General features: G+C 45.4%; 52 protein-coding genes, 1 rRNA gene and 1 pseudogene (1 of these 54 running past the window's edge). 13 read left to right on the forward strand and 41 right to left on the reverse strand.

The features are described 5' to 3' along the window. From ACHUFW_RS08715 to ACHUFW_RS08725, 3 genes are all read right to left on the reverse strand, one after another. Positions 1-69: ribosomal RNA gene (locus tag ACHUFW_RS08715) — 16S ribosomal RNA — on the reverse strand; the annotation flags it as partial. 659 nt (positions 70-728) lie between these two features. Next, positions 729-3,452 (reverse strand): preprotein translocase subunit SecA, encoded by a 2,724-nt coding sequence (secA, locus tag ACHUFW_RS08720; protein WP_394202276.1) that lies wholly within the window; start codon positions 3,450-3,452, stop codon positions 729-731. 62 nt (positions 3,453-3,514) lie between these two features. Then, positions 3,515-4,414, reverse strand: a complete 900-nt coding sequence (locus ACHUFW_RS08725) for a M23 family metallopeptidase (protein WP_394202278.1) — start codon at positions 4,412-4,414, stop codon at positions 3,515-3,517. A gap of 27 nt (positions 4,415-4,441) precedes the next feature. On the opposite strand from ACHUFW_RS08725, the gene ACHUFW_RS08730 reads away from it, so the two are divergent. Further along, positions 4,442-4,900 (forward strand): DUF721 domain-containing protein, encoded by a 459-nt coding sequence (locus ACHUFW_RS08730; protein ID WP_394202881.1) that lies wholly within the window; start codon positions 4,442-4,444, stop codon positions 4,898-4,900. A gap of 2 nt (positions 4,901-4,902) precedes the next feature. On the opposite strand, the gene lpxC is transcribed toward ACHUFW_RS08730, so the two are convergent. The 15 genes from lpxC to mraZ form a co-directional block, all read right to left on the reverse strand. Then, positions 4,903-5,823 (reverse strand): UDP-3-O-acyl-N-acetylglucosamine deacetylase, encoded by a 921-nt coding sequence (lpxC, locus tag ACHUFW_RS08735; RefSeq protein WP_394202280.1) that lies wholly within the window; start codon positions 5,821-5,823, stop codon positions 4,903-4,905. A 180-nt stretch (positions 5,824-6,003) separates the two neighbouring features. Then, the gene (gene ftsZ, locus ACHUFW_RS08740) at positions 6,004-7,206 is read right to left on the reverse strand and encodes a cell division protein FtsZ (protein ID WP_394202282.1); all 1,203 of its coding nucleotides are present in this window, start codon (positions 7,204-7,206) and stop codon (positions 6,004-6,006) included. 32 nt (positions 7,207-7,238) lie between these two features. Beyond that, positions 7,239-8,474 carry a cell division protein FtsA gene (gene ftsA / locus ACHUFW_RS08745; protein WP_394202284.1) on the reverse strand — a complete coding sequence of 412 codons (1,236 nt, stop codon included), beginning with the start codon at positions 8,472-8,474 and terminating at the stop codon, positions 7,239-7,241. A 3-nt stretch (positions 8,475-8,477) separates the two neighbouring features. Continuing rightward, positions 8,478-9,134: a cell division protein FtsQ/DivIB gene (locus tag ACHUFW_RS08750; protein WP_394202286.1), complete on the reverse strand. Its 657-nt coding sequence runs from the start codon at positions 9,132-9,134 to the stop codon at positions 8,478-8,480. Between the two features lie 259 nt (positions 9,135-9,393). Then, positions 9,394-10,833 carry a UDP-N-acetylmuramate--L-alanine ligase gene (gene murC, locus ACHUFW_RS08755; protein WP_394202288.1) on the reverse strand — a complete coding sequence of 480 codons (1,440 nt, stop codon included), beginning with the start codon at positions 10,831-10,833 and terminating at the stop codon, positions 9,394-9,396. 1 nt (position 10,834) lies between these two features. After that, positions 10,835-11,923, reverse strand: a complete 1,089-nt coding sequence (gene murG / locus ACHUFW_RS08760; RefSeq protein ID WP_394202289.1) for an undecaprenyldiphospho-muramoylpentapeptide beta-N-acetylglucosaminyltransferase — start codon at positions 11,921-11,923, stop codon at positions 10,835-10,837. Next, positions 11,923-13,137, reverse strand: a complete 1,215-nt coding sequence (ftsW, locus tag ACHUFW_RS08765; protein ID WP_394202291.1) for a cell division protein FtsW — start codon at positions 13,135-13,137, stop codon at positions 11,923-11,925. Before ftsW ends, murG begins: the two co-directional genes overlap by 1 nt. Continuing rightward, positions 13,130-14,455, reverse strand: coding sequence for a UDP-N-acetylmuramoyl-L-alanine--D-glutamate ligase (gene murD, locus ACHUFW_RS08770; protein WP_394202292.1), 1,326 nt, complete (start codon positions 14,453-14,455; stop codon positions 13,130-13,132). The genes ftsW and murD overlap by 8 nt, the downstream gene beginning before the upstream one ends. 6 nt (positions 14,456-14,461) lie before the next feature. Further along, positions 14,462-15,544 (reverse strand): phospho-N-acetylmuramoyl-pentapeptide-transferase, encoded by a 1,083-nt coding sequence (mraY, locus tag ACHUFW_RS08775; RefSeq protein WP_394202293.1) that lies wholly within the window; start codon positions 15,542-15,544, stop codon positions 14,462-14,464. Next, on the reverse strand, positions 15,544-16,911 hold the full coding sequence (locus tag ACHUFW_RS08780; RefSeq protein WP_394202294.1) for a UDP-N-acetylmuramoyl-tripeptide--D-alanyl-D-alanine ligase: 1,368 nt from the start codon (positions 16,909-16,911) through the stop codon (positions 15,544-15,546). The genes mraY and ACHUFW_RS08780 overlap by 1 nt, the downstream gene beginning before the upstream one ends. Beyond that, entirely contained in the window at positions 16,908-18,374 is a 1,467-nt protein-coding gene (gene murE / locus ACHUFW_RS08785) for a UDP-N-acetylmuramoyl-L-alanyl-D-glutamate--2,6-diaminopimelate ligase (protein WP_394202295.1), read from the reverse strand. Before murE ends, ACHUFW_RS08780 begins: the two co-directional genes overlap by 4 nt. After that, positions 18,371-20,107: a peptidoglycan D,D-transpeptidase FtsI family protein gene (locus tag ACHUFW_RS08790; protein ID WP_394202297.1), complete on the reverse strand. Its 1,737-nt coding sequence runs from the start codon at positions 20,105-20,107 to the stop codon at positions 18,371-18,373. The genes murE and ACHUFW_RS08790 overlap by 4 nt, the downstream gene beginning before the upstream one ends. Next, positions 20,104-20,418 (reverse strand): cell division protein FtsL, encoded by a 315-nt coding sequence (gene ftsL / locus ACHUFW_RS08795; protein ID WP_394202298.1) that lies wholly within the window; start codon positions 20,416-20,418, stop codon positions 20,104-20,106. The genes ACHUFW_RS08790 and ftsL overlap by 4 nt, the downstream gene beginning before the upstream one ends. Positions 20,419-20,467: 49 nt before the next feature. Then, a complete protein-coding gene (rsmH, locus tag ACHUFW_RS08800; RefSeq protein WP_394202300.1) occupies positions 20,468-21,409 on the reverse strand; it encodes a 16S rRNA (cytosine(1402)-N(4))-methyltransferase RsmH in 942 nt (313 codons plus the stop codon). Positions 21,410-21,446: 37 nt separating this feature from the next. Next, positions 21,447-21,905 (reverse strand): division/cell wall cluster transcriptional repressor MraZ, encoded by a 459-nt coding sequence (gene mraZ, locus ACHUFW_RS08805; RefSeq protein ID WP_394202302.1) that lies wholly within the window; start codon positions 21,903-21,905, stop codon positions 21,447-21,449. 398 nt (positions 21,906-22,303) lie between these two features. Here mraZ and ACHUFW_RS08810 point away from each other — a divergent pair, with 398 nt between their 5' ends. The 3 genes from ACHUFW_RS08810 to ACHUFW_RS08820 all read left to right on the forward strand — a co-directional run bounded on the left by ACHUFW_RS08810 (position 22,304) and on the right by ACHUFW_RS08820 (position 24,373). After that, a complete protein-coding gene (locus tag ACHUFW_RS08810; protein WP_394202304.1) occupies positions 22,304-22,996 on the forward strand; it encodes a PepSY domain-containing protein in 693 nt (230 codons plus the stop codon). After that, complete coding sequence (locus tag ACHUFW_RS08815) at positions 22,993-24,006, forward strand: 2Fe-2S iron-sulfur cluster-binding protein (protein WP_394202305.1); 1,014 nt, start codon at positions 22,993-22,995, stop codon at positions 24,004-24,006. Before ACHUFW_RS08810 ends, ACHUFW_RS08815 begins: the two co-directional genes overlap by 4 nt. Before the next feature lie 76 nt (positions 24,007-24,082). Then, positions 24,083-24,373 carry a hypothetical protein gene (locus ACHUFW_RS08820; protein ID WP_394202307.1) on the forward strand — a complete coding sequence of 97 codons (291 nt, stop codon included), beginning with the start codon at positions 24,083-24,085 and terminating at the stop codon, positions 24,371-24,373. A gap of 63 nt (positions 24,374-24,436) precedes the next feature. Here ACHUFW_RS08820 and glpK read toward each other — a convergent pair whose 3' ends face one another. From glpK to leuA, 7 genes are all read right to left on the reverse strand, one after another. After that, complete coding sequence (gene glpK / locus ACHUFW_RS08825; RefSeq protein ID WP_394202309.1) at positions 24,437-25,924, reverse strand: glycerol kinase GlpK; 1,488 nt, start codon at positions 25,922-25,924, stop codon at positions 24,437-24,439. Positions 25,925-25,939: 15 nt separating this feature from the next. Next, the gene (locus tag ACHUFW_RS08830) at positions 25,940-26,416 is read right to left on the reverse strand and encodes a nuclear transport factor 2 family protein (protein WP_394202311.1); all 477 of its coding nucleotides are present in this window, start codon (positions 26,414-26,416) and stop codon (positions 25,940-25,942) included. A gap of 200 nt (positions 26,417-26,616) precedes the next feature. Further along, positions 26,617-27,969, reverse strand: coding sequence for an outer membrane protein transport protein (locus ACHUFW_RS08835; RefSeq protein ID WP_394202313.1), 1,353 nt, complete (start codon positions 27,967-27,969; stop codon positions 26,617-26,619). Between the two features lie 478 nt (positions 27,970-28,447). Further along, positions 28,448-29,053, reverse strand: a complete 606-nt coding sequence (gene leuD / locus ACHUFW_RS08840) for a 3-isopropylmalate dehydratase small subunit (protein WP_394202315.1) — start codon at positions 29,051-29,053, stop codon at positions 28,448-28,450. A 9-nt stretch (positions 29,054-29,062) separates the two neighbouring features. Continuing rightward, complete coding sequence (leuC, locus tag ACHUFW_RS08845) at positions 29,063-30,463, reverse strand: 3-isopropylmalate dehydratase large subunit (protein WP_394202316.1); 1,401 nt, start codon at positions 30,461-30,463, stop codon at positions 29,063-29,065. Further along, entirely contained in the window at positions 30,463-31,557 is a 1,095-nt protein-coding gene (leuB, locus tag ACHUFW_RS08850) for a 3-isopropylmalate dehydrogenase (protein ID WP_394202318.1), read from the reverse strand. The genes leuC and leuB overlap by 1 nt, the downstream gene beginning before the upstream one ends. 329 nt (positions 31,558-31,886) lie before the next feature. Continuing rightward, a complete protein-coding gene (leuA, locus tag ACHUFW_RS08855) occupies positions 31,887-33,458 on the reverse strand; it encodes a 2-isopropylmalate synthase (protein WP_394202320.1) in 1,572 nt (523 codons plus the stop codon). Between the two features lie 519 nt (positions 33,459-33,977). Here leuA and ACHUFW_RS08860 point away from each other — a divergent pair. Beyond that, the gene (locus ACHUFW_RS08860; RefSeq protein WP_394202321.1) at positions 33,978-35,741 is read left to right on the forward strand and encodes a tetratricopeptide repeat protein; all 1,764 of its coding nucleotides are present in this window, start codon (positions 33,978-33,980) and stop codon (positions 35,739-35,741) included. Positions 35,742-35,776: 35 nt separating this feature from the next. Here the strand turns inward: ACHUFW_RS08860 and recQ are convergent, their stop codons facing one another. Beyond that, positions 35,777-37,609 (reverse strand): DNA helicase RecQ, encoded by a 1,833-nt coding sequence (recQ, locus tag ACHUFW_RS08865; RefSeq protein ID WP_394202323.1) that lies wholly within the window; start codon positions 37,607-37,609, stop codon positions 35,777-35,779. 195 nt (positions 37,610-37,804) lie between these two features. On the opposite strand from recQ, the gene ACHUFW_RS08870 reads away from it, so the two are divergent. Together ACHUFW_RS08870 and rarD are read left to right on the forward strand one after the other, a co-directional pair. Then, complete coding sequence (locus tag ACHUFW_RS08870) at positions 37,805-38,269, forward strand: thioesterase family protein (protein ID WP_394202325.1); 465 nt, start codon at positions 37,805-37,807, stop codon at positions 38,267-38,269. Positions 38,270-38,408: 139 nt separating this feature from the next. Beyond that, positions 38,409-39,302 (forward strand): EamA family transporter RarD, encoded by an 894-nt coding sequence (gene rarD / locus ACHUFW_RS08875; RefSeq protein ID WP_394202327.1) that lies wholly within the window; start codon positions 38,409-38,411, stop codon positions 39,300-39,302. 54 nt (positions 39,303-39,356) lie between these two features. On the opposite strand, the gene argA is transcribed toward rarD, so the two are convergent. From argA to radC, 4 genes are all read right to left on the reverse strand, one after another. Continuing rightward, the gene (gene argA, locus ACHUFW_RS08880; protein ID WP_394202328.1) at positions 39,357-40,676 is read right to left on the reverse strand and encodes an amino-acid N-acetyltransferase; all 1,320 of its coding nucleotides are present in this window, start codon (positions 40,674-40,676) and stop codon (positions 39,357-39,359) included. Positions 40,677-41,051: 375 nt separating this feature from the next. Continuing rightward, on the reverse strand, positions 41,052-41,225 hold the full coding sequence (rpmG, locus tag ACHUFW_RS08885; protein WP_028773492.1) for a 50S ribosomal protein L33: 174 nt from the start codon (positions 41,223-41,225) through the stop codon (positions 41,052-41,054). A gap of 6 nt (positions 41,226-41,231) precedes the next feature. Continuing rightward, positions 41,232-41,468 (reverse strand): 50S ribosomal protein L28, encoded by a 237-nt coding sequence (gene rpmB, locus ACHUFW_RS08890; protein WP_028769274.1) that lies wholly within the window; start codon positions 41,466-41,468, stop codon positions 41,232-41,234. 112 nt (positions 41,469-41,580) lie between these two features. Then, positions 41,581-42,270, reverse strand: coding sequence for a RadC family protein (gene radC / locus ACHUFW_RS08895; protein WP_394202329.1), 690 nt, complete (start codon positions 42,268-42,270; stop codon positions 41,581-41,583). 187 nt (positions 42,271-42,457) lie between these two features. Between radC and coaBC the strand changes: the two genes are divergently transcribed. From coaBC to folE, 4 genes are all read left to right on the forward strand, one after another. Beyond that, positions 42,458-43,654 (forward strand): bifunctional phosphopantothenoylcysteine decarboxylase/phosphopantothenate--cysteine ligase CoaBC, encoded by a 1,197-nt coding sequence (gene coaBC / locus ACHUFW_RS08900; RefSeq protein ID WP_394202331.1) that lies wholly within the window; start codon positions 42,458-42,460, stop codon positions 43,652-43,654. Continuing rightward, complete coding sequence (dut, locus tag ACHUFW_RS08905) at positions 43,651-44,109, forward strand: dUTP diphosphatase (RefSeq protein ID WP_394202333.1); 459 nt, start codon at positions 43,651-43,653, stop codon at positions 44,107-44,109. The genes coaBC and dut overlap by 4 nt, the downstream gene beginning before the upstream one ends. A gap of 108 nt (positions 44,110-44,217) precedes the next feature. Next, complete coding sequence (slmA, locus tag ACHUFW_RS08910) at positions 44,218-44,811, forward strand: nucleoid occlusion factor SlmA (RefSeq protein ID WP_394202334.1); 594 nt, start codon at positions 44,218-44,220, stop codon at positions 44,809-44,811. A gap of 255 nt (positions 44,812-45,066) precedes the next feature. Then, positions 45,067-45,711 carry a GTP cyclohydrolase I FolE gene (folE, locus tag ACHUFW_RS08915; protein WP_394202336.1) on the forward strand — a complete coding sequence of 215 codons (645 nt, stop codon included), beginning with the start codon at positions 45,067-45,069 and terminating at the stop codon, positions 45,709-45,711. A 60-nt stretch (positions 45,712-45,771) separates the two neighbouring features. Here the strand turns inward: folE and pyrE are convergent, their stop codons facing one another. Beyond that, complete coding sequence (pyrE, locus tag ACHUFW_RS08920; RefSeq protein WP_394202338.1) at positions 45,772-46,413, reverse strand: orotate phosphoribosyltransferase; 642 nt, start codon at positions 46,411-46,413, stop codon at positions 45,772-45,774. Positions 46,414-46,490: 77 nt separating this feature from the next. Then, a complete protein-coding gene (rph, locus tag ACHUFW_RS08925) occupies positions 46,491-47,204 on the reverse strand; it encodes a ribonuclease PH (RefSeq protein ID WP_394202339.1) in 714 nt (237 codons plus the stop codon). Positions 47,205-47,485: 281 nt separating this feature from the next. Between rph and ACHUFW_RS08930 the strand changes: the two genes are divergently transcribed. Next, entirely contained in the window at positions 47,486-48,349 is an 864-nt protein-coding gene (locus tag ACHUFW_RS08930; protein ID WP_394202341.1) for a YicC/YloC family endoribonuclease, read from the forward strand. Positions 48,350-48,456: 107 nt separating this feature from the next. On the opposite strand, the gene ACHUFW_RS08935 is transcribed toward ACHUFW_RS08930, so the two are convergent. The 4 genes from ACHUFW_RS08935 to ACHUFW_RS08950 all read right to left on the reverse strand — a co-directional run bounded on the left by ACHUFW_RS08935 (position 48,457) and on the right by ACHUFW_RS08950 (position 51,579). Continuing rightward, a complete protein-coding gene (locus ACHUFW_RS08935) occupies positions 48,457-48,564 on the reverse strand; it encodes a type I restriction-modification system subunit M N-terminal domain-containing protein (RefSeq protein WP_394202882.1) in 108 nt (35 codons plus the stop codon). A 244-nt stretch (positions 48,565-48,808) separates the two neighbouring features. Next, positions 48,809-49,267 (reverse strand): helix-turn-helix transcriptional regulator, encoded by a 459-nt coding sequence (locus tag ACHUFW_RS08940; protein WP_394202342.1) that lies wholly within the window; start codon positions 49,265-49,267, stop codon positions 48,809-48,811. Further along, positions 49,264-50,601 (reverse strand): type II toxin-antitoxin system HipA family toxin, encoded by a 1,338-nt coding sequence (locus ACHUFW_RS08945; protein ID WP_394202344.1) that lies wholly within the window; start codon positions 50,599-50,601, stop codon positions 49,264-49,266. Before ACHUFW_RS08945 ends, ACHUFW_RS08940 begins: the two co-directional genes overlap by 4 nt. Before the next feature lie 696 nt (positions 50,602-51,297). Beyond that, a complete protein-coding gene (locus ACHUFW_RS08950; RefSeq protein WP_394202346.1) occupies positions 51,298-51,579 on the reverse strand; it encodes a helix-turn-helix domain-containing protein in 282 nt (93 codons plus the stop codon). 151 nt (positions 51,580-51,730) lie between these two features. Between ACHUFW_RS08950 and ACHUFW_RS08955 the strand changes: the two are divergent. Continuing rightward, a pseudogene (locus tag ACHUFW_RS08955) lies at positions 51,731-51,847 on the forward strand (YicC/YloC family endoribonuclease); the annotation flags it as partial. Between the two features lie 97 nt (positions 51,848-51,944). Here the strand turns inward: ACHUFW_RS08955 and ACHUFW_RS08960 are convergent. From ACHUFW_RS08960 to ACHUFW_RS08980, 5 genes are all read right to left on the reverse strand, one after another. Continuing rightward, a complete protein-coding gene (locus ACHUFW_RS08960) occupies positions 51,945-55,079 on the reverse strand; it encodes a DEAD/DEAH box helicase (RefSeq protein WP_394202348.1) in 3,135 nt (1,044 codons plus the stop codon). A gap of 104 nt (positions 55,080-55,183) precedes the next feature. Then, on the reverse strand, positions 55,184-55,981 hold the full coding sequence (locus tag ACHUFW_RS08965; protein WP_394202350.1) for a DUF1223 domain-containing protein: 798 nt from the start codon (positions 55,979-55,981) through the stop codon (positions 55,184-55,186). Positions 55,982-56,077: 96 nt separating this feature from the next. Further along, positions 56,078-56,422 carry a hypothetical protein gene (locus ACHUFW_RS08970; RefSeq protein ID WP_394202351.1) on the reverse strand — a complete coding sequence of 115 codons (345 nt, stop codon included), beginning with the start codon at positions 56,420-56,422 and terminating at the stop codon, positions 56,078-56,080. Between the two features lie 177 nt (positions 56,423-56,599). Then, positions 56,600-57,664 (reverse strand): phosphotransferase enzyme family protein, encoded by a 1,065-nt coding sequence (locus tag ACHUFW_RS08975; RefSeq protein ID WP_394202353.1) that lies wholly within the window; start codon positions 57,662-57,664, stop codon positions 56,600-56,602. Beyond that, positions 57,657-57,671, reverse strand: partial view of an NTP transferase domain-containing protein gene (locus tag ACHUFW_RS08980; protein ID WP_394202354.1) — the 3' end only. Its footprint extends 894 nt past the window's final position; 15 of the gene's 909 nt are visible here — the last part of the coding sequence; its start codon lies beyond the right edge, outside the window — the gene reads right to left on this strand; its stop codon occupies positions 57,657-57,659. Before ACHUFW_RS08980 ends, ACHUFW_RS08975 begins: the two co-directional genes overlap by 8 nt.

Raw genomic sequence — 57,671 nt, forward strand, 5'->3', positions numbered from 1 at the left:
CCGCTCGACTTGCATGTGTTAGGCCTGCCGCCAGCGTTCAATCTGAGCCATGATCAAACTCTTCAATTAAAGTTTTGTTTGTTCGACTACGTCGAACGACTCAATGAATTCTACTGTTTCTCATTCACTGCGTTCATAAAGAAGCAGTAAACTCGATACTTACATTCTTGTGGAAACAAAAACGTAAGACATATTGCTATGAACACTCACTATTCTCTAGTGAAAGAGCCATTGATTTAATCTTTTTTCGATTAACTCAATACCTGTGAGTGTCCACACAGATTACTTGATAAATTGTTAAAGAGCGTTAGCACATCTCGGTAAGCCCGAGTGGCTAGGGCTGCGTATTCTACGCTTTCCCTTGTTGGCGTCAAGTAGTTTTTTAAACTTTTTTCCGCCGTACTTTTCAGTACCTAACTTTCACTTAACGAAGATAAACTTACTTTAAGTTATCGGCTTAGCGTTGACTGCTTTGCCGTGTCAGTGGGTGCGCATTATAGGGCGTAATTACTTTGGCGCAAGCCCTTTTTTAATAAAATTTGATCTTTTTTAGCTGACTTAATATAGCCACATATTACTCACTAATTACCCCCAAACTTATCCACAATTTTCATTTATCTTGGTTAATTAGCACTCAAAGTCAGGCGTGAGGCAAGATTTCGAAATAGTAAAACAAAAAAGCCACCTGAATTAGGTGGCTTTATATGATGCTGTAATAATACGAATGCTTATGTCAGCTTACCGTGGCATTGCTTGTACTTTTTACCCGAACCACATGGGCACGGATCATTACGTCCGACTTTTTCACCTTCGCGAACCATTGGCTTTTTACTCGCTAATGCTTCTGCTTCTTCAGCACCAACTAATGCTTCTGCTTGAGCATGTTGATAATCGCGACGAATCTTAGCCTCTTCTTGGCGACGACGCTCTTCCATCTCTTCAACATCAGACTGAGCTTGCACTTGAACTTTTGACAATACGCTAATGACATCATGCTTCAATGTTTCTAGCATTTGTTGGAATAGCTCAAAAGACTCACGCTTATATTCCTGCTTAGGATTCTTCTGAGCATAACCGCGCAAGTGGATGCCTTGACGTAAATGATCCATAGCCGCAAGATGCTCCTTCCACAGACCATCTAAAGTTTGTAACATAACGGCTTTCTCAAACTGGCGTAGCACGCCTTCACCGACCATCTCTTCTTTGGCTTTATATGCTTTAACCCACGTATCGATGATACGCTCACGAAGTGTTTCTTCATGAAGATCATCTTCTTTGTCTAGCCATTCTTGAACTGGCATTTTTAAGCCATACTCTTGCTCAAGACGCGTTTCAAGCCCTGCAACATCCCATAGCTCTTCAACAGATTGAGGTGGAATGTATTGACTAACTAGACCATCGACAACATCGGCTTGGATGTTTTCAATGGTATCTTTAATGTCTTCAGCATCCATTAGCTCATTACGCTGGGCATAAACAACCTGGCGCTGATCGTTTGCTACATCATCAAATTCTAGTAACTGCTTACGAATATCAAAGTTACGCGCTTCAACTTTACGCTGTGCATTTTCAATAGCACGTGATACCCACGGATGCTCAATCGCCTCACCTTTTTCCATTCCTAGCTTCTTCATCATTGAAGAAACACGGTCTGAAGCAAAGATACGCATTAAGCTATCTTCCATCGATAGATAGAAACGAGAAGAACCCGCATCACCTTGACGACCTGAACGACCACGTAGCTGGTTATCGATACGGCGAGATTCATGACGCTCTGTGCCAAGAATATGTAGACCACCAGAAGCAACAACTTCATCATGACGCACTTGCCAATCAGCTTTGATCTTGGCTTTTTGTTCGTCAGTTGGGTTGGCGATAGCCGCTATTTCCATCTGCCAGTTACCACCTAGCACAATATCAGTACCACGCCCCGCCATATTGGTTGCAATAGTAACTGCACCACTGCGACCTGCTTGAGCAACGATATCAGCTTCACGCTCATGGAACTTAGCGTTGAGTACTTCATGAGGAATTTTGGCTTTCTTTAGCAAGCTATGCAGTAACTCAGATTGCTCAATCGATACCGTACCGACTAACACTGGTTGACCGCGGTCACGACATTCCAAAATGTCTTTGATAATTGCGTCGTATTTCTCTTCTGCTGTCAAATAAACTAAATCAGCATTGTCCTTACGCACCATTGGGCGGTTTGTAGGAATCACAACCGTATCTAAGCCATAGATATGTTGGAACTCGAATGCTTCTGTATCTGCGGTACCGGTCATACCGGCTAGCTTTTCATACTGACGGAAGAAGTTTTGGAAAGTGATTGACGCTAAAGTTTGGTTCTCATTTTGAATATGAACCCCTTCTTTAGCTTCTACTGCTTGGTGCAAACCTTCAGACCAACGGCGCCCAGGCATAGTACGACCCGTATGTTCATCAACAATGATCACTTCATTGTCTTGAACAATATAGTCAACATCTTTCTCAAATAAAGTGTGTGCACGCAGTGCAGCGTTGACATGATGCAGCAATGAGATATTAGCTGCTGAGTATAGCGAGTCACCTTCAGCAAGCATACCGCGCTCGGTAAGTAAGACTTCAACTTTCTCTTGACCACGTTCGGTCATATGAACTTGCTTACCCTTCTCGTCGATAGAGTAATCGCCGTCACCGATCTCTTCTTCAGTGTCTTCTTTGTCTTGACGAACAAGGTGTGGAATTAAGGTGTTAATCTTAGTGTATAGTTCAGAACTGTCTTCGGCTGCACCCGAAATAATCAGCGGTGTACGAGCTTCATCAATTAAGATCGAGTCAACTTCATCGATTAGAGCATAATGTAATGGGCGCTGCACACGCTCTTGCGGCGAGAAAGCCATGTTATCGCGAAGATAATCGAATCCAAACTCGTTGTTGGTACCGTAGGTAATGTCGGCATTGTAGGCTGCTTTTTTATCACCATGAGCTAGACCGGCGACGTTAATACCTACCGATAACCCAAGAAATTCAAATAATGGTCGATTGTTTTCAGCATCACGGCCAGCAAGATAGTCATTCACCGTGATGACGTGAACACCTTTCCCTGTCAAACCGTTTAGATAAGCTGGCAAAGTTGCAGTTAACGTTTTACCTTCACCGGTTCTCATCTCCGCGATTCGGTTACTATCGAGAACCATACCGCCGATCAACTGCACATCAAAATGACGCATATCAAATACACGCTTTGATGCTTCACGTACGGTGGCAAAAGCTTCAGCCATAATTGAATCGAGTGTTTCACCCTTCTCAAGGCGTTCTCTAAACTCTGCGGTCTTCGCTTTTAACTCATCATCTGATAACTTTTCGTACTCAGCTTCAAGTGCATTAATCTTTTTAACAACCTTACCCAAAGATTTAAGAGTACGGTCGTTTCGACTACCAAATATTTTTGTCAGTAATTTACCAAACATCTGAACCACTTTTTTATGTTGTTGGCCAAGTCCCTGCTAGAGTCTGAAAGCCTAATTTTCAATTAACCTGCCTTGCGGTAGACATATTTTTTCGGGTCAATCTGTTGCCCACCTCGTAACACTTCATAATGCACATGAGGCCCTGTCGAACGACCTGTACTGCCCATTTTAGCGATAGTGTCACCTTTTCCTACAACATCACCCACAGCCACTGACAATGATTTATTATGACCATAACGAGTTCTAAGACCATTACCATGGTCAATTTCAATTAACTCGCCATATCCAAACATCTTTCCAGACCAGGTAACGACGCCACCTGCTGTAGCAATAACATTTGTCCCTTCTTTACCAGCAAAGTCGATACCTTTATGCATCGTTCTTTGCCCTGTGAAAGGATCATTACGTAATCCGTAGTGCGATGATAACCAACCTTTCTCTATGGGTCGTCCAGAGATATAACGCTCGTTATCTATATGGAGATTAGTTGTCACAGTTTCAAGTAGTGAAAGTTGAGCATTGCCATTTTCTATACGAGAAACGAGCTTATCCATATCTTGAATAAGCTGATCGAGTTCAATATTGCTACCCAGTTCACTGAGTCCGCCAACACCAACCTCTGAGGAAAAATCGAATTGATCGTCTAACTTTGCTTTTTTAGCGACTTGTTCACCCAATGCCTCTAAGCGAGTCAATTTCGCTTGCATTTTGGCGACATGAGTAACCAGCATGGCTAATTGCGACTCTGTCGCATCTTTAAGCTCGATAAGCTCATGCTTCTGAGCTTCATTAGCAACTCGCTGACTATCCATACTCTGCTGCTGTTCTCGGAACTGCTTAGCATTGTATTGGTATAAACCTGTACTAGCGGCGATGATTAACGCTGGTAATAGCAACCAACGTTTTCCCGGCTGCCAACGCGTGGCACCATTTCGACCTTGAATAAAAACTGTTACACTCATAGCCTCATTAAGCCATTTTATTATCTTATGAAAAAGCCCCCGCAAGACCTGAGTCAACTGCTGCATCAGCAAGGTACTTTACCTTCTATCGCTGAAAAAGCTGAGTTGTTACTGCATCTAGACAACTATGTAAAACAAACAGTAACAGGTCCTGTAACTGAACAACTTAAAGTTGCCAATCTTCGCCAGGGTATATTAGTAATTGAAACCACTACTGCTGCTTGGGCTGCTCGGATTAACTTCCAAAAAGCCAAAATATTGCAGCAACTACAAGCCGAAACGCTACCCATGCTCTCTGCAATCGAGGTTAAAGTCAACCCAGGTTTGAAAATGTATGAAACAAATGTGAAACCGACACATAACCAGATTACTGAAACTGCTGCCAGTCATATAGAGGCGTTGGCCGAACATGCAGAAGGTTCTTTAGCTATAAAACTAAAACGGCTGGCTGCATTAGCCAGCCGTTCAAGGCAAACAAAAGAGTAACGCTACGCGAACACAGCGCCAGCAGGAACCGAGAAACTGACAGGAACTTCGTCTTCTTTTTCAAAGCTAACTAATTCCCAAGCCTCTTGATTCGCCAACAAAGCACGTACTAATTGGTTATTCAGAGCGTGACCCGTTTTAAATGCAGCAAACTCACCAACTATGGCGTGACCGGCAACATATAAATCACCAAATGCATCAAGTATTTTATGCTTAACAAATTCATCCTCATAACGCAGGCCATCGGGGTTGAGGACGCGATATTCGTCAAGTACAACAGCATTTTCCATGCTGCCACCTAATGCGAGATTATTCGCTCTAAGATATTCGATGTCACGCATAAAACCGAAAGTACGAGCACGGCTGATGTCGCGCACAAACGCTGAAGTAGAGAAATCCATCACCATATGTTGCTGGCTTCTCGCTATCTCAGGATGGTTAAACTCAATGGCAAAATCGACTTTAAAACCTTGGAAAGGTCTCAACTCTGCCCACTTGTCACCATCTTCTACACGAATCGTTTGTTTAATCTTTAAGTACTTTTTAGCGGCTGCTTGATCTTGGATGCCAACAGATTGTAATAAAAACACCCATGGACTAGCACTGCCATCCATAATGGGGATTTCTGCGGCATCAACTTCGATAATGGCATTATCGATACCCAAACCTGCAAGCGCGGCAAATAAGTGCTCAATCGTTGAGATACGCACACCTTCATCATTTACAAGTGCCGTACACATTGTGGTTTCACGAACTAACTCTGCTTTCGCTTCTATTTCGACAGCAGGCGTTAAATCGGTGCGCACAAGTACGATCCCTGTATTAACTGGCGCGGGTTTGATACTCAAAGTCACCTTATCGCCGGAGTGCAATCCGACACCGGTGGTTTTTACCATTTCTTTAACAGTTCTTTGAAAAATCATTAAGTTACCCGTTATATCTAAACAAAAAAGCGCATTCTTTATATCCAATTAATTGGACACAAAGGCGTGGCTGGTCGGATATGCTACCATATCTTTGCAAATTCACCAAAGTTTAGCTACCTAATCACTACGCGAGTCAGTATTTAGCGATCACTCGCTATTAACACCACTAACAATCGATTAGTCAGCTTGCTTACGTAAAAATGCTGGAATATCCAAATAATCTAATTCATTTTTTGCCGCTGGCGTTGCCGATGGTGTTGGTGTCGCAGCTGCAGCAGCTTGCTGAGCAACTGGTACCACATTCCCGTTAGCTAGAGGTTGCGGCACAATCTCTTCACTCGCAGGCTCAACACGCACCTCAGTTGCCACTGTTGGTTCAGGACGTGCAACTGGCTTAGACACTAACTGAATATCTGGTTTCTTTTCAGCGCCAATACCGGTTGCCACAACAGTAACACGTAACTCATCTGACATTTCTGGGTCGATAACCGCACCCACAACAACGGTTGCATTATCTGAAGCGTAAGCTTTAACGTGGTTACCCACAGTTTCAAACTCTTCGATACTCATGTCCATGCCAGCGGTAATATTAACCAATACGCCACGCGCACCAGCAAGATCAATATCTTCTAGTAATGGGCTAGCTACAGCAGCTTCAGCGGCTTCTTCAGCACGATCTTCACCACTAGCAACCCCCGTACCCATCATGGCATTACCCATTTCTGACATCACAGTTTTAACGTCTGCAAAGTCAACGTTAATAAGGCCAGGGCGAGTGATCAGCTCTGCAATACCTTGCACAGCACCTAACAATACATTATTGGCAGCAGCAAAAGCATCAAGTAACGAGGTACCACGGCCGAGTACTTTAAGTAGCTTTTCATTTGGAATGGTGATCAGTGAATCAACATGCTTAGCTAGCATCTCAATTCCTTGATCGGCAAATGTCATGCGCTTTTTGCCTTCAAAAGGGAATGGCTTAGTCACAACAGCAACTGTCAAAATCCCTTCTTCACGGGCAATCTCTGCAACAACAGGTGCAGCACCAGTACCAGTACCACCGCCCATACCAGCAGCGATAAAGATCATATCAGAACCTTTAATCGCGCTACGGATGTTTTCTTTATCTTCTTCGGCAGCTAATCGACCAATCTCTGGATTGGCACCAGCACCTAACCCCTTAGTCACATCGCGACCAAGCTGGATTGTCGTACCTGCTGCTGACTTACGTAATGCCTGTGCATCCGTATTGGTTGCAACAAACTCCACACCTTCAATATTGTGCTTGACCATATGCTCTACAGCATTGCCACCACCGCCACCGACACCGATGACTTTAATCACCGCCTCATCAGTATGACTGTCCATGATCTCAAACATGGTAATTTCTCCGTTTTTGCCTGCGTTATATTTTAAAACTCACCTTTAAACCAGCTTTGAACCCGATTCCAAAGACTGGTAACCCCTTGGCGCTCTGGGCGTTCAAACTGGCGTTCAATCACCCGGCGTGCACCATAATGCAGTAACCCAACTCCGGTAGAGTAGATGGGTTGCTGTACATATTCGTATAATCCTTTCACCGGCAGCGGCTCTGCGACTCGCACAGGCATACCAAATGTCGCCTCTGCGATATCAACAGCACCTTCAATAGACGCCGTGCCACCGGTTAATACTATTCCTGCTGCAACTTGGTCATCCAAGCCACATTCTTGCAATTCTTTTAAAACCAGCTCAAACAACTCTTGGTAGCGCGGCTCAACCACTTCTGCCAATGTGTGCCTAGACATGGTTCGTGACGGACGACCGCCAACTGAAGGCACTTCAATACTGTCTTCACGGCTCACCATCGCGCTGCGAGCACTGGCATATTGCACTTTGATTTGCTCTGCATGAGATAACGGTGTGCGGAAAATCTTGGCAATATCGCTGGTAACCTGATTACCCGCCACCGGCACGACAGCACAATGACGTAGCGCACCATTGGTATAGATGGTGATGTCTGTGGTACCACCGCCCATATCAACTAAACACACACCAAGGTCTTTCTCATCATCAGTTAATACTGAGTCTGCTGATGCAATGGCTGAAAACACTAGGTCATCCACTTTCAGACCACAGCGCTCCACACTTTTGGTGATATTTTTCGCCATATCGTTGGCGCAAGTCACAATATGTACTTTGGCTTCCATACGCATACCGGACATGCCAATTGGGCTGCGAATCCCATCTTGTACATCAATGGCATATTCTTGCGGTAATACGTGCAAGATACGGCGCTCTGTAGGAATCTTTACCGAACGTGCCGTATGAATGACATTATCGACATCCTCTTGGGTCACTTCTTCGTCATTAATAGAGACCATGCCATTTTCATTCTGGCATTCAATATGCTTGCCTGAGATACCCAAATAGACTGATGAAACTTGGCAGTCAGCCATGAGCTCAGCCTGATCAAGCGCCCGTTGAACACTGCGCACAATCGAATCAAGATCGTTAACACCGCCTTTATCCATCCCTCTTGAGGGGTGATTTCCGAGACCTACAATACTGATCTCACCATCGGGCAGCACTTCACCAATGATCACTGCCACTTTAGATGTTCCAATGTCTAATCCAACGATCAGATTTCTATCTTGATTCTTGGTCATTAATTAACGGCTCTCTTTTTGTGCTTCATCCCAGCCTACGGCCAAGCCAGTGTCATAGCGAAGGTCCACTCTCGCTATCGGTTTATTTTGCTGCGCAAGTGTCGGATACACGTTAATAAACCGCTGTATCCTCGCCATCTTATCCTCGCGCCCCAATTCCAGTTTTACGCCGGAATCTAAGGTTGCATGCCACGCGTGCCTTGGGCTTAAACCCAGACTTACTAACTGAAAACCATTAATGCTCAATAACTCACTGACCTGCTGGTAAGCGGTCAAAACAGCATGAGACTGATCTTCAGGTCCTGCCAAATTCGGTAATGCTTCCACCATCTCTTGAGGCGGTGCATCAAATACTTGTCCTTGTACATTCAACCAAGCATCCCCATTCCAATGGGCCGCGGCTTGCTGCTCAACTAAATACACTTTCAATTTAGCGGGCCACTCTCGTCTTACCGATGCTTGATAAACCCAAGGCAACGCTTCTAATGCGTCTTGAACTTGGTTCACATCTGCAGAGAAAAAGCTTCGCTGCATAAGACTTTGCAACGCATCTTGTATCTCTTTGTCAGTGGTAAACTGCCGCTCGCCTTGTATCGCAACCGTTTCAATGGGCAGTGCATCTGCATCATTGAGTAAGATGTTGAGTTTCCATGCGCTCATGGCTAACCCTATCAACACAAGAAAAAGAAAAATAAGCCCAAAACACAGGTACCAATCGACCTGTGCCAGCTTACCGTGCCATCTTTCTCTAACGTCACTCCAGGACACCTTAGTACGCCTTACCTTTTTGTATATTTTTCAACCACTAATTTCTAAATCAATCTTCAGAAAATCGCTCATTATAGCGAGCATTACCTAAGGGTCAAAACCTAGCCAATCACCCGCTGGTCAATGGTTTAAAAAACAACCTAACTGACCATTAAAATCCCAATTTACACTGGGCTAATCGCTTACTAATACTACCAATATTGCCAGCCCCTTGAGTGATAAGCAGATCACCATCTTGCAGTACATCAGCCAATACCATATCCAGTTGTTGAGCATCTGAAACAAAAATGGGTTCCAGTTGCCCTCTTTGCCTAATTGAACGGCACAGTGCACGACTATCGGCGCCTGGCACTGGCGCTTCACCAGCGGCATAAACGTCAAGCAAAAGCAGACAATCAACTTGGCTTAACACCTCAACAAAATCTTCGTATAAATCACGGGTACGACTATAACGGTGTGGCTGATAAATCATAACCAAACGATTATCTGGCCAGCCGGCTCTTGCTGCTTTAATCGTGGCTGCAACCTCACTTGGGTGATGACCATAATCATCAACCAGCATCACCTCACCATTGGCCGTTTGGTATTTACCTAATTGCTCAAATCGACGTCCAATACCTTGGAACTCAGCCAGTGCGGTTACAATCGCTTCATCCTCAATATCATCTTCAGTGGCAACGGCAATCGCGGCTAGCGCATTGAGCACATTGTGCTGTCCAGGTAAATTCACCTCTAAATGTAGGTCTGGCAAGTTTTCACGGCGAACAGTAAAGCGCGAAGCATAACCTTGCTGCACAAAATTCAAGGCCTGCACATCGGCATCGTCACTAAAGCCATAGGTGACAATCTTACGGCCTATTTGTGGCAATATTTCACGCACAACAGGATCATCGATGCAGGCAACTGCCACACCGTAAAACGGTAGGTTGTGCAAAAAGTCGATAAAGGTAGACTTCAACTTTTCAAAGTCACCTTCATAGGTGTCCATATGATCGGCTTCAATATTGGTGATCACACTCACCATAGGTTGCAAGTGCAAAAAGCTCGCATCACTTTCATCAGCTTCTGCAATCAAATAACGACTATTGCCTAAACGCGCATTGGTACCAGCACTATTTAACAGGCCACCAATAACAAAAGTCGGGTCTCGCTCAGCTTGACCATACACGCTAGCAATCAAACTGGTTGTCGTGGTTTTACCGTGGGTACCGGCAACCGCTACCCCATGTCGATAGCGCATCAACTCAGCTAACATTTCTGCGCGACGTACAATCGGAATACGCGCTTCTTTAGCGGCAATAATTTCAGGGTTGTCGGCATCAATGGCTGTTGACACCACCACCACATCTACACCTGCTACTTGTTCAGCCTTATGACCAATGTGTACCGATACACCAATTGCTGCTAGACGCTGGGTCACCGCGTTTTCTGCTATATCAGATCCGCTGAGTTTATAACCTTCATTCACCAATACTTCGGCAATACCGCCCATACCCGCTCCACCGATGCCGATGAAGTAGATATGTTTCACCCGACGCATTTCGGGAATAATTGTGCGTAGCTGAGCATACTTTTCAGCGTTCTGACTCATGTTAACCTTTCTCACTTAATTCGATGCATACATCTGCAACCTGTTTGGTTGCATCGACAATCGCAACACTCTTTGAGCGCTCGCCCATCGACAACATAGCTTGGCGGTCCGATGCCAAAATCTGTAATTTACTCACTAATTTATCTCTGTCGACCACGGGCTGTGGCAGCAAAAATGCGCCCCCCGCCTCGACCAAAACTTGGGCATTTTGGGTTTGATGATCATCTACCGCATGGGGGTAGGGTACCAATAAGCTCGGCAGGCCAACTGCGGCAAGCTCAGATACAGTTAACGCCCCTGCTCGACATAAAACCACATCCGCCCATTGATAAGCGGCCTGCATATCATCAATAAATTCTGCGACTTTCACGCTACCACTTTGTCCCAGCTGTTGATATTCGGCCTCAACGGCAGCCAAATTGCCTTTACCCACCTGATGCCACACAGTCATTGAGTTTGACTTACTCACTTCGGCCAACACTGACGGCATTAAGTCATTAAATACCTTGGCACCTAAGCTACCACCCACAACCAATACTTTTAATGCATCTTCCTCTTCTGTTTGGCGCGGCTTTTGCCCTAGGGCGATAAGCTCTTGTCTAATGGGGTTACCAACAACGTCGGCCGCCACTTTGTCAAAGGTATTTTCAAATGCACATAACACCTTAGATGCGATTTTCGACAACAGTTTGTTGGTCATTCCTGGTATAGCGTTTTGTTCATGCAATACCAAAGGAATGCCACTCAACCTTGCTGCAACGCCACCAGGGCCACTGGCAAAGCCCCCCATGCCTAAAACTACGTCAGGCTTAAACTCGTTAATCACTTCTTTTGCCTGCACAATAGAACGCAGGATTTTAAATGGCGCCGCTAACTTTCTTATTAATCCGTTGCCTCTTACGCCTTTAATATCGATAAAATCGATATCAAAGCCATGTTGAGGAACCAAACGCGCTTCCATCCGCTCAGCTGTGCCTAACCAACGCACCTGCCAACCTTGTTGGCTGAGGTATTTAGCCACTGCAAGCGCCGGGAACACATGTCCTCCCGTACCACCCGCCATGACTAAAATCCGCTTGCTTGTGCTCATTAACTTTTTTTCCTTTGCACCGCCTGAGTGAGACTCAAGCGACGCTCATAATCAATTCGTATTAACAGCATCGCCGCTGCAGTCATGACCCATAAACTACTGCCGCCATAACTGATAAAAGGCAGAGTTAGTCCTTTGGTGGGCAACACCCCAATACTGGCACCCACATTAACTACGGTCTGGAAACAGATCCAAATACCAATGCCATAGGCTAAGTAGCCTTCAAAGGGTTTATCGATGCTCAAGCAGGCATTACCTAATTTAATCGCGCGTAACACGATAAACATCAACACAGCTAAAACGGCCACAATTCCGACAAAACCGAGCTCTTCACCAATAACTGCAAAAATGAAATCGGTATGAGCTTCAGGCAAATACTCAAGTTTCTGGATACTGTTGCCCAACCCTTGGCCAAACCAATCACCTCGTCCATAGGCCATCAAGGATTGGGTCAGCTGATATCCGGTGCCAAATGGGTCGCGCCAAGGATCCAAAAACGAAGTTACCCTTGCCATACGGTATTCAGCGGTCATCACCAGTGCGACAAATGCCCCAATACCAGTCAATATAAGCGCGAAAAAGTCCAACAATCTCGCCCCAGCTAAAAACAACAAACCCACTGTTCCAACAAACAGTACGACAACGGTACCCAGATCTGGTTGCATCAAGATTAAAAATGCATACACCGCAAATACCGCAATGGGTTTATAAAACCCTTTCGCATTTTCCCTAATTTCCTGATGGCGACGAACGAGATAGCCTGCCATATAAATTGCAAACGCGAACTTCGCTAATTCAGCCACTTGGATACGAATAGGCCCAACGCTTAACCAACGCGTAGAGCCGTTAACCGAGGTACCCACCAGCAATACCAACACCAACATGATGCCCACGATTAACAACAAAATCGGGCTAAACTGTTGCCAGCGTTCCATCTCGATGCGCAACACCACTGCGGCAATCATCACGCAACCCACTAAATAAGCCACATGACGCCACACAAAATGATATGGGTTACCAGTTAGGCTTTGAGCTTCAGGCATCGACGCCGACATCACCATCACAAAACCAAAACAGATCAACCCCATTACAGCAAACAACAAGGCTCTGTCATACAACTGAATGCCCGGCGCTTCTCTATCGCTAAATATATTTAGCGATGACCAGTTGAAGCCACTGCTAAACAGATTGAGCTGCTTTTCAGCGCTACTCATGGTCCACCACTAGCTCAGCAACTAACTGTTTAAAGTCATCACCTCTTGCCATAAAGTTGCTGTACATATCTAAACTGGCACATGCTGGAGATAACAACACTAAATCACCCGGCTCAGCCAACTGTGCAGCTTGTGCTACCGCTTGTTGCATGGTTTCAACCGTGATACTACCTTCAACAAGCTCGGCTATCGCTGGGCCATCTTTACCCAAAGTAATCAGCTGACTGATCCGCTGCAGTGGCCGAGCTAAAGGTGAAAAGTCCGCCCCTTTACCATCACCACCAGCAATTAAAATAATGCCACCTTGATGAGCTGATAAGCCTTCAATTGCCGCAACGGTTGCACCAACATTGGTAGCCTTTGAGTCATTCACATACGCCACGTCATTAACAACAGACACTAGCTCACAACGATGCTGCAGCCCTTTAAATTGTTTAGCAACACTGACCATGGCTTGTTTTTCAACCCCTGCCGCAAAAGCCAACGCCATTGCGGCAAGTAAATTGGCATGGTTATGACGACCAACAAGGCTAACTTCATTCACCTCAACAATTTGCTGCTCGCCATGAACCAACGCTCCTTCGCTCATGCCCCAATCATCACCTGCCGGGACACCTAAACCAAAGCTGGTTTGATTCATCGGTTCGTTTGGCAAGGTCAGTTGGTCATCGCGATTAAATACAGCCAATTTACTTTGCTCATATAGTGAGAGCTTAGCTTGACGATATGCCGCTAAGTCTGCATAGCGGTCCATATGATCTTCGCTAATATTCAAACAGGTTGCCGCGATACAATTTAAGCTATGGGTCGTTTCTAACTGAAAACTTGAAAGCTCTAACACATACAAATCTGCATCCGCAGCCAACAAATCTAAAACTGGCACACCGATATTACCGCCCATGGCATAATTGATGCCTTGAGCTGCAGCCATTTCAGCCACTAAAGTCGTTACCGTCGACTTACCATTTGAGCCAGTAATAGCAATCACTTTGGCACTGCTTTGCTGTAACGCTCGCGCAAATAATTCCACGTCGCCAATGACATCAATTTCCATATCAATGGCAGCTTTGATTTCGGGCGTATCTATCGCGATGCCAGGACTAACAATAATCTGCTGAGCTTGCACCAAATAACGGCAATCAAATCCACCGGTGATCAAAGCAACGGTAGGAAAGTCGCGTTCAAGTTCAGCTTGACCTGGCGGCTCAGAGCGACTGTCCATAACCAAAGGCGTGACCCCTTGGGCAGACAAATAACGCACAACGGAAAGCCCTGTGGCTCCCAATCCTAATACAATGTGCGAATGTCTTGCTTCCATGAATAATTACCTTAACTTCAGCGTGGCTAGGCCAAGCAATACAAGGAACAAAGAGATAATCCAGAATCGCACAATTACCCGCGGCTCTGGCCAGCCTTTTAACTCATAGTGGTGATGAATTGGCGCCATTCTAAAGATGCGTTGGCCGCGTAATTTGTATGAGCCGACTTGCAAAATAACGGACACTGTTTCCATTACAAACACACCGCCCATGATGACCAACAAAATCTCTTGGCGGACGAGCACCGCCATCGCACCAAGTGCAGCCCCTAATGACAACGAGCCGACATCGCCCATAAACACTTGTGCGGGATAGGTGTTAAACCACAAAAAGCCTAAGCCTGCACCAACAATGGCAGTGCACACAATCACTAGCTCACCGGCACCAGGCAGATAAGGGATATGCAAATAATTCGAGAACTGCGCATGCCCTGACAAGTAAGCAATAAGCGCAAATGCTGCCGCAACCATAACTGTTGGCATCACCGCCAGACCATCAAGTCCATCGGTTAGGTTCACCGCATTACTCGAACCAACAATAGTGAAATAGGCCAATACAATATAAAAGGCACCAAGCTGAGGCATGACATCCTTTAAAAACGGCACAACTAACTGGGTTTCACCGGCATGCTGAGCTGAAGCATATAAGTAAAATGCAATTGCCAGTGCTGCCAATGATTGCAAGATGTACTTCCAACGAGCGATCAAACCTTTAGTGTCTTTACGTACCACTTTGCGATAATCGTCGATAAAGCCAATCAAACCAAAAGCGGCTAACACAAACAGCATTACCCAAACATAGCGGCTGCCAAGATCGCCCCAAAGCAGCACGCTAATAAAGATCCCAGCTAAAATAAGTAACCCACCCATCGTCGGCGTGCCACGTTTACTAAAGTGTGACTCTGGGCCATCGTTACGAACAACTTGACCAATTTGCAGTAGTTGCAATCGCTCAATCATTTTAGGCCCCCACCACAAACTAAACATAAGTGCGGTTAATAGCCCTAAAATGGCTCGAAATGTTAAATAGGAAAAGACGTTAAACCCAGAATAAAATTGGGTTAGGTATTCCGCCAGGTAAACCAGCATTACAACAACTCCCTGCGCTCAAAAGCGTTTACTAAAGCTTCAACTACTCGCTCCATTTTGGCGCTTCGTGAACCTTTGACTAATATGGTTACCTTGCCCGATAACCCATTTATGTATTCGACTAGCTCGGCAATTAACTGGTTAAAATCACTATGGTGAACACCACCAAAAGCCTCTGCGCTATGACGACTTAGCTCACCGAGGCAAAACAGCATATCAATGCCTTTGGCTTTTGCCATTTCACCCAGTTGACCGTGCAAAAGGGCCGCATTGTCGCCTAATTCACCGAGATCGCCCAGCACTAAACACCGATTTGCCTCAATTTCTTGAAGCCAGTCAATCGCTGCGCCAACTGAAGCAGGGTTGGCATTGTAGCTATCATCAATAATTGTCAGTCTTCCCAACACCTTAGGCGTCATTCGCCCTTTGACGGGTTGTAAAGAACTCAAACCGCTTACAATTTGTTCGACTGAAATACCGAGCGCTAAACAGATAGCGCTGGCTGCAAGCGCATTGTGCACTTGATGTTTACCGGATAATGGCAGCACCACGGGATAACTTTGCCCTAAATAGATCAGCTGAAACTGATAACGCCCCTGACTATCATGTTGTAATTGCTTAGCGACAAGGTCTGCACTTCCCACTATGGAATAACTCAATTGTTTATAGTTAGCGGCGGCTTGTCGCATAAATTCGGCATAGTCATCATCGGCATTAATAATCGCAGTACCATCTGGTTGCAGATGATTGAAAATCTCCGATTTTGCTTGTGCCACACCATCTAATGAACCAAAGCCTTCAAGGTGGGCAGAAGCGACATTATTCACCAGCGCGACATTTGGGCGAACCAGCGAGGACGTATAATCAATCTCACCAATATGATTGGCACCTAATTCGAATACGCCAAATTCATGTTGCGGCTGTAACCTTAACAGGGTTAGCGGCACACCAATTTCGTTATTGAAGTTGCCAGCGGTATAAAGCACCTTGTGCTGCTGCGACAAAATAGTCGCCACCATCTCTTTCACGCTGGTTTTGCCATTTGACCCCGTCAAAGCAACGCTAATAGGTGCCACTCTAGCTTTAACAACAGAGCCTATCTCACCCATGGCTTTTTGGGTGTCGGTAACTAGCAATTGCGGAACGTCCACAGGCAATGCTTTGCTAACCAACAAAGCCACTGCGCCATTTTCAACGGCAACATTTGCAAAATCATGGCCATCGAAACGCTCACCGATAAGCGCCACAAATAATGTGCGATGCTCCATCACTCGGCTATCGCTGGACAAACTATCTATAGTGGTATCTTCACCAATTAATTGCGCACCCAATCTGGCCGTTAATTCAGACAATGTCATCGGAATCATACTGCAGTCCCCGCTAATTCAGCGGCTAACGCACGCTCATCATAATGGCGTTTCACACCAGCGATCTCTTGATACGTTTCATGGCCCTTACCCGCCAACAAAATAATGTCACCTGGTTGTGCTTGCTTCACTGTTTGCCTTATTGCTTGCTCACGTTCGATTTCAGTAATGGCGTTTGCAGGTTGAGATAGCCCGGCGAGAATGTCATCAATAATTAAACGAGGGTTTTCACTGCGTGCGTTATCGCTAGTTACCACTAGCTTGTCTGCAAACTGCTCAGCAGCTTGTGCCATTAAGGGCCGCTTGCCTTTATCTCTATCGCCACCACAGCCAAATACGCACCAAAGCTTGCCATGGCAATGGCCGCGAAGGGCCTGCAATGCATGGGCAATCGCATCGGGAGTATGGGCATAATCCACCACCAAAGTGACATCCTCAGAAGTGGTAAAACGCTCCATTCTGCCTGCAACAGGTTTCAGCGTTGAGGCTGCCTCAATGAGGTTTTGCATAGGGTAACCACAAAAATAAAGTGCACTAATCGCCGCCAACAAATTACTTAAATTAAAATCACCAAGTAGCGGTGATGCTAATGTCGCTCGCCCCTGTGGCCAAACAATCTCAGCAGTGACTCCTCGGGCATGAGCATGAACATCACAGGCATAAATGGTCGCACGAGGGTCGGCCTTAATCGAAAAGCCATGAAGTTTATCTAATGCTGCATCAAACCAGTTTGAACCGGTTGCATCGTCTAAGTTAACAACGCCATATTGCAACGAATTAAACTGAAAAAGGCTTTGCTTGGCATCAGCATAACTTTGCATGGTGCCGTGAAAGTCGAGATGATCTCGACTTAAATTGGTAAAAACAGCGACATCAAACGGTACTGCGGCGATTCGCCCTTGAACAAGACCATGGCTAGACACTTCCATGGCGCATATATCAGCGCCCTGATGTTGAAATGACTGCAACTGCTGCATCACAGTAATGGCATCAGCAGTCGTGTTGCCGCTGTCAATTAACTGTCCCCATAAGCCGTTGCCTAATGTGCCCATCACTGCGGGGTTAGCTTGCAGTGCTAAAGACAACTGAGCAATGATTTGTGTCACTGAGGTCTTGCCATTGGTGCCCGTCACCCCAACAAGATGTAAACGAGCTTGAGGTAATGGGTATGCTTGAGATGCCAGTGCAGAAAGCTGACGATTAAGCTGGAAAAAATAAATTTGTAACCCATTGTCTCGGCTAACTTTGCCATGCTCTTCTGGCTGATCAGTGTGGCGTAATATTGCAATCGCGCCATTGTCCATTGCTGACTGAATATAGTCTCTACCATCAACTTGATAACCTGGTACTGCAATAAACAGGTCGCCTGCGGTTATAGCGCGACTATCAATAGTAATATTGCTAAAAGTCTCAGCCCCGGCATAATGAAACCAAGGGGCTAGCAAATCGCTCACTAACATCATTCGCTGCTCCTTGTTGTGGCCGCTAAGCGGACTTTTTCAGTGGTAGAAATGGGCTCCACATTCAGCATCTGCAACGCACCAGACATCACCTTGGCAAAAACCGGCGCAGCGACATCGCCGCCGTAGTAGCGATCACCTTTAGGCTCATTCACTACCACTGCAATGGCTAATTGCGGATTATGTACTGGCGCAACACCAGCAAATAACGCCACGTAATCTTCACCGTATCCACCAGCGACAGCTTTTCTTGACGTACCGGTTTTACCCGCAACTGGATAGCCTGGAATATGCGCTTTACGCGCGGTTCCGCCTTTTTCTGTCACTCCCACCAGCATCTTCATGACATTTCGTGCCACTTCTGGAGAAATAACTTGTTCACCTTGTGGTTGCTGTTTTAGCTTTAAAATAGAGACCGGATACAACACACCCTCACTGCCCAAGGTGGCGTACATTCTGGCTAACTGTAGGGTCGTCGCCGTCAAACCATAGCCGAAAGATAATGTCGCCCGTTCAAACTCAGACCAGCGATTACGACCTGAGACGATACCGGCGCTTTCGCCCGTCAATTCAATGCCCGAATAATTACCAAGCCCCATAGAAGCATAAGTACCTAAAAGCTGCTGCACTGGCATCGACAAGGCCAATTTACTGATGCCGACGTTACTTGATTTGACCAGAATTTTACCCAGCGACATATCGCCATAGTTTCTTGAGTCGCGCACCTGACGACCACCGATGCGCATCCAGCCCGGTGAAGTTGGAATATATTCATCAGCTTCAACGGTGCCAGCTTCCAATGCCGCAGCGACCACAAATGGCTTAATCGTAGAACCAGGCTCAAAAGTATCGGTAATAGCGCGGTTACGCATACGATAGCTTTGTAGATTTTCACGGGAATTAGGGTTATATGAAGGCGTATTGGCCATCGCCAACACTTCACCGGTATGAACATCAATTACCACAATCGATGCAGAAGTGGCCTGATTGATTTGAGTAGTTTTCAATAACTCTCGATATGCCAACTGTTGAATACGCTGATCAATACTTAATACCAAATCATTGGGGCTTTCCCCCTCTTGAACTATGTCTAAACGTTCAACAACATGGCCGTCGCGAGATTTTCTGACTTTCTGCTTACTGGCTGTACCCGTTAACCAACTATTGTAGGTATTTTCGATCCCTTCAATACCCATATCATCAATGTTAGTGATACCAACTAATTGGGCAGAAATTTCACTCGTTGGGTAGTACCGGCGCGACTCATCCTTTAAATAAATACCAGGCAAGCGTAATTGCTTAATATAATCTGCAACCGCAGGGGTGACTTGACGTTTCAAATAGGTAAAGCGTCGCTCAGGATTAGATTGCACCCGATTAAGGATCTTATCTTTAGGCTCATGCAGTACATCTGCCAATGCTTGCCAGCGGCGCATATCCTTAAAGCCATCATCGCGATATACCACCATGGGGTCTGCATACACCGCTTTAACAGGCACACTCACTGCCAGCATTTCACCGTTACGATCAGTAATAAGGCCGCGCTGCACCTCACGGCTAGTGGTACGCAACGTACGCATATCACTTTCATGGCGGAGCTTTTCTGGTTCAACAATTTGAATATAAGCCGCACGGCACACTAAGCCTGTAAACAAAGCGCACACGAACGCAACCACGACGTATAGCCGCCATTGGATCAGTTGTGGTTTCTGCTTGCGCTTCGCCTGCTTCGTCATTGTATTCTTACCACCACTTCTTCGTTTGGAAGTGGTCGACTCATTTGTAATTCTTTGGTTGCAATCCGAGTAATTCGACTATGCTCGGATTGTGATTGTTCTTCGAGTAGCAAATTGCGCCACTCAATATCTAACTTATCGCGCTCTTGTAATAGCTGGTCCCATTGACTGGTATAGTTTCGAGCAACATGGCTGGTATAAACCACACCAACACCATTAATCATCACCACAGCAGCTAATAACAAAATCCATTTGTGATGCCACAAGTCGAGCAGCACTATGCGAGTGAGATTTAGCTTTGGTGTACTCATGCAGCCCTCCTTTATGCTTGTCCATACCCACTTGTATTAACGAAAAGCGCTAGTTCGCTAATCGCTCCGCTACCCGTAATACCGAACTACGGGAACGAGGATTTTGCTCAATTTCTTCAGCCGATGGCTTAATCGCTTTACCAATCCCTTTCAACAACCGCGTTTTGTTTAACTCCGCCTCGGTGATTGGCAACCCATGGGGGACACTTTCACCTTGACTGTGGCGGCGAATAAAACGCTTCACCATGCGATCTTCTAATGAATGGAAGCTAATCACCGACAAACGACCGTGTGGTGCCAATGCCGTTAGTGCCCCTTCTAGCGCAGAATCAATCTGCTCAAGCTCACTGTTGATATAAATACGTATTGCCTGAAAGACGCGAGTGGCTGGGTGCTTATTACGCTCTTTACTTTTACTGATACGGGCGATTAAATCGGCTAACTCTTTCGTCCTTAAAAACGGGGTTTTATCGCGATCTGCTGCAATACATCTTGCGATATGACGGGCGTTTTTCTCTTCACCATAGGTCTTAAAAACCCATGCCATATCTTCAATTTCTGCGCGTGCTAACCACTGCGCCGCCGTTTCACCTTGTGAATTGTCCATGCGCATGTCCAATGGACCATCACGCAAAAAACTAAAACCGCGTTCGGCATCATCTAATTGCGGCGACGACACGCCAAAATCAAATAAAATGCCATCAATTTTGCCACTTAACTGTAAATCAGCCACGTATTCAGCTAATTGACCAAAGCCACCGTGGACGATAGAAAATCTGCCATCATCGCTAAACTGTTCTGCCGCTTTGATCGCTTGTGGATCGCGGTCAATGGCGATTAGTCGCCCTTTATCACCTAGGCGCTGTAAAATTTGACGCGAATGGCCACCACGTCCAAAGGTGCCATCAATGTAGATGCCATCTGGACGGATATTAAGTCCATCAACTGTTTCGGTTAACAATACCGATAAGTGTTCAAATGATTGCGTCATTACTCTCTTCTATTCATCTAATATGCTGAATCAGCATTTACAGCGAAAAATCAGCTAAACGTTCACTTTCGGTAAACGCGTCACTTTGAATTGTTTCACGGCTAGCAGCTATCTGTTGCTGCCAAGCAGCCTCATCCCACAATTCAAACTTATTTAATTGGCCCACCAGCATGGCGTGTTTGTCCAAATTGGCATATTGCCGTAATGGCGGTGGTAACAATAAGCGGCCATTTTTGTCCAACTCACATTCATGGGCATACCCTAGAAGCAATCGTTTCATTGCTCGTTCAGAAGGCTGGGTATCGGATAGTCGCAACAATTTGGCTTCAACTTCACGCCACGAAGCTAAGGGATACAGCAGTAAACAGTCTGCTTGGAAATCTACCGTGATGACTAACTGGCTGTTAAAATCGGCGTGCAGCGGCTCTCGGTATCGCTTCGGAATAGCGATCCGTCCTTTAGTATCAAGGTTTAAAGCACTTGCCCCACGAAACACGTTAGCCCATCCAATTTTTTGTCGTTAGATCCACAAATATCCACAATTTCCCACTATTGCTAAGTTTAGAGATACAAGACAACCCTTGTCAAGGAATCAAATTAATCAAAAACCAGTATCCAAGCGGGTTGGAAGGCGATTTATTAAAGTGGATAAAAATCCCTAAAAGTGGGATCAAAGTGGATCTTTTCCCCTAAAAAGTTGAAAAAACAGACAATAGAAGGGCTTGAAGTGGATTGAACATATGAAAAGGTGGCGTTAACAACATCTAAAAGCAGTGATAAAACACCGTTATTACGCAAGATTAAAATACGTTAACCCTTGAGTAAATTACTCGCATCTGTACCCTTAAACCAATAAAACATTTTATTAACAACATTTTTTCTCGCGGTGACTCAATGACCTTTAGCGTAAAAGCCCGACGATTACATCGTCTATTGGCCCTATTTATTGGGTTACAAATGATGATTTGGCTGCTGTCTGGCTGCTATATGGTATTAATGAATATTGATTACATCAGGGGCAATCAATTGACCCAACCTTTAACCAGCACTTTGCCGATAAGTGATATCACCATCAACCCGGCTGAGCTTGCTGTACTTTACCCTGACCATAGTGAGTTGCAGTTGTATATGACCGCATTAGGCCCGCGCTATAAACTGACATTCGATAACGAGCAGCTAATCGTATCGGCGAGCGATGCCAAGATTCTACCCAAATTAACCCAAGCGGAGGCGGAGGTTATTGCTAAATCCTCCTATGCTGGGCAGAAAGCGTGGCTCAGTAGCCATTACATTGAAGATAAGCCACCGAGCGAATTGTCGCCGCGCTGGCTACCTGTATGGCAGATCAACTTTGGCACTGACAGCCTCTATGTCAGCGCCACCACCGCAGAGGTTGTGACTAAGCGACATGACTATTGGCGTCTGTTTGACGTGATGTGGATGCTGCATATTATGGACTACCAGCACAGAGAAAATATTCATAATTGGCTACTCACCTTGGCAGCCTCACTGGCAAGCTTAATGGCGTTCACAGGTATTTTGCTTACCTATAACCGTTTTCGCCCCGTCAGGGAGTCAAAACGATGAAGCTATTTCAATGGAAAAAGCTGCATAGCTACTTAGCGTTATTCATTGGTCTGCAATTGCTGCTGTGGATCCTATCTGGGTTGGCACTCAACCTCATCGATAGTGACTACTTTGATGCCAACATCATGCGAGAAAAATCGACATTAGTGCGCGATAATACCATCGCCATCGCATCACTTGAGCGTATCGAACAGCTGGGACTCGGGCAGATATCGCAACTTTCACTATCACATATTTTAACTCGACCAAGCTATCAACTGACCACTCCCACGCAAACCATAACCTTATGGGCTGATACCTTAACGCCAGTTACATTGTCCAGCCAACAACTCTATGCCATTGCCAACAACAGTTATTCTGGCGCACCTATTACTAGCGGGCTATCACAGGCCAACCATCTAGCAAACAAGTACAGCACCAGTGCGCCTGTTTACCAAGTGCAAACTGCTGATGCCCATGACACCCGTATCATTATTGATGGTCATAATGGCCAAGTATTAGCCCACGTCAATCGACGCGCGACCATCAAGCAATGGTTATTAATGGTGCATTTCATGGATTACTTGCCTGACAATGGCCTCAGTTTTAATCACATCGTGATAAAAGTTTTCGCACTCGCCGCTTGTTTACTCGGTATTAGCGGCAGTTTTACATTAATAAGCCAACTGCGGCAGCGCCACCAACCTAAGCCAGGTGCCAGTCACTTTAGGCTACTCGATTTACAAGACAAGCCATTGGACAATATTCACCTTGGCAAAGGGAGTATTCTTGATAACCTCAATACGCCGAAGCCAAGACTTATTACCCAGTGTGGTGGCGGAGGTAGCTGCGGTATGTGCCGAGTGAAAATCCATCACAATCCACCGGCTGCGACTGAATTTGACCTCAATAAGCTTTCTGCTGAACAAATTGCAGCGGGAATCAGACTGGCTTGCCAACACGCAAGTATCTCAGGCGATATTTCACTAACCACCAAAAGCCAACTGCGTGCTTATGTAAAATCAGCATAAAGTCTGACTAAATATTAACCATTTAGTGCCGATATAATAAGTAACAAGGTATCAAAAGGGTAAACAGGAAATCGTCATGGTCGGCTTAGATGCGTTATATTCCATGCTGGCAAAGCCAGTAAAAACGCAATTACGTAAAAAACGCGTGGTTGAACAAACAGATGAAACTGTCAATATTTCACCTGATAGCCACGAGGCGCCTCAATCACAATTGCCGCCGCATTTAGAAAGACGTAAAAACGATCAAGATAGACGCAGCGAATCGCGTGGCGATCGTCGCGGTCAAGCCTCACGCGATGCAGAAATGAAACAAATACAACAAGAGGCGGCTAAAAAGCCCCTTCCCAGTATTGATATCGATGTATAAACGCATACAGAGCGTTATTTTTTATCGGGCTGCCTGTTACTCAGAAGCTATCAGGCCCGTTCATCACGACTCAATAACGTTATTTACCGCTCGCTGCCAGCCGGCATATAAATCATCTCTTGTTGGTGCATCCATCTTCGGGGTAAATGATTTATCAATACCCGCTTTACGCTTAAGTTCAGCGGTTGATTGCCAAAAACCGACCGCTAAACCAGCCAAGAAAGCGGCACCCACTGCTGTGGTTTCTGTCACCGTTGGGCGAAGCACTTCCACATCGGTAATATCAGCTTGAAACTGCATCAAGAAGTCATTGGCCACTGCGCCACCATCGACTTTAATCTGCTTAAGCTCAACGCCACTGTCCTTGCTCATGGCATCCAATAGATCTCGGCTCTGATAGGCAATGGCTTCTAAAGCGGCACGAATAATATGATTACGGTTGGCACCACGGGTTAAACCAACTAAGGCTCCTCGGGCATTGGGATCCCAATAAGGCGCGCCTAGCCCCACAAAAGCTGGCACTAGGTAGACACCGTTAGTATCTGCGACTTTCTCGGCAAAATACTCAGTATCTTGTGCATCACGAATAAGTCCGAGTTCATCACGTAACCACTGAATAGTTGCCCCACCCATAAACACGGCGCCCTCAAGCGCATAATTGATACCACCGTCGGCACCAATCGCCACCGTGGTCAATAAGCCCTGCTTCGATCTCACCGCTTGTTCACCGGTATTCATCAGCAGAAAACAACCCGTCCCGTAGGTATTTTTAGCCATGCCTTCATCAATACACAACTGGCCAAATAAAGAAGCTTGTTGATCGCCAGCAATACCAGCAATAGGGATCTCACCGCCCTCACCTGCAATTCGCGTTCGGCCATAAATACCACAAGATGGCGCGACTTTAGGTAACATCGACGCAGGGATATCCAAAGCATCCAGCAACTTTTGATCCCATTGGTGAGTATGAATGTTATACAACATGGTGCGAGACGCGTTAGTCGGATCGGTTACGTGTACTTGACCTTCGGTCAACTTCCACACTAACCAAGTATCAACCGTGCCGAACAACAGCTCACCAGCTTGCGCTTTTTCTCGCGCCCCTTCGACGTTTTCCAAAATCCAGCGTAATTTAGTCCCCGAAAAATAGGGGTCCAATACTAAGCCGGTATTTTCACTAACATAATCAGCCCAACCTTGCTGTTTTAGTGTTTCACAAATGGGTTGACTGCGACGACACTGCCAAACGATAGCATTACAAATCGGCTTACCGGTGCGTTTATCCCACACAACGGTCGTTTCACGCTGGTTGGTAATACCGATAGCAGCCACTTCATCGCTGCGAATACCCGCTCGAGCTAACGCTTCGATCATGGTCGAGCTTTGGGATGACCAAATCTCCATTGGATCATGTTCAACCCAACCTGCTTTGGGATAGATTTGGCTAAACTCGCGCTGGGAAACCGCGACAATATTGGCATCATGATCGAACACGATGGCACGAGAACTGGTGGTACCTTGATCTAATGCGATGACATATCGCTTACTCACAATCTCTTTCTCCGACTATTGTTGGGTATGTTGCGGCATACCGATTTCCGGCTCAACTGGGGTGACAACTTCATCACAAGCATGGGCGGGAAGGTACCACAAATCAACTATTTTGCCGTTTCTGACCCGGAAATTGCCAATCGCACATTGGCTATGCTGCTCGCCTTCATGTTGCCAAGTTACTTGTTCAACCGTACTCACATAGGGTCCCGAGACTAATAGGTCTACAATAACGGCATGGGCATCTTGCAGTGTTTCAAAATAGTCCGCCATGGCAGCGGCAAATTCAGCCTGATTACCCGTTTCAGTCACGACTTTGGTACCAGTAATGTTCATCCAGCGCACATCCTCAGTTGTATACTGAAGCATCTGTTCAACACTGTGCTGATTATAGCTGTTGATAAAAGCGCGTACCGTTTGTTCAGCCGACTCATTGGCCGATACACTCGCTGCCAGTAGACTCAAGCTGGCAATCATCCAAGAAAGCTTCATTTCTCACCCCGTTGTGTGGTGTACAGTTGACGCCATCAATTCTTTCGCCAGTAAAAATGTAGAAAAAAATGATGGGATGTTACTCAATTATGATGAATATAAGCCCTCTAAGTTCCGCACGCCACTAGATTATTTGTTAAACATAAAAAAACACCTCGTGACTAACGAGGTGTTTTTTCAAACTCAAAAGCCGCAGTGGGTTACAATTTATAGCTCAACTGTGCACCCACTAGCCAAACATCACCACTAGCTTGACCATCAAACTGAACACTGGCCAAATCTAGTAATGTCATCGATTCATTAATGGGCGCATCACCGTGAGCTTTGATGTAAGTCACCGCAAAATCTAAGGTCATCTTATCAGATGCTTGATAAGCAGTACCTAAGCTAAACCATAGACGGTCAGAGTCAGGGATAGTGATAGTACGGTATTCATCTTCTACCGCTGTTTTATCTAACGCCACACCACCACGGACTAACCAATCTTGATTGATTTGATAAGTGGTCCCCACGGCAAAGCGCCAGTTATCTTTAAAGTTCTCTTCTTTCACCAGATCTTTATCGATATCGCCAACAGGTTTTTGATCGCCAGGGAAATAAGCCACTAGCTCATCAAACACACTCCACTGAGTCCAGTTAATGCTACCGTGAACCGCCCAGTTGTCAGTCAACTGATGATGCGATGCCAATTCAGCAAACGCCGGCAACTCTAGTGGCATATAACCTTCAATACTGACATCTTGACCACCGTCATATAATAGTCCTGATGCATGGCCATCAAGCTCTAACTTAACGCCGCTATGGTAGGCAAAACCTAAACGGTGATCAGCGTTGATTTGCCAAGCAGCACCGACTTTCCAACCTATTGCTAAATCATCACCTTCCATACTCTTAAGGCTAGTGCCACTAGGTGGTAATGCAGCAACGATTTCAGGCGGTAACCCCGGCAGCGCAGCAATACCGTCTATCCAACCTGGTGCAGTGGCGCCGATTTTACCGTCGCCATAAACAATGCGAAGACCAGCACCGACAGAGAAAGCGTCATTGACTTTATAGGCAATATTGGGATTAAACTCGACTGTGGTAATACCGGTTTCATTACCAAAAATGGCTGTTGGATGGGTATCTGGTACCTCGGTTGCTAACCCGTAGTTAGAGTTAACCCCTAAACCCCAAGTCCATTGCTCATTTAGCTGTTGTGAAAAATAGAAATTTGGCACGATAGCGCTATCTGCAACATTTAAAGCATCGGCATTCATGACCATTGGCTCAGGGCCTAAAATGGGCGACGCTAGCGCAAGATCGCCATGAACGTCGACATTAGGTGCAACGTAGATAGCACCTGCCGAGAATTGTGTGCCTTCCAAGTAAGTCAACATCGCTGGGTTGCGCGCTTGAGTCGAGGCATTATCTGCCATTGCCGCCTCACCAGCAAAAGAACGACCTTGGCCCGATGCAGAATATTCCGCTAATTGAAAACCGGCCGCATTGACATAAGAAGACTGACCTAACAATGCTGTAGTAACAGCTAAAAATACTATCCGCTTGTTCATTTAAATTCTCTTATATTTATATAACAATAGAGTAACAACTCTATTTTCAGGATCGAGAGTCTACTCATGCAGAAGATCTTTACAAGCAAAACCAAAAAAATAGTTTTTTATGCTGGGAAAATCATATTTATATAGTGAGGATTTTTAGGTTTATCCACTTTAAAACACCGAAAACCAATAGATATGAACATGCAGATTCGCTGAAAGGATAGCAAAAAACTGAGGAACAACAGTTAAAACAATTATAAAACAAAAACTTAAACCATAAACAATGATGCACAACTGTCAGCTATAACCATAGTAAAAACACAGCATTTATCACTATTAGGATAAAAAGTGTGATCTTAAATAAGAAGGGGGTATAAAAATTATAGAAAAATCAAAAGCTAGTGATATTAGCCATTTTGCTTTAAAACAAAGCCAGTTAAGGCGTACCTTAACTGGCTACATAATTTACATTTTTAGGTACATATGTACGCTAAGCCCGCCAAGCCGGGATATTTTGCTCATAGTGCGCAATTTTATCTTGATGACTCAAACTCAAGCCAATCGCATCTAGACCATTTAACAGATTATGTCTCGCTGAATCTGCAATGGTAAAACTAAACACGGCACCACTTGGTGAGGTGACAGTTAATGCTTCTAGATCAACGGTTACAGTCGCCCCCTCTTGCGCTTCAACTTCCTTCATGAGTTGCTGCACTTGCTCGTCGCTTAGGCGGACTGGTAACAAGCCATTGTTAATCGAGTTACCATAAAAAATATCAGCAAAGCTTGGCGCAATAATCACTCGTAAGCCAAAATCAGCTAATGCCCATGGTGCATGCTCACGGCTTGAACCACAGCCAAAATTTTCTTGCGACAAAAGAATTGAAGCACCTTTGTAGCGTGGCTGGTTAAGCGTGAACTCAGGGTTAGGTTGATCGCCAGCATCATCTAAATAGCGCCAATCATGAAATAGATGCACACCAAAGCCATCTCGGGTAACTTTGGATAAAAACTGCTTTGGGATAATTTGATCGGTATCGACATTGGCGCTATCGATCATCACTGCTAATCCAGTGTGGGTAGTGAATGCTTCCATGATGCGCTCCTAGTAATCTTTACGAATATCAACAAAATGACCTGCTACTGCAGCCGCTGCAGCCATCGCAGGACTCACCAAGTGAGTGCGACTTCCACGCCCTTGGCGACCTTCGAAGTTACGATTACTGGTTGATGCACAACGATCGCCCGCTTCTAGACGATCATCATTCATAGCCAAACACATTGAGCAGCCAGGTAGGCGCCACTCAAACCCTGCATCGATAAAAATCTTATCTAACCCTTCTGCTTCGGCTTGCTCTTTTACTAAGCCAGAACCTGGCACGACAATCGCCGTCACGCCCTCGGCCACTTTACGGCCTTTGGCTTGATTAGCAGCACTGCGTAAATCTTCAATACGAGAGTTGGTACAAGAGCCAATAAACACCTTATTGATCGACACATCAGTCATCATGGTGCCAGCATCAAGTGCGATATATTGCAAAGCTTTTTCAATACTAGCACGTACCGTCGCGTTCGCCTCTGATGCAGGATTAGGCACAGCTTCATCAATGGCAACCACCTGCCCTGGGTTAGTCCCCCAAGTCAATTGTGGTGCGATATCTTTCGCCTCGAGTACCACAGTTGCATCGAATACCGCATCATCGTCGCTGCGTAGTTCATGCCATGCTGCAACGGCCTGCTCCCAAGCATCGCCTTTAGGTGCAAATTCACGCCCTTGTAGGTAATCGATAGTGGTTTGATCAGGTGCGATCATACCGGCTTTGGCGCCCATTTCGATAGCCATATTACATACGGTCATGCGCCCTTCCATACTCAGTGCTTCAATGGCTTCACCACAAAACTCGACCACATAGCCAGTGCCGCCATCCATACCGATTTTACCGATAATCGCCAACACAATATCTTTTGCAGTAATGCCATCAGCCACGTGACCACGTACTTCAATTTTCATGGTTTTGGCTTTTAACTGACGCAATGTTTGCGTCGCCATCACATGCTCAACTTCTGAGGTACCAATACCAAATGCCAGTGCACCAAATGCACCGTGTGTCGCCGTATGCGAGTCACCACACACAATCACAGTACCCGGTAAGGTAATGCCGAGCTCTGGGCCCATCACATGCACAATACCTTGGTTTTTATGATGGATATCGTAAAGACGAATACCGAATTTCTTACAGTTACTCGCTAGGGTTTCAACCTGAGTACGCGCCATAGGGCTAAGTGCATCTAAACTGGCACTTTTGGTGGAAGTGTTGTGATCCATAGTGGCAAAGGTTTTTTCTGGCGCGCGCAATTGGCGACCTGCAACCTCCAAACCACTAAACGCTTGCGGCGATGTTACTTCATGCACCAAGTGACGATCGACATAAATTAGCGGTGCTTCGCCTTCAACTTGGGCAACAATATGGCTATCCCACACTTTTTCATATAATGTCTTGGCCATTATTTTGCCTCCCTAACAGCGTGTGCAATATAGTCGCCCATCTCGCTAGTGGATTTGGCATTCGCACGCTCAGATGCGGGTAAAAGCTCACCGGTTAGATAGCCATCAGACAAAGCTTTAGCCACAGCAGCTTCGATTGCCGCAGCTGCATCTTCAAGTTTTAAGCTATGACGTAATAATAAAGCGGCTGATAAAATCTGCGCAACTGGGTTAGCAATACCTTGACCGGCAATATCCGGTGCACTGCCACCAGCAGGTTCATACAAACCAAAACCTTCGCTATTAAGGCTCACTGACGAAAGCAGTCCCATCGAGCCGGTTAGCATGGCAATCTCATCAGAGATAATGTCACCAAACAAGTTTGAACACAGCATGATGTCGAACTCATCAGGACGACGCAGCAACTGCATCGTCGCATTATCGATATAGATGTGTTCAAGCTCAACATCTGGGTAGTCTTTAGCCACTTCTTCTACTACTTCGCGCCACAGTACCGAGCAAGCCAGTACATTAGCTTTATCTACCGAGGTGACTTTTTTCCGGCGCCCTTGGGCGGCTTCGAAAGCAATTTTGGCAATACGGCGGATCTCTTTACGGCTATAACGCATGGTGTCGAACGCTTCTTCAGCTTCACCTTCACCTTGACGCCCTTTAGGCTTACCAAAGTAAATACCGCCAGTTAGCTCACGGACGCACAATACGTCAAAACCACGGCTAGAAATATCGCTACGCAGTGGCGACATATGCTCTAAACCCGTATGTAACTTGGCAGGGCGCATGTTACAAAACAACTCAAAATGACCACGTAATGGCAGCAAAGCGCCGCGCTCTGGCTGATCATTGGGTGGCAGGTGTTCCCATTTCGGGCCACCAACAGAGCCGAATAAGATCGCATCGGCGTTCTCACAACCTTTTAAGGTTACTTCCGGTAACGGGCAGCCATGATTATCAATCGCTGCGCCGCCTACATCGTATTCGCTATATTCTATATCTAACCCAAAACGCTCTTCTACCGCGGTTAATACCTTGCGGGCCTCTGCCATGACTTCTGGGCCTATGCCGTCACCAGCCAATACCGCTATTTGATAACTCATACGACTCTAAACTCCTGCTCATCTCAATCGTTAATTTCTTAAATCTGTTGATTAAATCACTAGGGCGTGTTGACCTTTCGCGGTTAGATTTTGTTCGAGATAAAACTGTTTTAGGTGCGGCGAGAAGTATGTCGCCTAGTTATTCTAAGCAAATGCTTCTCAACAAAGCATAAAACGATTTTAGCCGAACCCTTCGGGCAGCACTTGTTGATTATGTATACTGCGTTATCAGCTTTTCAAATAGAATAACTACATATCCAAGCTTCTATTTCGTCTAAATAACCAACAAGTAGCTGCAAAAATCAACTCGAAAGGTCTACACTCCCTACTTACACGCCACCAAGCTCAGCGCGCTTTTGTTGTATTTTTTGTTTGCTTTCAGCAACTTTATCTGCACGCCAAGTCAAATTCATCACATGAATAAGCGCTTGAACTGACGCCTCGACAACATCGGTCGCTAAGCCCACACCATGAAAACTCTGGTCACGGTAATCGGCCTGAATATCAACCTGACCCAATGCATTTTGTCCTTCGCCTTTCGCGCTTAGCTGGTAGCCGGTAATGTCAATTTTGCAATCACTCGCTCTGGCAATCGCATTGTAGGCTGCATCAACTGGACCATTGCCGGTCGCCGCTTCTGTCACCACCTCGCCATTGGCCGCAATGGTAACCGTCGCCGTGGCACTGCCTTGGGTAGAGTCCGCATGGACCACCAATTGCTGCAAAGTGAAATGGTCATCTTCCTCGGCTTGCGCTTCCATAAACGCAAGTGCCTCTAGATCGTAATCAAACACTTGGCCTTTCTTATCAGCAAGGGCTAAAAACGCCTCATACAAAGCATCCATATCATAATCTTGCTCACCGTAACCCATCTCTTCCATGCGGTGCTTAATCACATGTCTACCAGAGCGAGAGGTCATATTCAGGTTATTACGATTCAGGCCAATACTTTCTGGCGTCATGATTTCATAGGTATTTTGCGACTTTAGAACACCGTCTTGGTGAATACCCGATGAATGGGTGAAAGCATTAGCGCCAACAATGGCTTTGTTCGCTTGAATTGGCATATTACAAAGCTGACTTACTAAGGTAGAAGTGCGGTGGATCTCTTTGGCATTAATACCTGTTTCCAGACCTAACGCTGCCTTGCGGGTCGATAAGATCATGGCAATCTCTTCTAGTGAACAGTTACCAGCGCGCTCGCCAATGCCGTTTACGGTACATTCAATTTGACGGGCACCATGTTGTACCGCGGTAATCGAGTTAGCCACAGACAGACCCAAGTCATCGTGGCAATGCACTGATATCACCGCTTGGTCAATGTTCGGTACACGGTTAAACAGCGTTTCAATGATACTGCCAAACTCGCTAGGTACTGTGTATCCGACTGTGTCAGGAATATTAATGGTTTTAGCCCCTGCGCTAATGGCGGCTTCTACCATACGACATAAATTATCTATCGGTGTACGGCCTGCATCTTCACAAGAAAACTCAACATCATCGGTAAAACGACGCGCGTATTTCACCGCCCCAACCGCCATATCCAACACTTGATCAAATGAGCGCTTCAACTTACTTTCAACATGAATAGTCGACGTTGAAATAAAGGTATGAATTCGGAACTGCTCAGCAACCGATAACGACTGTGCAGCGGCATCAATGTCTTTTTCAAGCGCGCGAGCTAACGCACAAACTCGGCTGTTTTTAACTGTTCGAGCAATTGTCTGTACTGACTCAAAATCTCCTGGTGAAGAAACAGGGAAGCCAACTTCCATCACATCAACACCAAGTCGCTCCAGTGACAGTGCGATCTGAAGCTTTTCCTTAACCGTTAAACTCGCTGCCAGCGCTTGCTCGCCGTCACGTAGGGTCGTATCAAAAATTATCACTCGGTTAGACATCTGGTTTCTCCGTGGAACGTCAGGTTCTATCTTTTGTCAGTTTTCATATCCATAAACAAAAAAACCCCGCGTGTTTGTGCGCGGGGTTTTTGAATGCTGTGGTGTTAGTTAAGCGTGCAACACTACATTCTCCGCGCAGAGTCTGCGAGAATGAGAATAAGGAGGCTGAGTAGTGCACGAATATTAGTCATCTTTGTATTCAGTAAATTTATATAATTATGCGTTCAGTTTTTATCTTAGCGGTTATTTTTTAACGTGTGCGGCACTGAGTGTCAACCCCATTTTTTTCATCTAAAACAGATTAGACCAGCAAAAGCCCCTGATAAACTGGCGATATCATATGGCCATTGACTTTGTAAGCCTATGGGAATAGGGGTTTAGACCTAGTCGATACTCAAAAAGCCAAGGTAGACTAATTACGCAAAATAATGCCAATTTAATGCGCGACTCTATATAAAAATTCGGTATAATAAATATTCAGGACCAATTAAAACTGCGATGCATACGGAGCGGCAACAAATGGATTTTCGTGTCATAGTGCTAAGCCTATTGTTATGGCTGCCTTCGCTATGGGCCAACGCCACGCCGTCACTCAATCAACTCGCACAGCAAGTTTACCCCTATCCAGCGCAAACCTTATCGCAAATTAACAGCCTAGAACGGCAACATCTCGCTATCTATGATGAAGGTATTCCACAGCTGCAATTAGCGCTATTAAAATGCGAAGCCTTTATTCAACAAAATGAACATGAAGCCGCATTAAATATCGCCAGAATGCATGAAGCACGGGCCAAAGCTAACCAAATTCCCCAAGCGGTCCCCTACTTTTTAAACTGCATGGCAGCGGCATTCATGCAATCAGGCGACGTTCGCCAGGCGCTGCCGATTTTAGATAAAGCGGTATTATTGTCTCGAGAACAACAGCAACCGCAATCATTGGTTAATGCGCTGTTATTACGAGCCAACATTGATATCGGCACCGAAAGTTATAGCAGTGCTCTAGAAGATTTACGTCTTGCCACTGATATTTATCCCGACACGACCAAACAAGCAGTGAATTGGCTCACACCACCCAAAGCCTATGTGGACATTGCCATGGCAAACTTACTGGCACAGCGTAACCAGACTAATCAAGCCTATCAAATCGTGCTACGCTCACTTGACCAACCGCAGGTAGTGGGAAAAGTAAAACTGGCGGTGACACTATCATTGGCCAATATCGCGCAGCAAAACAATCAAATTGCCAACCGTGATGCATTTATTCTTGAGGCTAAAAACCTTCTTCCAGAACTTGGCACGGCCGTTGAGTTAGCCAGCAGCTATCAACAACTGGCGCAGCTTGAGTTTCAGCGCGGCAACAACAAAAGTGCCAAGCAATTTTTGGAACTAGCGCTGAACTCATTTAACAAACATAAGCGCACTTTAGGCGAACTCACAACCAGACGCAGCTTGGCACAATTGGCGCTGGCCACCGGAGATGAGGCCGAAGGGTTGGCATTGATGCAACAAGTCATCACCCAAGCGATACGTACAGCCAAATATGAGCAGCTTAACCTTGCCTACCAAATACTCAGTGATTACTACGCACAACAAGGCAACTATCAACAAGCCTACGAATACCAATTGCTGCGCTACGATGCTGCCAGCAATGCTTATAACTTCCTAAAAGACACACGATTATTACAACTTAAAGCCAGACTTAGTCGCCAACAACAGCTGGTTCGAGCCCAGCAAGTGACTAGCATGCCATTATTAGGCAACCGGCTTGGTAGCGGCTATATCATTGGCGCCATCTTTTTATTGGTGAGTATTGCCAGCTTAGTGATTTTTATCAGAAGTCGCAGTAAGCCGCTCAGTTCGTTAACAGCCCCTCCTGCTAATACGCCGCTGGATGAGCAACAACAGATGGAGCAGTTATTACAAAGTGCCAAACAGTCAGGGTTTGCCATCAGCTTGTTGTTAATTGATCTAACCAAAGCCTACCCTGGCGATAGAGCCGTCATCAAAGATATTTTGGTCAGTAAGCTGCGGGATCAAGATAGGTATCATATTAATGAACAAGAGCAGTTGGTCATCATGCTGCCATTTACTTTAAATAAAGGCGCTATGAACGTGGCAGCACAACTTTCTCGTGCCTTGTCGCCGTTAATGCCCGATGAGCATTTAACAATAGGCTTGGCGGTCATGCAGCAGCAAGATGGATTAACATCATTAATTAAACGAGCAGAAATCAACCAAGTCAGTAATATGAAGCGCCATAATCAACATAAAATCCCTCATTAACAGCGGCTAGCGATGATGGCCAAACAAGCTAACGCCTATCGACCTTCCGTTAAATAGTCACTGATTTCATCAAGAAACTCATCACCAAAGCGATTCAATTTGGTTTCGCCCACACCATTTACCGCGAGCATCTCACCCGGGCTTGTAGGCATCATTGCCGCCATTTCAGCCAAGGTAGCGTCGTTGAAAACCAAATAGGGCGGCACATCCAACTCTTCAGCGAGACTGCGGCGCAGCAGTTTTAGGCGTGCAAACAATTTACGATCGTAATTAAGCGGGGCTCTGCTACTGCTGCGACGTTTGGTGATAGTGGCGATCTCAAGACGAGGCTCTGCCAATTGCAGCTCAACATTCCCTTTAAGCACATCTCGAGCAAGCGGGTTTAAGGTGACAGAAGAGCCACGGGATATATCTTGGCTAGCATAGCCCAAATGGATAATTTGCCTAACGACACTGAGCCAAAATTCATGGCTTTTATCTTTACCTATGCCCCAAGTTGACAGCTTATCGTGGCCACGGTCAACCACATTCGCCGCTTTGGAGCCACGCAGAACATCAATTAAGTGGTTGATACCAAACCGTTGCTGTAAACGATAAATACACGACAACACCTTTTGCGCATCTTCAACCCCATTATATCGCTTGGGTGGATCGAGGCAGATATCACAGTTGCCACATGCCTGGGTGGCACTTTCATCAAAGTAATGCAGTAGTACCTGCCGACGACAGGTTTGCGCTTCGGCAAAGGCAGCCATGGTATTGAGCTTATGAAACTCAACCTGTTGTTGCGGTCCCGGCTCCGATTGCTCAATAAGGTGTTTGACCCGGCCAATATCGCTGGGGTCAAACAACATCAGTGCCTCGGCATCAAGGCCATCCCTGCCAGCACGGCCCGTTTCTTGGTAATAGGCTTCAACACTTTTCGGGATGTCATAATGCACCACAAAGCGTACATTGGATTTATTGATCCCCATTCCAAAGGCCACCGTCGCCACCACAATATCGAGCTGGTCACGCAAAAAGCGCTCTTGTACATCAGCCCGCTCTTGTTGGGTCTTACCGGCATGGTATGCTTCAGCTTTATAGCCCTGCATTGTTAACCGCTCAGCCACTTCATCGACACGACGTCGACTGCTGCAATAAATAATACCGCTATTGCCCTGCTGCGATTGCACAAACTGCCTTAACTGATTAGCAGCATTGAGCTTTTCAGCTACGGTATAGCGAATATTGGGCCTATCGAAACTGGTGAGCAATACATGGGGGTTAATGCCAAGTCGATTACAAATATCTTGACGAGTCACCTGATCCGCTGTGGCCGTTAATGCCATCACAGGTACGTGGGGGAATAACTGTTTTAGCTGACCTAGCAGCGCATATTCGGGACGAAAATCGTGACCCCACTGCGAAATACAGTGGGCCTCATCGACCGCAAACAAAGCAATATTTAACGACTGCATGCGCTCGATAAAGCTCGGCATCAACAAGCGCTCCGGCGACACATAAAGCAGCTTTAACTCTCCGCGGTGCAGCCCTTGATAGATAACTTGCGTCTCTTCACGGGACAAAGAAGAGTTAAGGTAAGCGGCCGCCACCCCCATTTGCGTTAAACTGTCGACCTGATCTTTCATCAAAGAGATCAACGGTGACACTACAATCGTCAATCCAGGTAGCATAGTAGCGGGTAATTGATAGCATAAACTCTTACCACCGCCAGTTGGCATGATCACTAAACTATCTTGACCGTTTAGCGCCTGCTCAATCACCTCTTGCTGGCCAGAACGAAACGTACGATAACCAAACACTGCCTGCAATTTTGCAGCCAGCGGATCATCTTGTATCGGTTCAACAGCAACAGCAGTGGTCATCAATCTCTTCAATCAACGCAAATAAAGTGGCCTATTCTAATCAAGCTAGCTTGGCTTGTCTCTGCTCAATCGGTTTTTTATTTAGGCAAAATTTGTCACTCAGCCAGCACTGAATAAAGTTTAATCAAATCCTTGCTTCACACTGTCAATTAGAGATAGATTAAATACTCTAACCATAACAACATGATCGAGACTATGACCAACAACGTACAAGCAACCATGCTAGCCAATGTGGCAGAAATCTTCGATAAACATGTGCCGTTCCACAATCTACTGGGCATGGATATCAAGCGTTACGATATCGAAGGTGTCGAAGTGGTGGTTAACATGAAACCTGAGTTAATCGGCAATATTCATCAGCAAATTTTACACGGCGGTGTAACCGCAACCGTGCTTGATGTTGTCGGCGGGCTTACCGCATTTTCCGGTTTAGTTGCGAGCCGAGATGATTGGACGCTAGCGGATTTGGAAAAGCGCATTCAAACCTTAGGCACCATTGATTTACGCATTGATTACCTCAGACCCGGGCGCGGCGAAGTCTTTAGCGGCACAGGAACAGTGATCCGCGCTGGCAATCGCGTCTCGGTTTGCCGAATGGAGCTTCACAATGAACAAGGCGACCATATTGCCTTTGGCACAGGTACTTATATGGTGGGATAAGCTGACACTGTCAGCATATCTTGCCTAAGTGGCAGCCATAAAGAACAAGGCAGTAGATCGTTAGATTGCTGTAGAAACTTGAGAGATCAGTCATCCCACCCTACAATGCGGTTCCGATACCGAATAAAACTGTAGAACCATGGCTGATCTCGAATACCGCAAAGGCATTGCCTTAGCGCTTTGTGCCTATTTCCTTTGGGGCATCGCTCCTATCTATTTCAAGCTGCTTCACCACGTATCTGCGGCAGAAATACTAGCCCACCGTGTAGTGTGGTCGTTTGTGTTCATGATTGTGCTGATGCAATTCATTGGCGGCTTCAGTAAGTTACGCGCACTGTTTAAACAACCTAAGCAGTTAGGGGTCTTGACCGTCACCTCGATTCTTATCGCCGGCAACTGGCTGCTATTTATCTGGGCAGTCAATAACGATCACATGCTTGATGCAAGCTTGGGCTACTTTATTAACCCGCTATTTAACGTGTTACTCGGTATGCTATTTCTCGGCGAGCGGCTGCGTAAATTGCAATGGTTCGCGGTGTCTTTAGCTGGCATTGGCGTGGTGATTCAGCTTATCTCCTTTGGCTCTATTCCACTGGTTTCCTTAGCCTTAGCGGGCTCATTTGGCTTTTATGGCTTACTACGTAAAAAGGTTAACGTTGATGCAAAAACCGGCTTATTAGTCGAAACCGCTCTGCTACTTCCTATTGCCGCTATTTATCTAATCATGACGCTCGATAGCGCCAGTGCGAGCATGTTGACCAATAGCCTAAATATGAACTTAATGTTGATTGCCGCGGGTGTGGTGACTTCAGTGCCTCTGCTGTGCTTTGCCGGAGCTGCGACACGTATCCCACTGTCAATGCTCGGGTTCTTCCAATACATAGGCCCCAGTATCATGTTCATCTTGGCCGTTAGCCTTTATCAAGAACCGTTTGATTTGGAAAAAGGCATTACCTTTGGTTTCATCTGGTGTGCACTGGTGATTTTCAGTATCGACATGCTGTATAAGCGTAAAAAAGCCAACCAAGGTTAAATTAAATAGCCAACCTAAAAAAAGCGCCACGATTATCAGTGGCGCTTTTTTTGTTTACAGCTCTAAAGCCAATATCTTTGACTTACGCTGGTAGTTGTAAAGTTGCTTTTTCTTATCTGGTAACGCATCCACATCGACAATCTCAAAGCCATGCTCTAAGAACCAATGAATACTGCGAGTGGTTAACGCAAACAAGCGGGAATAGCCACGCACTCGCGCCTGACCAATGATGTTTTGCAGTAGCAAACTGCCACGATCAGCATCACGATAGTCTGGATGCACCACTAAGCAAGCAAACTCACCGGCATTGTCTTCTTCAAATGGATAAAACGCCGCACAGCCAATCACCAGGCTATCACGCTCAATCAGCATGAACTGCTCAATTTCCATCTCAAGCTGCTCACGGGAACGACGCACCAAAATACCTTTTTCTTCCAGTGGTCTAATTAAGTCTAAAATTCCGCCAATATCGCCAATATTCGCCCGGCGCAAACGCTCGGCACTTTCGGTCACAATCTGGGTACCAATACCATCGCGAGAGAACAACTCTTGAATCAAGGCACCATCATCTAAGTAACTCACAAAGTGGCAGCGAGAAACCCCATTACGGCAAGCATCAATACTGGCCTTTAAAAATGCCTTAGTGCCGACACACACGTTTTCATTGTCACTGATGCCAGATAGAATTTGCTGAGCATCGGTTGGCATTAACTCAGCCAGCACTTCGCCGGTTTCATCGAGTATGCCTTTTTGCGAGCTAAAGCCAATCATCTTATCAGCATTGATTTTAACTGCTATTTGCGTGGCAACCTCTTCTGCGGTCAGGTTAAAGCTCTCACCGGTCACTGAGGCGGCCACAGGCCCTAATAAAACAATACCACCGCTATCTAACTGCGCTCGCAAACCAGTCACATCAATACGACGAACCTTGCCACTCAGACAATAGTCGACACCGTTATCAATCCCCAAAGGCTGAGCAATCACAAAATTGCCGCTAACCACATTGATTTGGGTACCTTGCATCGGCGTGTTGCTTAAACTCATCGATAGCCGAGCGGTGATGTCCAGCTGTAATCCACCGACCACCTGCTTAATGACCTTAAAAGCATCTTCTTCGGTGATACGAATGCCATTGTAATATTCAGGAATGAGTTGATGCTGCGCGAGCGCTTCATCAATTTGCGGCCTGGCACCGTGCACCAGCACCATTTTGATGCCAAGACTGTGTAACAGCGCAATGTCGTTAATAATAGAGCGGAACTGCCCTTGGGCCAGCGCCTCCCCACCTAACATCACCACAAATGTTTTACCCCTATGTGCATTAACATAGGAAGCTGAATGACGAAATCCATCGACAAGTTCAGTAGTACGCACAGGTGTTAACCTCAAGTGAGCTCGTCCACATGGCGAGCGGGAATAAGAAGTCAATATTATTGCATTTTAATTCACTTTAAAAGCATTAAGTTGCACGTGTGCGATATTTATCAAGCAAATGGAGAGTTTTTATGCATTATTATGCCAATCGGCATAAGAAAGTGATCTACTCAGAGCAATTTTGGGCAAACGAGTTCGAGACGAATAACTTAAGTAATAGTGTTCTATTGGAAAGTTATTCAACGAAGAAATAGGCAGTCAAAAAAGCGCCCAACAGGCGAACACATCTTTATGCTGATTGGTATTGTTTATTTGCGGACAAAAAAAAGCCCCTAATCGAAATTAGAGGCTTTTTAGAAAGTTAATAATCAAGGATTACTTGATTTTAGCTTCCTTGTACATAACGTGCTGACGAATAACTGGATCAAATTTCTTGATTTCCATTTTTTCAGGCATGTTACGCTTGTTCTTTTCAGTCGTGTAGAAATGACCAGTTTTAGCGCTAGAAACTAGCTTGATCTTCTCACGGTTACCTTTAGCTTTAGCCATGGTTTATTACACCTTCTCGCCGCGGGCACGAAGTTCTGCAACAACAACTTCGATACCTTTCTTATCGATAATACGCATACCTTTAGTAGATACACGTAATTGTACGAAACGCTTTTCGTCTTCTAACCAGAAACGGTGGTTCTGTAGGTTAGGTAAAAAACGACGACGAGTCGCGTTTTTCGCGTGCGAACGGTTGTTACCAACCATTGGTCGCTTGCCAGTTACTTGGCATACTCTTGACATGTCAATCTTCTCCAAAAACAATTTAACGCTCGAGCATTAATGTACCTCGAATATGGCCGTCGCCCGAGGCACACAAAGAGGGCGCATTTTATACAGGATCTAAAATCAAAGATCAAGGGATAGTTGAATCTATCCATCCCCTCTCTGCAAACGAAACTATGTCGCGATCGCCTACAACCATATGGTCTAGCAAGGAAACATCTATCGTTGCTAGTGCTTGTTTCAATCGCTCAGTAATTCGCCGATCAGCACGACTAGGCTCTGCCACTCCCGAAGGATGGTTATGGCAAACAATCACTGCTGCGGCTTTTTTATCTAGCACCAGTCTAACCACTTCACGGGGGTAAACCGATGCTGAATCTATGGTGCCACGAAACAATTCCACGAATTGAATCACCCGATGTTGGCTATCTAGTAATAAAATGCCAAACACCTCATAAGCACGATCCGCCAATTGTCTCATTAAATAGTCCCGAGTTAAATCAGGATCTGTTAAAAACTTGCCTCTTTGCAGCTTTTCTTCAAAAATTCTGCGACTAATTTCCTGCGCAGCCTGTAATTGGGCATATTTTACTGGCCCCATTCCTGCCATTTCACATACTTGCTGCTTAGAAGCGCTAAACAAATTTCGCAGCCCACCAAAATGAGAAATCAACTCCCTCGCTAACGCCACTGCGCTTTGCCCATGCAGACCGTTACGCAATAACACCGCTAACAACTCCGCTTCCGATAGCTGCTGCGCACCCAATTTAAGTAATTTATCCCGTGGTCCCTCACCTTCGGGCCAATGTTTTATCGCCAAAGCAACCTCCTTGTTGCGTGGTAAAGTCGTTGCAGTATGTTGTTAGCCACCACCAAGGGTGATGAAAATTCAACATGCGCTAACAAGTATGGTCGATTTTTTTCAATCTGTGTCATCAACTTGAACGGGTTTATGCTATCGTTAGCCCCACGCCAAAATGGCAAGCTTGTAGAAAAAAGAGAACGCAATGGCTTTAACTGGTAAAAAAATCTTATTGGGTATTGGCGGTGGTATTGCCGCCTATAAATCTGCGGATTTAGTGCGCCGCTTAAAAGAACGTGGTGCCGATGTTCGCGTGGTGATGAGCCAAAGCGCAACCACCTTCATCACCCCATTAACATTACAAGCCTTAAGTGGTCACCCGGTGGCATTAGACTTATTAGACCCTGCGGCAGAAGCAGCCATGGGGCATATTGAGCTGGCACGTTGGGCTGACCTGATGATAGTCGCACCAGCAACCGCCAACTTGATTGCCCGCATTAACGCCGGCATGGCCGATGAGTTAATCACCACGACCTGTTTAGCCACTGAGGCGCCAATCGCGGTTTGCCCCGCCATGAACCAACAAATGTATGCCAATGCTGCCACACAGGCCAATATTGCCGCCATCAAACAGCGAGGCATTCATATTTGGGGCCCAGCTAGCGGCGAACAAGCCTGTGGCGAAGTCGGTATGGGACGTATGGAAGAGCCATTAGCAATTGTCGACCGCGCTATTGCCTTTTTTGGCCCCAAGCCACTGGCAGGTAAACATTTACTGCTCACAGCTGGCCCAACCCGGGAAGCAATTGATCCGGTGCGTTATATCTCCAACCATAGCTCAGGTAAAATGGGATTTGCCCTAGCACAGGCCGCCACTGCACTTGGCGCCGAAGTCACCTTAGTCGCAGGCCCAGTTAATCTAACCACCCCAGTGGGGGTGAATCGTGTCGATGTACAATCAACAGAGCAGATGCTGACCGCTGTGCTCGAACACGTACAGCAAGCTGACATCTTTATCGGTTGTGCGGCAGTGTGTGATTACCGTGTCGACAAGGTTGCAGATGAAAAAATTAAAAAGTCTGCTGAACAAATGGCGCTGCCTCTTGTGCGTAACCCTGATATTCTCGCTACGGTTGCGGCTCATCAACATCGCCCGTTTACCGTCGGCTTTGCGGCTGAAACCCAAGATGTCGCCCACTATGCAAAAGATAAGTTAAGCCGTAAAAAACTTGATATGATAGCGGCCAATGATGTCTCAAACCCAGCGCTAGGCTTTAATAGTGATGACAACGCATTAACCGTGTTTTGGCCCCAAGGCGAACAGGCATTGGCACAAGCCGATAAACACACCCTAGCAACCCAGCTTCTTTCCCTAATTGCTGAGCAGATGAAAACCCTATGAAAACCCCGATTGAACTTAAAATCTTAGACTCACGTATTGGCTCAGAATACCCAACACCTGCCTATGCAACCCCTGGTAGTGCTGGCATGGATTTACGCGCCATGGTGGATACAACATTGGTGGTTCAACCCGGTGAAACGGTACTTATTCCAACGGGGATTGCAGTACACGTTGCCGACCCAAGTTTAGCGGCAGTGATTTTGCCGCGCTCAGGTCTTGGTCATAAGCACGGTATAGTTTTAGGTAACTTGGTTGGCTTAATCGATTCTGATTACCAAGGCCCGTTAATGGTGTCTTGCTGGAATCGCAGTAATGAAGCATTCACATTAGAAATTGGCGACCGCCTTGCACAGTTGGTATTTGTGCCAGTTGTTCAAGCTGAATTTAAGTTGGTCGATGAGTTTGCCAGCTCTGACAGAGGCGAAGGTGGCTTTGGCCATTCTGGTACGCGTTAGTCACAGATAATTTAATAAGCAATAACGCGCAATCGTTAGCGCATATAATAAGAGAGCAAATAAGGTCGCTACGGCACCTTAGGCTCCAGTTGTAATAAAGGAACCATCATGGCCGCGAGCCCGAAAAAAAATCGTCGTGAACATATTCTGCAGTGCTTAGCCACTATGTTAGAAACCAGCCCAGGCCAACGTATCACTACAGCAAAATTAGCTGCTGAAGTGGGCGTTTCAGAAGCGGCACTTTACCGCCACTTCCCCAGTAAAGCACGGATGTTTGAAGGGCTAATCGATTTTATTGAAGAGTCGCTACTTACTCGTATCAACCTCATCATGGATGAGGAAAAAGATACCATGAGACGCTGCCAACTCCTGCTACAACTGCTATTAATTTTTGCCGAGCGCAACCCTGGCATCTCAAGAGTGCTCAACGGTGATGCATTGCTAGGCGAACACGAACGTCTACGCAACCGAACTGGCCAAATCTTTGCCAAGGTAGAGACTCATCTAAAGCAAATTCTGCGTGAGAAAACTCTGCGTGAAGGCAAAGGCTTTGCCATTGATGAAGGCATCTTAGCGAATCTGTTACTCGCTGTTGCTGAAGGCCGTATCGCACAGTTTGTTCGTAGCGACTTTAAACAAAAGCCCACTACTCACTTCCAAGAGCAGTGGGGCTTTATTCAACAGCAATTGTTGCAAAGCTAACTCTTCAGCCATCACTTAATCGCGACAATAAACAGCCTTTAAAATGAAAAAACCTATCAATACGATAGGTTTTTTCGTCATACCCTTACTGTTTACGGGTATAAATTAGCGCCAAATCACGGTATCCTCCATGCCCCGCGCTATGGTGTTTCAGCCTAGGCGCGAACTATAATGAATTATTAAGCCGCCAAATCTGTCCCAAGAACAGGTTTGGCCTACTGTAAGTTAACCACTGGCAGTATAGTGGAGGATCTCATGGCACTTAGTGAAGCAGCACAATTAGTACAACAAGCACTTTTAGATCGTGGTTTAGAAACCCCGATGTTGCCTTGTGAACTTGATGCAGAGCAACGCAAAGACAAGATTGAACACCACATGCGTGAAATCCTCAGCTTAATGTCATTGGATTTGCGCGATGACAGCTTAGTGGAAACCCCAAAGCGTATTGCCAAAATGTACGTGGATGAGATTTTCTCCGGCTTGGATTATCAAAACTTTCCCAAAATCACCGTCATTGAAAATAAAATGGGCTTTGATGAGATGGTTAAGGTCAATGACATCAGCATGACCAGCACCTGCGAACATCACTTAGTCACCATAGATGGCGTGGCTACGGTCGCCTATTTGCCACGTAAGAACATTATTGGCCTGTCTAAAATCAACCGCATCGTGCGCTTTTTTGCCCAGCGCCCACAGGTACAAGAACGCTTAACTCAGCAAGTACTGGTCGCCCTGCAAACCTTGCTAGAAACCAAAGATGTGGCAGTGAAAATGGATGCCGTACACTACTGCGTGAAATCCCGCGGCGTGATGGACTCAACCAGCTCAACCACCACTACGGCCCTGGGCGGCATATTTAAGTCGAACCCTGCTACCCGCGCTGAATTCCTCAGCCAATAGCCGCAAGTCATAAACAAAAACGCCACCGTTAAGGTGGCGTTTTGCTATTCAATTGGGCGATTAGATGCCGTATTGGTCACGATAAGCGCTTACCGCAGCAAGTTGTGCTTCCATACCTGGCTTTTCAGACAAGTAGCTGATCAAATCTTCAAGCTTCACAATCGATACGATTTCACAGCCAAAGTCGCGCTCAACTTCTTGAATCGCTGACAGCTCACCTTTACCTTTTTCTTGACGATCAAGCGCAATCAATACACCCGCCAGCTTAGCTTGTGCCGCTTCGATAATCTCCATTGACTCACGGATTGCCGTGCCAGCGGTGATCACATCATCAACCAACATCACTCGGCCTTTAAGCTCGCTACCCACTAGGCTGCCACCTTCACCGTGATCTTTTTTCTCTTTACGGTTAAAGCAGTAAGGCATATCTATATCGTGGTGTTCACACAAAGCTACAGCGGTGGTAGTCGCAATTGGAATACCTTTGTAAGCTGGACCAAATAGCAAATCATGCTCAATGCCAGAATCCACTAATGCAGCCGCATAGAAACGTCCTAGACGGGCTAAGTCACGGCCAGTGTTAAACAGGCCAGCGTTAAAGAAATAAGGGCTAGTGCGGCCCGACTTAAGCGTAAATTCGCCAAATCTCAATACTTGGCGCTCTAATGCAAACTCAATAAACTCACGCTGATAGGCTTTCACAACCACTCCTCACTTATCATTTTTAGGGTAAATAGGGTTTAAAAAAGGATCCCGTAGGATCCTTAATTATTGCTCAATTAATTTAACGATGCCTTCTGCACATCAACAATTTCGCGAATACCGTGCTTAGCCAATTCAAGTAGGCTCATTAGCTCTTCATGGCTAAATGGCTCACCTTCTGCGGTACCTTGAATTTCAATAATCTTACCGGTTTCGGTCATCACCACGTTCATGTCAGTTTCAGCAGCGCTGTCTTCCACATATTCTAAATCGCAAATTGGCTCACCTTTGTAGATACCAACGCTAACAGCAGCAATTAAGAACTTAAGTGGATTGGTTTTCAAAATGCCTTTACCACGCGCCCAGTTAAGTGCATCAACCAAGGCCACACACGCACCGGTAATAGCCGCTGTACGGGTACCACCGTCTGCTTGAATTACGTCACAATCGATTACGATGGTGTTTTCACCTAGCGCCTTCATGTCTACTGCAGCGCGCAGTGAGCGACCAATAAGACGTTGGATCTCTTGGGTACGACCAGACTGCTTACCACGTGCCGCTTCGCGGTTCATGCGGCTGTGGGTAGAGCGCGGTAACATGCCGTACTCAGCAGTTACCCAACCTTGGCCTTGGCCTTTAAGGAAACGCGGTACACCTTCTTCAAAACTTGCGGTACACAACACCTTAGTGTCACCAAACTCAACTAATACAGAGCCTTCGGCATGGGCCGTAAACTGGCGAGTAATGGTTACTGGACGAGCTTGGGCGGGCGTTCTGTCACTTGGGCGCATAGAAGGTTCCTGTCTTAAAAATAAACAAAGCAAATTTGGCTGCATATTATAGGGGCTAGCGCGTCCAGATGCTATGACATTCAGTCAACAAGCCGAATCTGTCAGGCAAATAACGCCATATAATACCCTTAAATAGCCAAACTCGGCCAACGTAAACAACCCAGCTTAGCTAAACTAATTAGCGCTTAAACAAACAGTTTTCTGCAATTATTTTGACCATTACCTCGATAGGTCTATAATCGGCATTCACTCAGACGATTAAATAACACCGGACCCACTTCATGATCCAAAGCATGACAGCCTACGCGCGTATTGAGCACAAAGCACAATGGGGTAACGCCTCATGGGAAATTCGCTCTGTTAACCAGCGCTACTTAGAAACTTACCTGCGCCTACCTGAGCATTTTCGTAACCTTGAGCCAATGCTACGCGACCGCCTGCGCAAACGCCTAAACCGCGGTAAGGTTGAAGTGAACCTACGTTACGATATCAAAGATGACGACAACAAAGAATTACAGCTCAATGAAGAGCTCGCCAAACAAGTGATTCATGCCGCCAACTGGGTACGTGACAACGCCAGCCAAGGCGAACTAAACGTGGTTGACGTTCTACGCTGGCCCGGTGTGATGTCTAGCGCTGAGCAAGACATGGACGCCCTAGGCAAAGAGCTACTTGCTGCCTTTGACAGCGCCATCGACCAGTTTATTGAAGCCCGCGGCCGCGAAGGCGAAGCCATTAAAACCATGCTAGAAACCCGCCTTGATGCCATTGTTGAACAAGTCGCCGTGGTACGTGAGCACATGCCAGCTGTTATGCAGTGGCAACGCGAAAAGCTCACTAATCGTCTAGCTGAAATCAAAGAAGATTTGGACCCAGCACGTCTAGAGCAAGAGATGGTGATTCTGGCACAAAAGATGGATGTTGCCGAAGAGATGGACCGCCTCGACGCCCACGTAGAAGAAACTCGCCGCATCCTAAAAAAAGGGGGCGCCCAAGGTCGCCGTTTAGACTTTATGATGCAAGAGTTCAACCGCGAATCTAACACCTTAGCGTCTAAATCCATCAGCGCCGAAGTCACTGCTGCTGCTGTAGAGCTAAAAGTGCTGATTGAACAAATGCGCGAGCAGATCCAGAACGTTGAATAAGCGTTTTTTGGTTTTCTGATTGCTAAAGATATAAAGCCCAGCAAATGCTGGGCTTTTTGTTACGACTCAAGATAAGGAAAAAGTCTAACTTCACCCTGAGCGAAAATTTACTCTGACCCAATTATCCCGCGTTCTAAGAACATCATGCCGAAGATGTAGTCTTTGTACTCTGAGGCATCCATATTGCCGCGCAAAATATCAGCGACTTCCCACAGAAAAGATTCAAGCTGTTGGGGAGTGAGTTTTTAGCTCATTGAGCAATGCAACTTTAAAGTGATTCTGGGCGTATCTTAACACCTGCGAATCAACTTGGGCTATGTGGAATGTATCAATTTCAGCCTGTTAAGCACTAAGCTCTACTGCCTAGTGCTGACGCGGTTCCTACGCCATTGGGAATAATGGGGTTATCAAAAAACGATTGTAGCGAGAGATCTCGACGCCCACTTAGAGTGTTCACTATTACAGAGACCAAGTAACGCCTGTTGATATCGGCACAATCCCCACCTTAAGGCCAAAGGGCTTAAACAAACGATTGAGAATGTCTGTCTTATAGCTACCACGGTCATTCTCAACGTCAGAAAGGGTCTTACGAGACACTTTAACCAAATTTGCATACTCGTCTTGCGTGAGCCCTAACACCTCGACTCGCAGCATTCTAAGGGCTTGCCCTTGGGTTAGCTCACCGCGTAAAAGCCGTTGTGTGATGGCATGAATCGCGTTCTTTCGTTCGACCGTGCTTACACCGCTTGACTGCTTAGAGGCTCGTTTGGCAGTTTGTTTTGTTTGAGCCTCTGGAACGTTTTGAGATTGAGAACGCGGTGGCACTTCAGTTGTAACCTCACTCCGTTGCTGGCGATTGGCTCTAAGACGGGCAATGGTTTCTTTAGCCGTTTCTGCAGTAGATGATTTATCACTCATACCAGCCCCCAACGAGTTAGCTTGTCTTCAATATAAGTAAAGCCAATTGCAGGCATATCGATGATCCGCTCAGGCACACCACGCGCAATTAAGCGTTGCTTCAAGTCGAGACATTGCTGGGCCGTGAGCTTTAACTCTGCCATTAGCTCCTGAGCTGGCACCAGATCAGCGAGTGCGTCAGCAATACCCTGAAAGTCATACTCCCCTCCGACTTCGATCGGCGCTTCCCATTTTGTGGTTCTTGCAACCCCTTCAGGATCAGCTTTCATAGGTGCAAAATCATAGATAGGCGCCAGCTTTATCCAACCATCGCCTTTAAGAAACGCTGTATTACGGCCATGATTATCACTATTACCAAATAAGATATTGAGTAAGTCTCGCCGCACCCACTCAAGCACAAACCCGCGTGCGTCAAACTGATAGCCTTGCTCTAAAACCATATGGCTGTAATTAATTTTATCGATCAGCGTTCTTAAGACTTGCTCATGATCTAGGGTAACGCCCGCACCTTTGCCAAGTATCGAATAAACCGACTCCATTGCGTAGCGTTGTTGGCCCAACTCATTGTAGTAGACATCAAAACGCGGCAACCACAGTGAAGGATAGGAATGACCTTCTTCGAGCCGCATGTTTGCAGTCGAGATCGTCTCAAAGCCCATGTCTGCCAACTCATGATAATAGTGGTATTCAGCGCGCAAAATATCGCAATCAACAGGCGATCGAGAGCCTCTCGGATATTTGACCAAATAATGAAGGTCTCGGTTTTGTAACTCATCTTGATAGCTATCAATCCAGATATTTTGTGCATCGTCGCAACGTAATAACAGCTTGGGCGCTTCGCCACCAGCTCCCGTTGCACCACCAGCTGCCGCACCTCGATGTTGCGCATAATCCAAGAAGTCAGAGGCCCTATTTTTCACGTCGTCAACGGTGAACATCAGCTCATCAGCTATAGCCGATCGCACTGGCAACGACTCCTTGACTCGCAAATTACCAACTGGCGCAATCGTGCCATATTTCAGCAATACAAAATTTTGTTCATCTACACTCAGATCAGCGATATCAAGATACTTAAGCCAATAGCGTCGGCTGGCACCGCTAGGCATAATGTCGTCAAGAAAGTGCAACCATACCGGTTCATCAAAAAATAAGCTGACGGGGTGGTTTATAGAGACGGCGTGAATGTCGTCTTTATCTAGCTTAGCCAAGGCATAATCCTGCTCGTAATCTAACGAAGTAAGTCGATAATTACCTTGTTCGCTCTCAGGAAAAGAGAGCCGTGCAATGTCTCTCCATTGGCCATTGATGAAAGCCTGAATGGTCAAATGTTCCATAAGAGCTCCTAAATAATTAATGAGTAACTTAATACTCATTAAGCCACAAAAAAGCAACTAATGAGTATATATTTACTCAAATACTACTATCAGTATAGAAAACATACAAAGCTTTTATGGGCAATAAACAGCATTCACTAAGTCATTAGGCTAAAAGCTCATAGGGAGTCACACTCACCGCACCCCGCTATCACCTCACGGCGTATTAACATCGGGTAAGTTCATCAGATACCAGCCAGAGGCTGTTAACGCTCAAACGTTGTGAAGACCACAAACTAAGTCAGGACGACTTGAGATCTCGCCACAATCATCACTCCTCTTTCTGTCTTGATCATTTGATGAGGTGTTACCCAAGCGAGAACGAACATCGCATTGTAGAGATTGAACAAAGTGGGACTAATGGGGTGACTAAAATAGATAATCAGACCTCACCAACACCATCAACACCATAAGCACATGTTTAAATTAATGTTATTAAACATGTACGACAGTCAGATCCAGAACGTTGAATAAGCGTTTTTCGGTCTTCTGATTGGTAAAGATATGAAGCCCAGCAAGTGCTGGGCTTTTTATTAGATAAATAAGAGAAAGATAACTTTACGCTGATGCAGCCTAATCTAAACAGTTGCTAGAAAGTGGCAGACTTGGTCAACTCGCCGACAAGATAGCCGTTCATATAAACATCAAGAACAGCCATTACCACTCCTCTTTCCATTCATCGTCAGTGGGGATGTGTTTATCTTCAACCAGCGTCTGCAGCTGTTCAGGATTTCTAACCTTAATATCTAGCTCAAGGTTTAAAGCAGATAAAATCTTAAACAATGTTTCCAATTTAGTGGAATCTGGGTTCTGTTCAAAATTTGAAACCGTATCCTGACGAATACCAACCTTCTTACCTACCTTGCTTTGCGACAACTGCATATTGAGTCGTGCATCTTTAAGGTACACAGCAAGCTGTTTTGAATTAGTCACCTTCATTATTTCCCACCTATAAACCCTATCGCTATTACCAAAATTACACGCTATAACCGTTAAAACAAGATTCACACGCTATAGGCGTTAAAGCAACAATCACACGCTGTAAGCGTTAAACAATAAGCTACACGCTACGAGCATTAAAATGATAGTTAAAACTCAATGCCACGTTGAAGAAACCCGCTGCATGCTTAAAAAAGGTGGCGCAGAAGTTACTGCCGCAGCAGTCGAACTTAGAGTACTGATTAAGCAAATGCGCGAGCAGATTTAGAAAGTTGAATAAGTGTTTTTCGGTTTTCTGATTGGTAAAGATATGAAGCCCAGCAAATGCTGGGCTTTTTGGTTATCTGTAAATCAGTGCTTGCAAGTTAGGCCATTGCCAACTTAGCTGCCTGTGTCCACATAAATGCCGGCATGGTATTCCGCAATTTCCATGTAATGTTCATAGGTTGTTTTCCAATGTGTGAAACATATTCAACTTCGCCAAAGTTAACGAACCCCATTGTTTTACCAAATTCATCTTTAGATTGCTCTCGAACAAAGAGAAACAAGCGTTTTCCTTTTTCTTTGTGGGTTACATACTCTAACCCTTTGCCACGTTCTGGTCTTGCTGTATTCTGGCTCTGCCAATGGAATAGGTCTTCATTTATTGCATAGTCATGATACATGGTAGTTGGCGAAAATAGCTTTTCGTTTTTGTTAAGTGTAACGAATAACAATTCAATGTTTTGCTCTTTAATATTAAAAACACCTTCTCTTGAATTTGGCTGCTTCGCAAATGTGGTAGCTCCAAAACCAACAAGTATCTGCTCTCTGGCATATCGAGCATGAAGTTTGATAAGGTGATTCCCCATCATAGGCATGGTTTCTTGCTTATGATGAATACGATTAACGAGCAATTTCGTTAGATTGCTCAATTCAGCTCGAATTTGAGCTTGATTCAATTTGTCTAAACTTTGCTCTATTGAACTAAAACCAAGATCTTTTCCGGACTTTTGCCACAGGTCATAATGTAACATCAATTGATATTTTGCTGAGTTACCATCATGTACATCAAAACCGTTTCTCACGACTGATTCGATATATTGCAAATATTGATGATCATCACACACTAATAGCCTAGTTCTAACCATACGGGCTAAATTACGCATCAAATCCTCATCCAACGAAGACATAATGCCGGCTTCTACGCACAACTCACACCAACTAAACTTTCTATAAATGTCTTCTAATTCAACTTGAGGATTAACTCTAATAAAGTTAGCCAGCGTCATTTCTAAAGTTGAATGCTCTGGGAAGTTACGAATTAAACCAATAAGCCTTTGTTTATTAAGGGTTGCTTGCCTAATGTTACGAAGCACTACTTCTTGTGTTTGTTTTGAAAGCTCAATTCGGCAACCTAAAGGCGCATGAGGAAACCCGTTTTTTATCTCATCACTTATAGCACTATCTGTTTTGCCTACCAATGCTCTAAATTTATGGGCAAAATCATATTCAGCATTAGCGTTACCAACAAAGTCCAAAACCGTACACACTTCTTTATCATCAGCTAGACGCAACCCACGTCCGAGTTGCTGTAAGAAGATAGTTAAACTCTCTGTTGGGCGCAGGAACAGTAAGGTGTCTACTTCTGGAATATCGACACCTTCGTTAAAAATATCAACCACAAATAAAACGTTAATACTACCGGCTCGAAGTGCTTGCTGTTTTTGAGTTCTATCTTGGCTGTTATCACTAGTTAAGAAATCGCAAGGAATACCTTTTAACACAAACTGTTTGCACATATATTCTGCGTGATCTTTACTAACGCAAAATGCCAACGCCTTCATACTAGAAATTGACGTTATTAGTTCGTTTATTGCCTGATAGATTTTATCTACTCGTAGCTGGTTGTGTGTGTATAAACTAGTTAAGGCTGCAATATCATAGCGACCTCGGTTCCAGCTAACTCCGCTTAAGTCCGTATCATCATCTATACCGAAATATTGAAATGGACATAAGTGACGACGATTAATCGCTTCTGGTAAGCGAATTTCTGCTGCTATAACACCACAGAAATCATCAAGTATATTGGTACCATCATGCCTTTCTGGCGTAGCTGTTAGCCCAAGTAATATAGTCGGTGAAAACTTACTTAAGATGCTACGATAAGAACTAGCAGCTACGTGATGAACTTCATCAATTACAATGAAATCAAAGTATTCACTGGAGAGCGATAGGTTATCTATTTGGTTATTCAATGTCTGCACTGATGCAAACAGTTGCTCATAACTTTCTGGCTTGTAGTTACCCACCCAGAGCTCACCAAAGTTTGAATTCTTAAGCACGCCCCTATAAGCTAACCGAGCTTGTATAAGAATTTCTTCTCTATGTGCAACAAACAGAAACTTAGCATTAGGCTTGTCTTTAATAAATCTTGCAAAATCAAAAGCAGAGATTAACGTTTTACCAGTTCCTGTTGCTGCTACGACTAAATTTCTAAATCGCTTGTGTAAAGAACGTTCAACTTCTAGCTGCTCTAAAATTTCTTGCTGATGGGTAAAAGGTTTAATTTCAAAGTAGTGGGAGTGCTCCTGTCCGCCCCCTAATCTAGCTTCTTCCAAAGCTGATTTCAGCTTTTCTTTGGCTTCAATTTTACCATCAAAAACTTCAAACTCTTTTGAATTCCAATAGGTTTCAAATGTATTTATGGATCGCTCAATAATATGAGGAATCTCTTGAGATGTGATCTTTAGATTCCACTCGAGGCCACTCGTCAAGGCTGAGTGAGATAGATTGGAAGAGCCAATATAACCAGTATTAAAACCTGAATTTCGCAAAAACAAATAACTTTTAGCGTGCAGTCGCTCGCGCTTTGTATTGTAGCTTAGCTTAACTTCCGTATTCGGTAATGATGCCAAGAACTCAACCGCTTTAGCATCAGTAGCCCCCATATATGATGTAGTGATGATTTTTAGCTGTTTGCCACTACGAGTGAACTCTTCAAGCTCATTACGAAAGATACGAATACCGGCCCACTTGATAAATGATACCAGCCAATAAATCGTATCTGATGATCTTATTTCTCGCTTTAGCTCGCTTTCCAAAGATAAACCAGCATTACTGCCGCAAAACAATTCACTTTGAGTAAGTCCTGTTAATGGGAAAATATCTTCGACATATTTCTTTAAATCAGCGGCAACAGGATTCTCAATTTCATACAAAGCAGTAAGTATTCTTCCTTGACCTTCAAGCAAGTTTTCATCGAAAAAATCATCATCCTGGAGCTTAGTTTTAAGCCATAGTATAAGCTCATTTGATAACTCTATTTGGCGACTTAGCTTATCACCCTCGGAAGGTAAACAATTAATCGCATATTCAATTAGACGGCATAAAAAACGAGACAACCAAACTGCTGCTTCGGGTTGCTCCAATACACGTTGGCCAACATAAAACCTTTTGCAATCTAGGTTGTCATGTATCAAAGTTGTTATAAGCTGCTCATATATACCAGTTGGCTTCATTTGTTTTTAAGATTAGTCCTCTAGATAACTAAAACAATACACTGAATGACAAATAAAAAGAATTACTTAGACTTATACCTTTTAGGTCCAGTGATAAGCAATTGCTATTTTTCAAATAGGCGAATACCCAACCTCCCCCCAACCGCCTGCAAAGGCTTATGGTTTTGCACTATCCACGCAACCCAAACGAGCTTTTCTGCTTTGCCTGTGTGCTTATTGTCGATGACCACTTCACCGCTAAATTGGCTGGGGTTGGTGGTATTTGGTCTGAACACTTGATGCTGCAACACAGTAAAGTCATGCTTTAGGACCTTGTAGCGATTTTCGCCGCGGGTGACGTTAGTGGTAAAGCCGGTGCCGACCAAGGCAAGATGCAGTTCTATGGGGCTTTCGTCGTTGATTACAGTACTTTCTTGTTTGCTATCGCTTTCGTCACCACTGTAGCGCTCAAAACTGGCCTGTAGATGCAAGGCTGTGTCTTTTGCTATTGATTCAGTCGAATCTTTAGCATTTTTTTGTGTTGGTTCAGGTTTAATAGTAACTGACAGTACGCCGACTTTTTCTGGTGGCTGATTAAATACATCACCCAGTTCTCGGTCGAACCAGCCGCGCCATTCTTTGCCGTTAATCACAAACTGTGGGGTGTAGACTTGGCCGGTGTTTTTGGCATTAAGATGATCATATTGTCGCTGACTAAACGCGCGTTTGCTGTAAGGGCCTTTCCAGCCGATGTAGTTCCAGTAGCTTACGTGAAACGCCAGCGGGAATAAGGTTTTCCACAACTGATTATGGTCACGAAAGCTTGATAGCCATAGCTCTGCAGGTGGGCAACTGCTGCAACCTTGTGAGGTATAATACCAATCAGCATAAGAAATTGATCTACTCAGAGCTATTTTGGGCAAACTAGTTCGAGACGAATAACTTAAGTAATAGTGGTTCTATTGGGAAGTTATTCAACGAAGAAATAGGCAGCCCAAAAAGCTCCCAAAGGGCGAGTTTTAGCACTTCTGATACTGTGTAAACGAACTTGAACGTAGAGTAACTATGCCCTTCATTCGTTGCCTTGTCTCAGAAGCGCTAAACTTTCGCTGAGCGATCACATCTTTATGCCGATTGGTATAAAACTCAACAAAATAAGGTCGATAAACGCTGCTTTGTTTATTAAATTCAGATAGCGGGTGGGCAATCGCCAAGCTGGGGAACAGTAGCAGTAAACCGAGTAACCAAGCTGCAAAGCTGCGTATGCGGCGCGGTAGGTTGCGGTGTAAGTTATGGTATAAGTTGCGGTATAAAAACACGCCAAAATTGAGCGATAATCGCGCTAATGTTGCTATGGTCGTCATCGATGTTTGTGTTAGTCGGCTTTGTTATAGTGACCGACTCACAAACACTCATCTTACACTGTTTTCAGCTACAGTACTCATCATACAGTGCGCTGCTACTGATTGAGTTATGCAGAGGCTAACTCAATTTTAGCTGGCGATTGGCTAGCTGGGTTACACACTTAATAGGCCGTAGGCTTAACTTAAATGCTTTTTGAGCTTAGCTTCATTGGCCAACAAACTTTTGTACAGGGTAAACTGGTTAGCGGCACGCTCTAGGTTGTGGTTCTCATGATGAATATTAAAATATACGTCACCATTAAGATGGTCAGTTAAAAAACGTACCCCAATCATCAAGCAGATGATTTTGGCACCAAGCCATAAGCTTTTACGCTCGGCTTCGGTGAGCACGCTACTGAGCTCACTTAAATAACCTTGGCAAATCGCAGCAAAGATGTTTTCTCTTACTTGTACGTTGCTAAGGTTGGTCGAGTCCTCTTCTTCAGGCGAGCAAAAAGTACGAACCATGTCGCCAAAGTCATACATTAGATGGCCTTTCATGCAGGTATCTAAATCGATTATCGCCATACTCGACATATCACGCTTATCAAATAGCATGTTATTGATCTTGGTGTCGTTATGGCAAATACGCTTAGGGAGTTGAGACTCAATGTCGCTTAACTCTTTTAACAAGCCTTGCTGCGTCAATGCAAAATCAACCCACTGTTGACAGTCTGCTAAACGCTGCTTGCTGTTATGAGCAACCGCTTGTTCGAGCTGGGTAATTCGGCCAGGAAGATGGTGAAACTGCGGGATAACATCGTCAATCTGCTCAGCATCAAAATCACTTAAGGCTTGAGAGAAGTGGCCAAATGCTTTGGCTGCCGCTTGGGCTTGTTGCTCATCACCCACCACATCGATGCTGTGGCTGTTAGGTAAATAGTTAATTGCTCGCCAAAAACCGTTATCAGCAAGGTCGACTGCAAGTTGATGATCTTGAGTCATTAGCGGAGACACTACCTTTAGATGGTATTCAGCACATTGGCGCTTCTGTCGTAGATGTTGGGCAATTTTTTGCGCATTATTCACCAATGCATTAGGAGTTTTAAACACCTCAGTGTTGATACGCTGCAGCACCATTTCTGCATGTTCGCCACGGACTAGGTAAGTATCATTAATATGTCCATTCCCTAGCGGTGACACTTTGGCGTCAATTTCAATGCCAAAATGCGGCAAAACCTGCTGCTTTATAAAATCACTCACCCAACAA

The organism is Shewanella waksmanii (assembly GCF_043643685.1).
Lineage (GTDB): Bacteria > Pseudomonadota > Gammaproteobacteria > Enterobacterales > Shewanellaceae > Shewanella > Shewanella waksmanii_A.

What these genes read in the sequence shown, in the direction of transcription:
- secA (WP_394202276.1), bottom strand. Translation starts at nt 3,452, where the DNA reads ATGTTTGGTAAATTACTGACAAAAATATTTGGTAGTCGAAACGACCGT.
- ACHUFW_RS08725 (WP_394202278.1), bottom strand. Translation starts at nt 4,414, where the DNA reads ATGAGTGTAACAGTTTTTATTCAAGGTCGAAATGGTGCCACGCGTTGG.
- ACHUFW_RS08730 (WP_394202881.1), top strand. Translation starts at nt 4,442, where the DNA reads ATGAAAAAGCCCCCGCAAGACCTGAGTCAACTGCTGCATCAGCAAGGT.
- lpxC (WP_394202280.1), bottom strand. Translation starts at nt 5,823, where the DNA reads ATGATTTTTCAAAGAACTGTTAAAGAAATGGTAAAAACCACCGGTGTC.
- ftsZ (WP_394202282.1), bottom strand. Translation starts at nt 7,206, where the DNA reads ATGTTTGAGATCATGGACAGTCATACTGATGAGGCGGTGATTAAAGTC.
- ftsA (WP_394202284.1), bottom strand. Translation starts at nt 8,474, where the DNA reads ATGACCAAGAATCAAGATAGAAATCTGATCGTTGGATTAGACATTGGA.
- ACHUFW_RS08750 (WP_394202286.1), bottom strand. Translation starts at nt 9,134, where the DNA reads ATGAGCGCATGGAAACTCAACATCTTACTCAATGATGCAGATGCACTG.
- murC (WP_394202288.1), bottom strand. Translation starts at nt 10,833, where the DNA reads ATGAGTCAGAACGCTGAAAAGTATGCTCAGCTACGCACAATTATTCCC.
- murG (WP_394202289.1), bottom strand. Translation starts at nt 11,923, where the DNA reads ATGAGCACAAGCAAGCGGATTTTAGTCATGGCGGGTGGTACGGGAGGA.
- ftsW (WP_394202291.1), bottom strand. Translation starts at nt 13,137, where the DNA reads ATGAGTAGCGCTGAAAAGCAGCTCAATCTGTTTAGCAGTGGCTTCAAC.
- murD (WP_394202292.1), bottom strand. Translation starts at nt 14,455, where the DNA reads ATGGAAGCAAGACATTCGCACATTGTATTAGGATTGGGAGCCACAGGG.
- mraY (WP_394202293.1), bottom strand. Translation starts at nt 15,544, where the DNA reads ATGCTGGTTTACCTGGCGGAATACCTAACCCAATTTTATTCTGGGTTT.
- ACHUFW_RS08780 (WP_394202294.1), bottom strand. Translation starts at nt 16,911, where the DNA reads ATGATTCCGATGACATTGTCTGAATTAACGGCCAGATTGGGTGCGCAA.
- murE (WP_394202295.1), bottom strand. Translation starts at nt 18,374, where the DNA reads ATGATGTTAGTGAGCGATTTGCTAGCCCCTTGGTTTCATTATGCCGGG.
- ACHUFW_RS08790 (WP_394202297.1), bottom strand. Translation starts at nt 20,107, where the DNA reads ATGACGAAGCAGGCGAAGCGCAAGCAGAAACCACAACTGATCCAATGG.
- ftsL (WP_394202298.1), bottom strand. Translation starts at nt 20,418, where the DNA reads ATGAGTACACCAAAGCTAAATCTCACTCGCATAGTGCTGCTCGACTTG.
- rsmH (WP_394202300.1), bottom strand. Translation starts at nt 21,409, where the DNA reads ATGACGCAATCATTTGAACACTTATCGGTATTGTTAACCGAAACAGTT.
- ACHUFW_RS08810 (WP_394202304.1), top strand. Translation starts at nt 22,304, where the DNA reads ATGACCTTTAGCGTAAAAGCCCGACGATTACATCGTCTATTGGCCCTA.
- ACHUFW_RS08815 (WP_394202305.1), top strand. Translation starts at nt 22,993, where the DNA reads ATGAAGCTATTTCAATGGAAAAAGCTGCATAGCTACTTAGCGTTATTC.
- ACHUFW_RS08820 (WP_394202307.1), top strand. Translation starts at nt 24,083, where the DNA reads ATGGTCGGCTTAGATGCGTTATATTCCATGCTGGCAAAGCCAGTAAAA.
- ACHUFW_RS08830 (WP_394202311.1), bottom strand. Translation starts at nt 26,416, where the DNA reads ATGAAGCTTTCTTGGATGATTGCCAGCTTGAGTCTACTGGCAGCGAGT.
- ACHUFW_RS08835 (WP_394202313.1), bottom strand. Translation starts at nt 27,969, where the DNA reads ATGAACAAGCGGATAGTATTTTTAGCTGTTACTACAGCATTGTTAGGT.
- leuD (WP_394202315.1), bottom strand. Translation starts at nt 29,053, where the DNA reads ATGGAAGCATTCACTACCCACACTGGATTAGCAGTGATGATCGATAGC.
- leuC (WP_394202316.1), bottom strand. Translation starts at nt 30,463, where the DNA reads ATGGCCAAGACATTATATGAAAAAGTGTGGGATAGCCATATTGTTGCC.
- leuB (WP_394202318.1), bottom strand. Translation starts at nt 31,557, where the DNA reads ATGAGTTATCAAATAGCGGTATTGGCTGGTGACGGCATAGGCCCAGAA.
- leuA (WP_394202320.1), bottom strand. Translation starts at nt 33,458, where the DNA reads ATGTCTAACCGAGTGATAATTTTTGATACGACCCTACGTGACGGCGAG.
- ACHUFW_RS08860 (WP_394202321.1), top strand. Translation starts at nt 33,978, where the DNA reads ATGGATTTTCGTGTCATAGTGCTAAGCCTATTGTTATGGCTGCCTTCG.
- recQ (WP_394202323.1), bottom strand. Translation starts at nt 37,609, where the DNA reads ATGACCACTGCTGTTGCTGTTGAACCGATACAAGATGATCCGCTGGCT.
- ACHUFW_RS08870 (WP_394202325.1), top strand. Translation starts at nt 37,805, where the DNA reads ATGACCAACAACGTACAAGCAACCATGCTAGCCAATGTGGCAGAAATC.
- rarD (WP_394202327.1), top strand. Translation starts at nt 38,409, where the DNA reads ATGGCTGATCTCGAATACCGCAAAGGCATTGCCTTAGCGCTTTGTGCC.
- rpmG (WP_028773492.1), bottom strand. Translation starts at nt 41,225, where the DNA reads ATGGCTAAAGCTAAAGGTAACCGTGAGAAGATCAAGCTAGTTTCTAGC.
- rpmB (WP_028769274.1), bottom strand. Translation starts at nt 41,468, where the DNA reads ATGTCAAGAGTATGCCAAGTAACTGGCAAGCGACCAATGGTTGGTAAC.
- coaBC (WP_394202331.1), top strand. Translation starts at nt 42,458, where the DNA reads ATGGCTTTAACTGGTAAAAAAATCTTATTGGGTATTGGCGGTGGTATT.
- dut (WP_394202333.1), top strand. Translation starts at nt 43,651, where the DNA reads ATGAAAACCCCGATTGAACTTAAAATCTTAGACTCACGTATTGGCTCA.
- slmA (WP_394202334.1), top strand. Translation starts at nt 44,218, where the DNA reads ATGGCCGCGAGCCCGAAAAAAAATCGTCGTGAACATATTCTGCAGTGC.
- folE (WP_394202336.1), top strand. Translation starts at nt 45,067, where the DNA reads ATGGCACTTAGTGAAGCAGCACAATTAGTACAACAAGCACTTTTAGAT.
- rph (WP_394202339.1), bottom strand. Translation starts at nt 47,204, where the DNA reads ATGCGCCCAAGTGACAGAACGCCCGCCCAAGCTCGTCCAGTAACCATT.
- ACHUFW_RS08930 (WP_394202341.1), top strand. Translation starts at nt 47,486, where the DNA reads ATGATCCAAAGCATGACAGCCTACGCGCGTATTGAGCACAAAGCACAA.
- ACHUFW_RS08940 (WP_394202342.1), bottom strand. Translation starts at nt 49,267, where the DNA reads ATGAGTGATAAATCATCTACTGCAGAAACGGCTAAAGAAACCATTGCC.
- ACHUFW_RS08945 (WP_394202344.1), bottom strand. Translation starts at nt 50,601, where the DNA reads ATGGAACATTTGACCATTCAGGCTTTCATCAATGGCCAATGGAGAGAC.
- ACHUFW_RS08950 (WP_394202346.1), bottom strand. Translation starts at nt 51,579, where the DNA reads ATGAAGGTGACTAATTCAAAACAGCTTGCTGTGTACCTTAAAGATGCA.
- ACHUFW_RS08960 (WP_394202348.1), bottom strand. Translation starts at nt 55,079, where the DNA reads ATGAAGCCAACTGGTATATATGAGCAGCTTATAACAACTTTGATACAT.
- ACHUFW_RS08970 (WP_394202351.1), bottom strand. Translation starts at nt 56,422, where the DNA reads ATGACGACCATAGCAACATTAGCGCGATTATCGCTCAATTTTGGCGTG.